The sequence below is a fragment of the Arthrobacter cupressi genome, from assembly GCF_900099975.1.
GTDB classification, from domain to species: Bacteria; Actinomycetota; Actinomycetes; order Actinomycetales; family Micrococcaceae; genus Arthrobacter; species Arthrobacter cupressi.
Window position 1 is genome coordinate 1 of the sequence record NZ_FNEI01000006.1, and the last position, 55,354, is coordinate 55,354.

The 55,354-nt window shown below is 67.5% G+C and carries 54 protein-coding genes, 1 tRNA gene and 1 pseudogene (1 of these 56 cut by a window edge); 18 read left to right on the forward strand and 38 right to left on the reverse strand.

Translation table 11 applies throughout. The features are described from left to right. Nucleotides 1-327: pseudogene (locus BLP88_RS18945) on the forward strand (IS481 family transposase); the annotation flags it as partial. 25 nt (nt 328-352) lie between these two features. Here the strand turns inward: BLP88_RS18945 and BLP88_RS08495 are convergent. Then, nucleotides 353-435 (reverse strand) — tRNA-Leu (locus tag BLP88_RS08495). A 136-nt stretch (nt 436-571) separates the two neighbouring features. On the opposite strand from BLP88_RS08495, the gene BLP88_RS18950 reads away from it, so the two are divergent. Together BLP88_RS18950 and BLP88_RS08500 are read left to right on the forward strand one after the other, a co-directional pair. Beyond that, nucleotides 572-739 carry a hypothetical protein gene (locus tag BLP88_RS18950; RefSeq protein WP_175453524.1) on the forward strand — a complete coding sequence of 56 codons (168 nt, stop codon included), beginning with the start codon at nt 572-574 and terminating at the stop codon, nt 737-739. Nucleotides 740-741: 2 nt separating this feature from the next. Then, nucleotides 742-1,413 carry a DUF1345 domain-containing protein gene (locus BLP88_RS08500; protein ID WP_074588447.1) on the forward strand — a complete coding sequence of 224 codons (672 nt, stop codon included), beginning with the start codon at nt 742-744 and terminating at the stop codon, nt 1,411-1,413. 35 nt (nt 1,414-1,448) lie between these two features. Here BLP88_RS08500 and BLP88_RS08505 read toward each other — a convergent pair whose 3' ends face one another. The 4 genes from BLP88_RS08505 to BLP88_RS08520 all read right to left on the reverse strand — a co-directional run bounded on the left by BLP88_RS08505 (nt 1,449) and on the right by BLP88_RS08520 (nt 5,885). Further along, nucleotides 1,449-2,789, reverse strand: a complete 1,341-nt coding sequence (locus BLP88_RS08505) for a hypothetical protein (RefSeq protein ID WP_139163340.1) — start codon at nt 2,787-2,789, stop codon at nt 1,449-1,451. Between the two features lie 99 nt (nt 2,790-2,888). Beyond that, entirely contained in the window at nt 2,889-4,187 is a 1,299-nt protein-coding gene (locus tag BLP88_RS08510; protein ID WP_074588449.1) for a M18 family aminopeptidase, read from the reverse strand. Nucleotides 4,188-4,197: 10 nt separating this feature from the next. After that, nucleotides 4,198-5,121 (reverse strand): intradiol ring-cleavage dioxygenase, encoded by a 924-nt coding sequence (locus BLP88_RS08515; RefSeq protein ID WP_074588451.1) that lies wholly within the window; start codon nt 5,119-5,121, stop codon nt 4,198-4,200. 68 nt (nt 5,122-5,189) lie between these two features. Continuing rightward, nucleotides 5,190-5,885 carry a TetR/AcrR family transcriptional regulator C-terminal domain-containing protein gene (locus BLP88_RS08520; protein WP_074588736.1) on the reverse strand — a complete coding sequence of 232 codons (696 nt, stop codon included), beginning with the start codon at nt 5,883-5,885 and terminating at the stop codon, nt 5,190-5,192. A 293-nt stretch (nt 5,886-6,178) separates the two neighbouring features. On the opposite strand from BLP88_RS08520, the gene BLP88_RS08525 reads away from it, so the two are divergent. The 3 genes from BLP88_RS08525 to BLP88_RS08535 all read left to right on the forward strand — a co-directional run bounded on the left by BLP88_RS08525 (nt 6,179) and on the right by BLP88_RS08535 (nt 7,217). Continuing rightward, nucleotides 6,179-6,436, forward strand: coding sequence for a hypothetical protein (locus tag BLP88_RS08525; RefSeq protein ID WP_074588452.1), 258 nt, complete (start codon nt 6,179-6,181; stop codon nt 6,434-6,436). 43 nt (nt 6,437-6,479) lie between these two features. Next, nucleotides 6,480-6,695 carry a hypothetical protein gene (locus BLP88_RS08530; protein ID WP_074588453.1) on the forward strand — a complete coding sequence of 72 codons (216 nt, stop codon included), beginning with the start codon at nt 6,480-6,482 and terminating at the stop codon, nt 6,693-6,695. 84 nt (nt 6,696-6,779) lie between these two features. Beyond that, complete coding sequence (locus BLP88_RS08535; RefSeq protein ID WP_074588455.1) at nt 6,780-7,217, forward strand: hypothetical protein; 438 nt, start codon at nt 6,780-6,782, stop codon at nt 7,215-7,217. Nucleotides 7,218-7,222: 5 nt separating this feature from the next. Here BLP88_RS08535 and BLP88_RS08540 read toward each other — a convergent pair whose 3' ends face one another. The 10 genes from BLP88_RS08540 to BLP88_RS08585 form a co-directional block, all read right to left on the reverse strand. Beyond that, the gene (locus tag BLP88_RS08540) at nt 7,223-7,945 is read right to left on the reverse strand and encodes a response regulator (RefSeq protein ID WP_074588456.1); all 723 of its coding nucleotides are present in this window, start codon (nt 7,943-7,945) and stop codon (nt 7,223-7,225) included. Then, nucleotides 7,942-9,384 (reverse strand): sensor histidine kinase, encoded by a 1,443-nt coding sequence (locus BLP88_RS08545; RefSeq protein ID WP_245679816.1) that lies wholly within the window; start codon nt 9,382-9,384, stop codon nt 7,942-7,944. The genes BLP88_RS08540 and BLP88_RS08545 overlap by 4 nt, the downstream gene beginning before the upstream one ends. 150 nt (nt 9,385-9,534) lie before the next feature. Further along, nucleotides 9,535-10,386 carry an ABC transporter gene (locus BLP88_RS08550; protein WP_074588457.1) on the reverse strand — a complete coding sequence of 284 codons (852 nt, stop codon included), beginning with the start codon at nt 10,384-10,386 and terminating at the stop codon, nt 9,535-9,537. Next, on the reverse strand, nt 10,383-11,387 hold the full coding sequence (locus BLP88_RS08555; RefSeq protein WP_074588459.1) for an ABC transporter ATP-binding protein: 1,005 nt from the start codon (nt 11,385-11,387) through the stop codon (nt 10,383-10,385). The genes BLP88_RS08550 and BLP88_RS08555 overlap by 4 nt, the downstream gene beginning before the upstream one ends. A gap of 136 nt (nt 11,388-11,523) precedes the next feature. After that, nucleotides 11,524-13,071 carry a bifunctional phosphatase PAP2/diacylglycerol kinase family protein gene (locus BLP88_RS08560; protein WP_074588460.1) on the reverse strand — a complete coding sequence of 516 codons (1,548 nt, stop codon included), beginning with the start codon at nt 13,069-13,071 and terminating at the stop codon, nt 11,524-11,526. 156 nt (nt 13,072-13,227) lie between these two features. Then, on the reverse strand, nt 13,228-13,980 hold the full coding sequence (locus BLP88_RS08565) for an SDR family oxidoreductase (RefSeq protein WP_074588461.1): 753 nt from the start codon (nt 13,978-13,980) through the stop codon (nt 13,228-13,230). A 70-nt stretch (nt 13,981-14,050) separates the two neighbouring features. Next, on the reverse strand, nt 14,051-15,391 hold the full coding sequence (locus BLP88_RS08570; protein WP_074588463.1) for an MFS transporter: 1,341 nt from the start codon (nt 15,389-15,391) through the stop codon (nt 14,051-14,053). Between the two features lie 56 nt (nt 15,392-15,447). Next, the gene (locus BLP88_RS08575) at nt 15,448-16,461 is read right to left on the reverse strand and encodes a 5-oxoprolinase subunit C family protein (protein ID WP_074588465.1); all 1,014 of its coding nucleotides are present in this window, start codon (nt 16,459-16,461) and stop codon (nt 15,448-15,450) included. Continuing rightward, the gene (locus BLP88_RS08580; RefSeq protein WP_074588466.1) at nt 16,458-17,225 is read right to left on the reverse strand and encodes a 5-oxoprolinase subunit B family protein; all 768 of its coding nucleotides are present in this window, start codon (nt 17,223-17,225) and stop codon (nt 16,458-16,460) included. The genes BLP88_RS08575 and BLP88_RS08580 overlap by 4 nt, the downstream gene beginning before the upstream one ends. After that, nucleotides 17,222-18,031, reverse strand: a complete 810-nt coding sequence (locus BLP88_RS08585; protein ID WP_074588468.1) for a LamB/YcsF family protein — start codon at nt 18,029-18,031, stop codon at nt 17,222-17,224. Before BLP88_RS08585 ends, BLP88_RS08580 begins: the two co-directional genes overlap by 4 nt. 291 nt (nt 18,032-18,322) lie before the next feature. Between BLP88_RS08585 and nac the strand changes: the two genes are divergently transcribed. Next, on the forward strand, nt 18,323-19,261 hold the full coding sequence (gene nac, locus BLP88_RS08590; RefSeq protein ID WP_074588469.1) for a nitrogen assimilation transcriptional regulator NAC: 939 nt from the start codon (nt 18,323-18,325) through the stop codon (nt 19,259-19,261). A 119-nt stretch (nt 19,262-19,380) separates the two neighbouring features. Continuing rightward, nucleotides 19,381-19,587, forward strand: coding sequence for a hypothetical protein (locus BLP88_RS08595; RefSeq protein WP_074588471.1), 207 nt, complete (start codon nt 19,381-19,383; stop codon nt 19,585-19,587). 116 nt (nt 19,588-19,703) lie between these two features. Here the strand turns inward: BLP88_RS08595 and BLP88_RS08600 are convergent, their stop codons facing one another. Further along, entirely contained in the window at nt 19,704-20,378 is a 675-nt protein-coding gene (locus BLP88_RS08600; RefSeq protein WP_074588473.1) for a 4-carboxy-4-hydroxy-2-oxoadipate aldolase/oxaloacetate decarboxylase, read from the reverse strand. Nucleotides 20,379-20,425: 47 nt separating this feature from the next. Then, on the reverse strand, nt 20,426-21,649 hold the full coding sequence (locus tag BLP88_RS08605) for an aspartate transaminase (RefSeq protein WP_074588474.1): 1,224 nt from the start codon (nt 21,647-21,649) through the stop codon (nt 20,426-20,428). A gap of 217 nt (nt 21,650-21,866) precedes the next feature. Between BLP88_RS08605 and BLP88_RS08610 the strand changes: the two genes are divergently transcribed. Both BLP88_RS08610 and BLP88_RS08615 read left to right on the forward strand, forming a co-directional pair. Then, nucleotides 21,867-22,433, forward strand: coding sequence for a hypothetical protein (locus BLP88_RS08610; RefSeq protein ID WP_139163342.1), 567 nt, complete (start codon nt 21,867-21,869; stop codon nt 22,431-22,433). 9 nt (nt 22,434-22,442) lie between these two features. Beyond that, the gene (locus BLP88_RS08615; RefSeq protein ID WP_084110994.1) at nt 22,443-23,156 is read left to right on the forward strand and encodes a phosphatase PAP2 family protein; all 714 of its coding nucleotides are present in this window, start codon (nt 22,443-22,445) and stop codon (nt 23,154-23,156) included. Here the strand turns inward: BLP88_RS08615 and BLP88_RS08620 are convergent. Genes BLP88_RS08620 through BLP88_RS08635 form a run of 4 tightly spaced genes read right to left on the reverse strand, consistent with a single transcriptional unit; the run spans nt 23,089 to nt 26,401 of the window. Continuing rightward, complete coding sequence (locus BLP88_RS08620) at nt 23,089-24,273, reverse strand: MFS transporter (RefSeq protein WP_074588480.1); 1,185 nt, start codon at nt 24,271-24,273, stop codon at nt 23,089-23,091. The genes BLP88_RS08615 and BLP88_RS08620 overlap by 68 nt on opposite strands. Then, nucleotides 24,270-24,935: a TetR/AcrR family transcriptional regulator gene (locus tag BLP88_RS08625; protein WP_074588482.1), complete on the reverse strand. Its 666-nt coding sequence runs from the start codon at nt 24,933-24,935 to the stop codon at nt 24,270-24,272. The genes BLP88_RS08620 and BLP88_RS08625 overlap by 4 nt, the downstream gene beginning before the upstream one ends. 2 nt (nt 24,936-24,937) lie before the next feature. Further along, entirely contained in the window at nt 24,938-25,516 is a 579-nt protein-coding gene (locus tag BLP88_RS08630; protein ID WP_074588484.1) for a sugar O-acetyltransferase, read from the reverse strand. 51 nt (nt 25,517-25,567) lie between these two features. Then, the gene (locus tag BLP88_RS08635; protein WP_074588485.1) at nt 25,568-26,401 is read right to left on the reverse strand and encodes a hypothetical protein; all 834 of its coding nucleotides are present in this window, start codon (nt 26,399-26,401) and stop codon (nt 25,568-25,570) included. Between the two features lie 44 nt (nt 26,402-26,445). Here BLP88_RS08635 and BLP88_RS08640 point away from each other — a divergent pair, with 44 nt between their 5' ends. Beyond that, nucleotides 26,446-26,793 carry a GntR family transcriptional regulator gene (locus BLP88_RS08640; protein WP_074588487.1) on the forward strand — a complete coding sequence of 116 codons (348 nt, stop codon included), beginning with the start codon at nt 26,446-26,448 and terminating at the stop codon, nt 26,791-26,793. On the opposite strand, the gene BLP88_RS08645 is transcribed toward BLP88_RS08640, so the two are convergent. From BLP88_RS08645 to BLP88_RS08665, 5 genes are all read right to left on the reverse strand, one after another. Beyond that, nucleotides 26,790-28,472, reverse strand: a complete 1,683-nt coding sequence (locus BLP88_RS08645; protein ID WP_074588489.1) for an ATP-binding cassette domain-containing protein — start codon at nt 28,470-28,472, stop codon at nt 26,790-26,792. The genes BLP88_RS08640 and BLP88_RS08645 overlap by 4 nt on opposite strands. A gap of 25 nt (nt 28,473-28,497) precedes the next feature. After that, entirely contained in the window at nt 28,498-29,016 is a 519-nt protein-coding gene (locus BLP88_RS08650; protein ID WP_074588491.1) for a hypothetical protein, read from the reverse strand. Further along, complete coding sequence (locus tag BLP88_RS08655; protein ID WP_245679817.1) at nt 29,006-30,289, reverse strand: FAD-dependent oxidoreductase; 1,284 nt, start codon at nt 30,287-30,289, stop codon at nt 29,006-29,008. The genes BLP88_RS08650 and BLP88_RS08655 overlap by 11 nt, the downstream gene beginning before the upstream one ends. Nucleotides 30,290-30,386: 97 nt before the next feature. Beyond that, nucleotides 30,387-31,538 carry a GGDEF domain-containing protein gene (locus tag BLP88_RS08660; RefSeq protein WP_074588492.1) on the reverse strand — a complete coding sequence of 384 codons (1,152 nt, stop codon included), beginning with the start codon at nt 31,536-31,538 and terminating at the stop codon, nt 30,387-30,389. A gap of 212 nt (nt 31,539-31,750) precedes the next feature. Beyond that, complete coding sequence (locus BLP88_RS08665; RefSeq protein WP_074588494.1) at nt 31,751-32,434, reverse strand: TetR/AcrR family transcriptional regulator; 684 nt, start codon at nt 32,432-32,434, stop codon at nt 31,751-31,753. Between the two features lie 100 nt (nt 32,435-32,534). Between BLP88_RS08665 and BLP88_RS08670 the strand changes: the two genes are divergently transcribed. The 3 genes from BLP88_RS08670 to BLP88_RS08680 all read left to right on the forward strand — a co-directional run bounded on the left by BLP88_RS08670 (nt 32,535) and on the right by BLP88_RS08680 (nt 35,501). Then, the gene (locus BLP88_RS08670) at nt 32,535-33,692 is read left to right on the forward strand and encodes an epoxide hydrolase family protein (RefSeq protein WP_074588741.1); all 1,158 of its coding nucleotides are present in this window, start codon (nt 32,535-32,537) and stop codon (nt 33,690-33,692) included. Between the two features lie 125 nt (nt 33,693-33,817). Continuing rightward, entirely contained in the window at nt 33,818-35,113 is a 1,296-nt protein-coding gene (locus tag BLP88_RS08675; protein WP_074588495.1) for an MFS transporter, read from the forward strand. A 10-nt stretch (nt 35,114-35,123) separates the two neighbouring features. Further along, entirely contained in the window at nt 35,124-35,501 is a 378-nt protein-coding gene (locus BLP88_RS08680; protein ID WP_139163343.1) for an ArsR/SmtB family transcription factor, read from the forward strand. A 34-nt stretch (nt 35,502-35,535) separates the two neighbouring features. Here BLP88_RS08680 and BLP88_RS08685 read toward each other — a convergent pair whose 3' ends face one another. The 6 genes from BLP88_RS08685 to BLP88_RS08710 form a co-directional block, all read right to left on the reverse strand. Further along, the gene (locus BLP88_RS08685; protein ID WP_175453525.1) at nt 35,536-37,518 is read right to left on the reverse strand and encodes a penicillin-binding transpeptidase domain-containing protein; all 1,983 of its coding nucleotides are present in this window, start codon (nt 37,516-37,518) and stop codon (nt 35,536-35,538) included. A 59-nt stretch (nt 37,519-37,577) separates the two neighbouring features. After that, nucleotides 37,578-38,756: an MFS transporter gene (locus tag BLP88_RS08690; protein ID WP_074588497.1), complete on the reverse strand. Its 1,179-nt coding sequence runs from the start codon at nt 38,754-38,756 to the stop codon at nt 37,578-37,580. Beyond that, the gene (locus BLP88_RS08695; protein ID WP_074588499.1) at nt 38,753-39,418 is read right to left on the reverse strand and encodes a GntR family transcriptional regulator; all 666 of its coding nucleotides are present in this window, start codon (nt 39,416-39,418) and stop codon (nt 38,753-38,755) included. Before BLP88_RS08695 ends, BLP88_RS08690 begins: the two co-directional genes overlap by 4 nt. Before the next feature lie 145 nt (nt 39,419-39,563). Next, nucleotides 39,564-43,415 carry an NPCBM/NEW2 domain-containing protein gene (locus BLP88_RS08700; protein WP_074588501.1) on the reverse strand — a complete coding sequence of 1,284 codons (3,852 nt, stop codon included), beginning with the start codon at nt 43,413-43,415 and terminating at the stop codon, nt 39,564-39,566. 146 nt (nt 43,416-43,561) lie between these two features. Then, the gene (locus tag BLP88_RS08705) at nt 43,562-44,218 is read right to left on the reverse strand and encodes a response regulator (protein ID WP_074588746.1); all 657 of its coding nucleotides are present in this window, start codon (nt 44,216-44,218) and stop codon (nt 43,562-43,564) included. Continuing rightward, complete coding sequence (locus BLP88_RS08710) at nt 44,211-45,515, reverse strand: sensor histidine kinase (RefSeq protein WP_074588503.1); 1,305 nt, start codon at nt 45,513-45,515, stop codon at nt 44,211-44,213. The genes BLP88_RS08705 and BLP88_RS08710 overlap by 8 nt, the downstream gene beginning before the upstream one ends. 212 nt (nt 45,516-45,727) lie before the next feature. On the opposite strand from BLP88_RS08710, the gene BLP88_RS08715 reads away from it, so the two are divergent. Both BLP88_RS08715 and BLP88_RS08720 read left to right on the forward strand, forming a co-directional pair. Further along, nucleotides 45,728-46,816 (forward strand): ABC transporter permease, encoded by a 1,089-nt coding sequence (locus BLP88_RS08715; protein ID WP_074588505.1) that lies wholly within the window; start codon nt 45,728-45,730, stop codon nt 46,814-46,816. A gap of 39 nt (nt 46,817-46,855) precedes the next feature. Further along, on the forward strand, nt 46,856-47,548 hold the full coding sequence (locus tag BLP88_RS08720) for an ABC transporter ATP-binding protein (RefSeq protein WP_139163344.1): 693 nt from the start codon (nt 46,856-46,858) through the stop codon (nt 47,546-47,548). Between the two features lie 4 nt (nt 47,549-47,552). On the opposite strand, the gene BLP88_RS08725 is transcribed toward BLP88_RS08720, so the two are convergent. Next, nucleotides 47,553-47,948, reverse strand: coding sequence for a winged helix-turn-helix transcriptional regulator (locus tag BLP88_RS08725; RefSeq protein ID WP_074588750.1), 396 nt, complete (start codon nt 47,946-47,948; stop codon nt 47,553-47,555). Between the two features lie 92 nt (nt 47,949-48,040). On the opposite strand from BLP88_RS08725, the gene BLP88_RS08730 reads away from it, so the two are divergent. Both BLP88_RS08730 and BLP88_RS08735 read left to right on the forward strand, forming a co-directional pair. Next, nucleotides 48,041-48,646, forward strand: a complete 606-nt coding sequence (locus BLP88_RS08730) for an NAD(P)-dependent oxidoreductase (protein ID WP_074588507.1) — start codon at nt 48,041-48,043, stop codon at nt 48,644-48,646. A gap of 83 nt (nt 48,647-48,729) precedes the next feature. Continuing rightward, the gene (locus BLP88_RS08735; protein WP_074588508.1) at nt 48,730-49,449 is read left to right on the forward strand and encodes a YceI family protein; all 720 of its coding nucleotides are present in this window, start codon (nt 48,730-48,732) and stop codon (nt 49,447-49,449) included. Here BLP88_RS08735 and BLP88_RS08740 read toward each other — a convergent pair. From BLP88_RS08740 to BLP88_RS08755, 5 genes are all read right to left on the reverse strand, one after another. Next, entirely contained in the window at nt 49,446-50,897 is a 1,452-nt protein-coding gene (locus BLP88_RS08740; RefSeq protein WP_074588509.1) for a phytoene desaturase family protein, read from the reverse strand. The two genes, BLP88_RS08735 and BLP88_RS08740, sit on opposite strands and share 4 nt — an antisense overlap. Next, nucleotides 50,890-52,371, reverse strand: a complete 1,482-nt coding sequence (locus BLP88_RS08745) for a glycosyltransferase family 87 protein (RefSeq protein ID WP_175453526.1) — start codon at nt 52,369-52,371, stop codon at nt 50,890-50,892. Before BLP88_RS08745 ends, BLP88_RS08740 begins: the two co-directional genes overlap by 8 nt. 164 nt (nt 52,372-52,535) lie before the next feature. After that, on the reverse strand, nt 52,536-52,676 hold the full coding sequence (locus BLP88_RS18955) for a hypothetical protein (RefSeq protein ID WP_175453523.1): 141 nt from the start codon (nt 52,674-52,676) through the stop codon (nt 52,536-52,538). A gap of 671 nt (nt 52,677-53,347) precedes the next feature. Beyond that, complete coding sequence (locus BLP88_RS08750) at nt 53,348-53,890, reverse strand: histidine phosphatase family protein (protein ID WP_074588754.1); 543 nt, start codon at nt 53,888-53,890, stop codon at nt 53,348-53,350. Between the two features lie 38 nt (nt 53,891-53,928). After that, on the reverse strand, nt 53,929-55,354 hold the 3' portion of the coding sequence (locus tag BLP88_RS08755; RefSeq protein WP_074588511.1) for a CCA tRNA nucleotidyltransferase. Its footprint extends 65 nt past the window's final position; the window shows 1,426 of its 1,491 coding nt (coding positions 66-1,491); its start codon lies beyond the right edge, outside the window — the gene reads right to left on this strand; it ends in the stop codon at nt 53,929-53,931.

Here is a 55,354-nt window from a genome sequence, read left to right on the forward strand (position 1 = left end):
GAGGGCTACACGGCAACACCCAAAGCCGCTCCCAGCATCGCCAGCCAAGGCGAGCACTGGCGGGTCCGCACCGACCGCGTCGACGCTGACGGCAAGGTCACGCTCCGCCACGCAGGACGGCTCCGGCATCTGGGCATCGGACGAGCCCACAAACACAAACGCATCATCGTGCTCGTCCGCGAGGCCGACGTCACCGCCGTCGAGCACGGCACCGGCGAAATCCTCGCAGAGTTCACCATCGACCCAACCCGCGGCTACCAGCCGAAAAAACAAAACACCCCCGGTCCGAAGACCGGGGGTGTCAACGATGTCCCGACACATCCGTAAAGGATGTCCCGCTACATCACATTTGTGCGCGGAGGGGGACTTGAACCCCCACCCCCTTTCGAGGACTAGCACCTCAAGCTAGCGCGTCTGCCATTCCGCCACCCGCGCAAGGTGATCCGGAGAATCGCGTTTCGTTTTTCTCCGTAGCAGCGACAAAGACCGTAGCACGGGAACCCCGCCGCCGCCGATTCGGACGCGCCCCGCGTGACACGTTTTCGTCGTGGGCCGTCGGTAGGGTGGCCCTATGGACGCCTCAATCCTGAATGCTGTCACCGTCCCCGCCGTCTTCGCCGCGATCCTCCTGTACGCGCTGTATTTCGTGGTCCGCGCAGGGGTCCGGGACGGAATCCTGCAGGCCGACAGCAAGCGCGCCCGGCTCGGCGTCGATGCGCGTGAAGACGCCGGGGCCTGAGAATGCCAGCCAGCACACGGGCCCGGCGGAAATGGCTGCGCCTCGTCGTCACGGCCCTCGCTGGTGCCGTGGTAGCGGTGGCCACCAGCACCACAGCCCACTGGATAACTGGCCTCGTGGCCGGCTGGGTGGTGGCGGCCTTCAGCTATGTCCTATGGGTATGGCTGGTCATCGGGCGTCTCGACCCCGGGGCCACCCGCAGCCACGCAACTGAAGAGGACCCCTCGCGCGGCACGACGGACCTGATCATCCTTGGCGCGAACGTGGCGAGCCTCGTGGCGGTGGGCGCCGTCGTCGTTGGATCGCATCAGAACGACGGCGGCGGGCTGGGTGACCGGCTCGCTGCGGGAGCGCTGGCGCTGCTCAGCGTCGCGCTGTCCTGGGCGCTGGTCCAGACCCTGTTCACCCTGCGCTACGCCGAGCTGTATTACGGGACCGGGGAGGACACCGGCGGGGAGGTGGGCGGCATCAGCTTCAACCAGGACCGCCCACCGCAGTACACCGACTTCGCCTACCTGGCCACGAGTCTGGGCATGACTTACCAGGTCTCGGACACCAACCTCGAGAATCACCGCATCCGCGCCGAGGCCCTCAAGCACAGCCTGCTGTCCTACCTGTTCGGCACCGTGATCCTGGCCGCGACCATCAACCTGGTGATCGGGCTGGCGGGCTAAAGACTGGCTGGGCAGGGTTCGGAACCGGCGCCGGCTCAGCGGATGCTGTAGCTCAAACGGTACTTGGCGCCGTCCTTCGAGAACTCCATGATGCCGTCCTTATTCACGGGGTCGAACACGTGCTGGCCGAGGTAGTCGTCCCCCTCGACGTCGTTCTCGTAGAGCTTCACCGAGACCTTGCCGGTGAACTGGACTGTCTTGTCGATCCTTTTCTTGTCGCCCGAGCCGATCTGCACGGACTTGCCCAACTGCTGGTCTTCGACCTTGATTTGGATCTCGTCATCGCCGAGGAAGTCTTCCTGTTCGACGCAGTGCAGGGTTCCGAAATGGATCTTTCCTCCGGGCAGGGAGGTCAGGGTGCTGAGCTTGGCGCGGTGCACGCCGTCGATCACGTTGATGGCGCGTTCGCTGCTTGTGCCGTCGTATTTGTAGGATCCGGATTCGAACAGGAGGTACGCCTCGCCGGCCGGCGTGGCGGTGATGCCTTCAGCCATGCTCGGTGCCCGGAAGCAGCGCACGGCGGCCTTGTCCAGGTTGGTCTCGGCCTTGTTGGTGACGTACAGGTTGCTGCGCTTCGCTCGGCCGCTGGAGGTGCTGAAGAGGAAACGGCCGTCCGCCACTGCCACTCCCTGGGTCCATTGCGGGACCTCCCAGCGCAGGCCGTTTCCGTCGCTCTTGCGGTCCAGGGTCAGCGATCCGTCGCCGCCGATCGTGTAGCTGTACATCCAGTCGCGGTGTTCCTTGCTGAACTTGCCCGCGTACAGGTGGCCGCCGTCGATGGTCAGGAACGACGCCCCGTAGACCTTGCGGTCCGCACCGGCCGGACTGACGGATCCATTTCCGGCCGTCATCGACGCCCGGAGGCCGGAGAGACTGTACTTGCGGATGGTGTGCCAGCCGCCGGATTTCGGTCCGTCGATGAACGCCCACTTGTCATTCACTGCGATCCCGCCGGCGTGGGTCTGTTCTTCCGTACCATTCCTCGGCTTGATTAGGACGGTCCCCACGGTCTTGGTCCGGTCCGTGGGGTCGAGGCCGACGATGTGCGCCCCGCCCTTGCCGTAGGTGGTGACGAGCAGCAAGTTGTTTCCCTTGCCATCCCAGTTCTTCCACCAGGCAACGCCCTGCGGCGTGTGGTCGCTGAGTTCCTTGTCCGTCAATTCCGGGCCCGGCTTGAAACGGGCGTCGTACATGTACGAAGCGGATTTGCCGTCGTACAGCGGCGCCGTGCCGCCGGAGGACGCCAGCTCGCATTTGATGATCGTGGAAGCCACCGGCGGTGTGGCTTCCTGGGCGTCGGCGGCTCCGGACGCTGCAAGGAGCAACAGCGGCGCGCTCAACACCCCGAGCGTCTTTTTCCATGGCTTCGTGTTCATCAGACCCCCCGGAAGTAGCTTCAGTTTCGTTCGTCTTGAACGTCCACACCTACCACAGGGGTCACTTTTGAACCATGGGATGCGGTTACGCCGCCGAACCTACGCCGCCGTCCGGAAGAACAGCTCCGACACAACGGCCAGTGAATGCGGGTCCTCGGTGCCGCAGAGTTCGCGGGCGGAGTGCATGGACAGCAGCGGAACGCCGACGTCGACCGTCCTGATGCCCAGCCGCGTGGCCGTCAGGGGGCCGATCGTGGAGCCGCAGGGGATGTCGTTGTTCGAAACGAATTCCTGGTACGGCACCCGCGCCTCGCCGCAGAGCCGCGCCCAGAAGGCGGCGCCCGCGGCGTCGGTGGCGTAGCGCTGGTTGGCGTTGATCTTCAGCAGCGGGCCGCCGTTGAGGACGGGACGGTTGGCGGGGTCGTGCCGCTCCGGGTAGTTCGGGTGCACGGCGTGGCCGGCGTCCGCTGATACGCAGAACGACGCCGCGAACGCCTGCCGCCGTTCGCTCACCGAGGCGCCCATGCCGTCGGAGATCCGGGTCAGGATGTCCTCGAGGATGGGCCCGCACGCGCCGGAGCGGGAGGCGGAACCGATCTCCTCGTGGTCGAAGGCGGCCAGGACCGCGATCGGGCCGCCGGTCGGGGCGCCCGCGGACGCGTGCGCGATCAGTGCGGCCAGGCCCGCGTGTGTGGAGGAGAGGTTGTCCAGGCGTCCCGAGGCGAAGAACTCGCCCTTGGCGCCGAACACCGCCGGCGCCTGGGTGTCGGCGACCACGATGTCGTACCCGCCGATCAGGGCGGGATCCACGCCAGCGGCCGCGGCGAGCAGCCCCAGCAGGTCCTCCGAGCCGGGCTCGCCCAGGCCGAACACCGGGTTCATGTGCTGCTGCTTGCCCAGCGCAAGGCCTTCGTTGACGGCACGGTCCAGGTGGATGGCCAGCTGGGGAAAGCGCAGCAGCGGGCCGGTGGCGGTGAGGTGTTCGGTGCCGTCCAGCATCACCAGCCGGCCAGCCAGCCGGAGTTCGCGGTCCAGCCAGGAGTTCAGCAGCGGGCCGCCGTAAACCTCGACGCCGGCCTGCAGCCAGCCGAACTTGCCGGTGGTGGGCTTGGGCTTGAGTTTGAAGGACGGCGAATCCGTGTGGGTGCCCAGGATGTTGAAGGGCGTGGCCGGGCCTGCGCCGCCGGGAACCACCCAGGCGATGAGGGCGCCGTCGCGGATCACGTAGAACGCGCCGCCGCCCTTCGTGGGCACCGGCCACGCCTGTGCCTCTTCCAGCCGCTTGAAACCTGCGGCGTCGAGCCGGCGTGCCGCTTCATGGACGGCGTGGAAGCTCGACGGCGACGCGGCGACGTAATCGCCGAGGTCCTGGATGTGCTCAAGTGAGGAGGCAGGCATGGCTCCGAGTCTAAATGGTCACATTGAGCGCCGCAGTGTAGCCCGCCTTCGCCGAGCCGGTCATCGTGGCCAGCTGGTAGATGCCGCCGTCGTCGCCGAAGACGTTGTCCGATTTCAGGGTGGTGTTGGGGAAGTTCGCGGCGCTGGTTTCGTAGCCGGCGGTGGCGTAGACGTCCCGGCAGGCCGCGTCGGTCAGGGCGATCTGCGAGACCGCGAGGAGCTGGCCGGCGCTGGTGGCGTTGCTCAGGGACTCGAAGACTTCGAAGTGGATGTGCGGCCAGCGCCCGTTGTAGGCGCCGGGGAAGACGGTGGTGAAGCTCAGCTGGCCGTTGGCGTCAGCTTCCTGGACGCCGCGCAGGTAGTTCTCGTTTTCGAGCCCGGAATCGTAGAGCGAGTATTTCCCGTCGCGGTCACAATGCCAGGCGTAGACGGCAGCACAGGAGAGCGGGACGCAGCCGTTCGCGTTGTCCAGGAGGGTGAGTGTAACCGTCAGCGGCACGCCGTCCACCTTGGTGCCGGACGTGCCGAAGCTGGAGGTGATGTCCTTGCGGACCACGCCGGAGGCTTCCAGGACGTTGGGCCCGTTGGAGCCGTCCCCCGGGTACGGTCCGGCGGTTTCCTGCGGGATTTCCACGCCGCATTCGGCGATGGCGCGGGTCACGGTAGGCGAGGCGGACGCCGATGGCGAGGCGGCCGCCGTCGTGCTGCTGCTTGCGGTGCCCGACGGCGTAGCGCTGCTCGCACTGGACGTTGCGGTTCCACTGCCGGCCCCGTCAGTCGGGGTGCAGGCGGCGAGGGCCGCGGTGGCCGCACCGCCGAACAGCACGCCGAAGGTGCGGCGCCGGCTGAGCAGGGTGGAGACATCAAATTCGAGGCCGCGGTCGTGGTTGGGATGGGGACCGCTGCTTTCAGGGGTGCCGGGTGATGTAGTCATGCCTCCATGGAAGCCCGGTGTCCTGTGCCGTGTACATGGGGTTCCTGTGGCGGGGCTGTGAGAAATACTCAGCGCCCCGTGCTCACGGCGAGCTGCTGGCCGAGTCCATCCAGGAGGATGCTGATTCCTTGGTCCAGTTCCCGCTCGCCGTCGTACTCCAGGAGTTCCGGGGCCATGCGCCGCAGGTGCGGGAAATCCCGCAGCGGCAGGCGCTGGAGCCCGAGCCGGAGCAATGCTTCGTTCTCATCCGGGTCCGCGACGAGTTCCTGCAGTTCGTTCAGGATATGCCCGTAGAGGAATCCGTAGAAGGCGCGGTAGACGTGCAGCGCGCTTACCGGGGTGAAGCCGGCTGCGATCAGGGTGCCCAGGATTTGTTCCAGCGGTTTCAGGGTTCCTGCCGGGCGCAGACCCAGCGGAGTGGACAACGGCCCGGTCACAAGGACGGGTACGACATTCGGGTGGAGCAGGCACACGCGGCGCAACTCATGGGCCATCCGGCGCAGCTGAGCCTGCCAGTCCGTATCGTCAGGAAAGACTTCAAGCTCTTCGAGCACCAGTTCGACGACGCCGGCCAGCAGTTCCTTTCGACCGGCGGCATGGCGGTACAGGGCCATCGGGTCACGGCCCAGTGCCTGCCCGAGCCTTCGCATGCTCAGGGCCTCGAGCCCGTCGGCATCGACGAGCTCCAAGGCCGCTCGCACGACAATGCGGCGGTTGAGCCGCCCCGTCCCGGCATCCTTGCCGGGTGTGCCTGTACGTTCCATCATCATCTCCGACCGTCCGTGCGGAGCTTCCGGGAGCCAGATCCCTCGAAACCTTGCCTTGCAAATGCTTGCTTTTGTTATGCTGTAGATCTACAGTGTAGACAATCAAGCAAGTGTACGACGTATGCCTACAGTGTAGACAGCATTTGTGGCCAATGCCACAACCCACGGCCCGCGCCGCCGTTCCCGGTACGAAACACCGGCCACCGCGCACCCCACGCGGCGGCTCCGGTCCCCACTGCCCTGGCCACCCCCGGCCGGCAGCTGCAGTAACAAGCACGGAAAGGCCCCTGATGGCCATTTCACATTTTGACCACTTCCTCGCCGAAGCCACCGTCCCGGACTCCGACCCGATGCTCACCCTTGGCCTCGAAGAACTCTTCGGCCTCTACATCAGCTGGTGCAACGTGCACCACCACATCCCTGGAACCGAAGCCGACTTCCGGGCAGCCATGAAGCAACACGGCATCAACGCTTCGGCCCCGGGCCTCCGGATGACCGGCCCGGCCGCCACGGACTACATCCTCGCCAGCTACCCCGCCCTGCCGTAACGACCTGCAAAAGGCACACACAGAACGGAAAGGAGAAGAGACCATGACCAGTCCAGCCAACGTGACGCCGTCCTACGGCCCGGACGGCACTGCGTACCTTGTCCGGTGCGGAGCTTCCTCAAGGGACCGCCTCTTCCGCGAACTCAAGTCCGCACTGCGCTACGCGCAGAAACACAACACCAAACACCACAAGGGCGCTGTTCCCCACGTCCGCGAATTCAGCAGCGACGAGAGCGATTTCAGCGACAAGAACACCTGATCCCGAAGGTCCGGGAACTTTGCCCGGACATTTCGGGTGCGTGGCCTCCACGGCTGCGCGCTCCCTAAGAAGAACCTGGTTGTTATGGACAGTGATAGTTCCGCCTTCGGAAGATCCTCGAACCCGTCCCTCCCACAAACACTCCCGCTCTGGTGCGATACGTGCCGCTCAGACGAGCACCTGATCCTGCACTCCATCGACTCCGTGCGCGCCAGCACGAACGAGTTGCTGGTTCATGTCATCTACGCGTGCGCGGCGTGCGGCTCGTTCCACGCGCATGCTGCGCCCTTCGAACAAGTGGCGGCGCTGCTGAACAAGAGCGACACCGTTCCGGGCCTGGTGCACTTCGGCGGGGAGTACCTGCATTGCGGATTGCCGATGACCTTGATCGGCGTTGCCCACCGGGTCATCCAGGCACCGCCGTCCCCGGACAGTGCCTCTGAAACGGACCTGCCCGACGTCGAATTCGACACGAAAATCGCACAATGCGAGTGCGGATTCAGGCTCGAACTACCCACCTAGTCCCATCACCAATCCGGATTGTTGCTCGGAACCACCAGGCCGCTTTCGTACGCGTACACCACCACCTGCACCCGGTCCCGCAGGTGCAGCTTGGTCAGGATGCGCCGGACGTGGGTCTTCACCGTGGCTTCTGACAGGAAGAATTTGTGCGCGATCTCCGCGTTGGACAGGCCCTCGGCGATGGCCTGGAGCATCTCGGTTTCCCGCGGCGTGAGGTCCTCCAGCAGCGGGTCCCGGGCGGGCGCACCGTGCGGCGCGGCCTGCCCCTCCGGGGACTGCCCGGGCGGCCGGGCGCCGCGCACGTAGGTTTCCAGGAGCCGCTGGGTGACCCGCGGGGCCACCACTGCATCGCCGCTGGCCACGAGCCGCACCGCGTGCACCAGTTCCTCCGGCGCCACGTCCTTGAGCAGGAACGCCGAGGCCCCGGCCTGCAGTCCCGCGAAGGCATACTCGTCCAGGTCAAAGGTGGTGAGGATGATGACCCGGGCCGCGGAATCCGTGGCGCTGAGCTGCCGGGTGGCTTCGATGCCGTCCATGCCGGGCATCCGCACGTCCATCAGGATGACGTCCGGGTGCAGGGCCGCCGCCTGGGCCAGTGCGTCGTTGCCGTCGGAGGCCTCCCCCACCACCTCGAGGTCCGGCTCGCCCTCCAGGATGAGCCGGAAGCCAATGCGCAGCAGCGGCTGGTCGTCCACCAGCAGCACCTTGATCGTTCCGTCTCCGGTCATGGCTTCCCCTTGTCGCCGTTCCAGTGCAATTCCGCGTGGACGCGCCAGCCGCCGTTTGGCCCGGGACCGGCGTCCACGGTGCCCGCGTAGATCCGGGCGCGCTCCCGCATCCCGTTGATGCCCTGGCCGGTCCCCACTCCGGGGACACCGGCCCCGGAACCGCCCGCCCCGGCGGCATCCTCCCGGACGTCCCGGCCGTCGTCGAGCACGTCAATGGTGACCCGGTCCCCCTTCCGCAGCACCCGCACGTCCACCCGGCCCAGCGCGCGGCCGTACCGCAGCACGTTGGTAAGGGATTCCTGCACGATCCGGAACACGGTAAGCCGGAAGGCGGGATCGTCAGGCAGGGCCGGGCCGGTGTGCGAAAAATGCAGCGGCAGGCCAGCGGTGCGGAAGCCTTCCAAGAGCGTGGCCAGGTCCCCGGAAGCCGTGGGGGCGAGGGGCGCGGGGCGTCCGGAGTCATCGCGCAACACCCCGAGGACGCGGCGCATGTCCGCCAGGGCCGTGCGGCCGGTGCGGGACAGTTCGCCGAGCACCACCCCGGCGCGTTCGGGATCCTTGCGGACCACGACGGCGGCACCGTCGGACAGGCTGACCATCACCGTGAGCGAGTGGGCCACGACGTCGTGCATCTCGCGGGCGATCCGGTTGCGTTCCGTGACGGACCCCAGCCGGGCGGTCTGCGCCGCCCAGGCCCGGATTTCGGCCTCGTGCTCGCGCCGCTGCCGCACGGAGATGCCGATGCCGGTGGCGATCAGGTTGGACAACAGGATGCTGATGGCCGCGGTGATGTTGCTGATCAGGTGGTAGTTTTCGGGCAGCTCCGCGTCCCCGCCGCCGCCCGGCCCGCCGGGGCTGGTCCACATGAACAGGTAGAGCAGCGTGAGCGGCAGGCTCGCGGCGCCGAAAACCATCAGCGCGCTGCGGCGCGGCCGCACCACGGCCACCGCGTACAGCGCGAACCAGAGGCCAGCGGACACATTCGTGCCCCACGGATGCAGCAGCGTCACGCCGAGTTCCAGGAGCGCGACGGCGGCCGTCACCGTCACAGGGAAGGCCCGGCGCAGGAGCAGCGCCCCCGCGATGACAAGGAGCAGCAGCCCCGCCAGCCATTTGCCGTCGGCGATGCTGCTGATCAGGGTGGACAGGGCCAGCAGGAGGTAGCAGAGGACGACCACTGCATCCATGGCGCGCGGGTGCTCGTAGAAGTACCGGCGGATGCGGCCGCGGCGGCGGGCCGTGATTTCGGCGAACGACGCCTCACCACCTACGGGGACCGCCGCATTTAGGGGAAGAGCCGGGCCCGCGGCGGCTGCAGGACCTGCGGGGACGGCCGGACCTGCGGGGACGGCCGGACTTGCCGCGGCTGCAGGACCCTCGGGGCCCACGGGAACGGTCCGGCCCGCGGCGGCTGCCGGGGCCGGTGCTTCGTCAGTCATGGAAAGAGCCTAGACCGGCGTCGTTCCGGGAGGCGCTGTTCCCGGCATTCATGCCGGCGTCGCGGGAGAGCTGCGGGGTCGCCGGAAAATTCCAGCGACCCCGCAGCTCTCCGGCGACCTCGAAGGGCGTCAAAGCGGACATGGAGCGGATCAAACGTCCCGCTTCTTGAGCAGCAGCATGGCCAGGACCACGGGGACCACCACCCAGGCGCCAAGGACCAGCCCCGCCTGCCAGGCTTCGAGGGTGTCCGGGACGTGTTCGACGGCGGTCAGCGGCAGGATCGTGTTGCCCGGCAGGTACTTGCGGGCCTCCTCGAAGAAGTCGCCCGGGATGAGCTGGAAGGCGATCGGTGCCACGAAGAACAGGCCCACCAGGCTCATGATGCCGCCGGCGGAATTCCGGAGCAGGGTGCCCAGGGACATGCCGATCGCGGCGACGGCAGCCACGTAGATGCTGTTGACCAGGAGCAGCTTGATGGACTGCTGGCTGGCGAGGTCCAGCTTGAGGTCGTAGTTCTGCAGGATGGGCAGTGCCACCAGGCCGGCGATATAGGTGGAGACCGCGGTCAGGGCGAAGGAGCTGACAGTGACGACGATCAGTTTGGCCAGGAACGCCGGGATCCGCTTGGGCACGGCGGCGAAGGTGGAGCGGGCCATGCCGGTGGTGAATTCGGAACTCATCAGCAGCACGCCGAGCGATCCCAGGATGAGCTGGGCGAAGGCGATGCCCGCCGTCGGCACGGTGACCGCGAGGTCCCCGCCCTGCGCGGCCATGGCGGCGGCGGCTTCGGGGTCCTGCGCGGCGGCATCGGCGAACTGGCCGGTACCCCAGGCGGTCAGTGCCGCGAAGCCCACCATCACCAGCGCCGTGCACCCCAGCAGGATCAGGGTGGACAGCAGGGTGCGGAACTTGATGAATTCGGAGTTCAGGACCCGGTGGAAGGCCGGGCCGGGTCCCACGGGCAGGCTCGCCCGGCGGGATTCCAAGGTGGTGGCGCTCATGCCTGATCTCCTCCGGTTTTGACGGGAACCTGGTTTTCCGCGGCCTGGTTTTCCGCGGCTCCGGCGGGAGCCGTGGCGGCCACGGGCGGTCCGGTGGTGATGTGCGAGTGGTACTCGACCTCGTCCTTGGTCAGTTCCATGTAGGCCTCTTCGAGGCTGGCCTGCAGCGGGGTGAGCTCGTAGACCATCACCCTGTTGTCCAGCGCGGTGCGGGCGATGCCGCGGGGATCCAGCCCGGTGACTTCCAGGAGCTCACGGTCGTGGGCCTCCACGGAGACGCCATCGCCGGCGAGCAGCTGCATGAGGCGCAGGGGTTCGTCGGTGCGGACACGGGTGCGGGCGGTGCCCTTGCCGGAGATGATCTCGCCGATGGGCGCGTCCGCGATGATCTTGCCGCGGCCGATCACGATCAGGTGGTCCGCTGTCAGCGCCATCTCACTCATGAGGTGGCTGGAGAGGAACACCGTGCGGCCCTCCGCAGCCAAGTACTTGACCAGGTTGCGGACCCAGAGCACGCCTTCGGGGTCGAGGCCGTTGACGGGCTCGTCCAGGATGATGGTCTGCGGGTTGCCCAGCAGGGCCGCGGCGATGCCCAGCCGCTGGCCCATGCCGAGCGAAAAGCCCTTCACCTTCTTCCGCGCCACATCGCCCAGGCCCGTCATTTCGATGACCTCGTGGATGCGCTTCTTCGGGATGGAGTGGGTGGCGGCCATGGCCAGCAGGTGGTTGTAGGCGGTGCGGCCAGTGTGCACGGCCTTGGCGTCCAAGAGGGCGCCGATCTCGCGCAGCGGCGCCTGGTGCCGGTCGAACGGCACGCCGTTCACGGTGACGCTGCCGGCGGTGGGCCGGTCCAGGCCCATGATCATGCGCATGGTGGTGGATTTGCCGGCGCCGTTCGGGCCCAGGAAGCCCGTGACCTTTCCGGGCTGGACGGTGAAGCTGACGCCGTCGACGGCGGTCTTCTCGCCGTAGACCTTGCGCAGCCCTTGTGCCTCAATCATGGAGTGCCCCGATCATGGAAGTGTCCCTTCCCCTTCGCTGAAGCCGAGTGTTGTTGACGGTATTAACAACGCTAGACATCCGGGCCCCCGGTTTCGCCTGTCCCAGGGATGATTCAGGGTCGGATCAGGGTAGTCCTCATGGATGATCCCCAGCGAGCGGTCCCGGCGAGTACACCCTCAGGTGACCGGGCCGGACGCTGAACTCGGCGGTCCTCACCCCGGGGAGCGGCTCGCCGTCGACCGCTATCACCAGGGGCGCGTCCAGCGCCTCGATCGTGAGCCGGACGGCCTCGCGCAGGTGCGTGACCTTGGAACTTCCGGCGGTTCCGGTCAGCACGCCCCAGAGCAGGCGGAGGCGGGCAAAAGGCTCATCCGCGGTGACCATGCGAACGTCCAGGACGCCGTCGTCCATCACGGGGCGGGCAAGCGGCGCAAGGTCCCGCGGGTAATAGCGGCCCCGGCCCAGGTAGAGGATCCAGATGCGGTGCCGGACGCCGTCGATCAGCAAGGTGGTCGGTGAAGACACCGCGAAGGTGCGCAGCCCTGCGATCAGTCCGGCCAGCGGCTTGCCAAGGGTGCCCTGCAACCGTTCGCGGCGGCGCACCAGGTTCGGGTAGACGCCGACGCTGGCGGTGTTCAGCATGGCGGACTCCCGGATTTCATCCATCCCGTTCAGGCCGCGGCCCGCGGTCACCCGGGCGAGGTCGGTCCGGATGCCGCGTCCCGTCTCCGCCGCCGCCACGGCGTCCGCGAGGGTGGTGATGCCGACGTCGCGGGCAAAGTGGTTCAGCGTCCCGCCCGGCAGCACGAGCAGCGGCAGGCCGTGCTCGACGGCGGCGGCCGCCGCGGTGCCGACCGTTCCGTCACCGCCCCACACACCAAGGGCTTGGGTCCCGGGCCGTGCGGCGGTTTCCTCGACGACGGCGGTGACGTCCTCGTCCTCGTCGGTTTCGCGGAGGTATGCCTGGGGAAACGCCTGTTGCAGGAGGTCCGCGGTCTCCGGCGCGTAGGACCCGCCCTTGGGGTTGACCACGATCGCGAGCCCGGCGCCGTCGTCGATCTTCGGCAGGGTCTCCGAGGTGCTGAGCTGCTCCGGCTGCTCGGGCCTTTCCGGCCACCACCGCCGCGTGAGCAGCGCCGCGCCGGCGCCGATGGCGGAGCCGAAGACCACGTCCGAGGGCCAGTGCGCCCCGGTGTGGACGCGGGAGTAGGCCACTCCGGCGGCCACCGGGGCGAGCAGGGCGCCCAGGGCGGGGTGCACGAAGGAGACGCCCAGGGTGAAGGCCACCGCGGAGGCCGAATGGCCCGAAGGCATCGAGGAACTCGTCGGCTGCGGGTGGACGAAGCGGAAGACCGGAAGGTGTTCGGGCAGCGGGCGGGTGCGCGGGAGCAGGGTCTTGAAACCGAGGTTGGTGACCGCGGACGCCACGCCGAGGGCGAGCAGGCCGTGCACGGCAGCGCGGCGCGGTTTCCCCGGGACACTGGCAAGGCCGCCGGCGACGGCGAACCACAGCTTGCCTTTGGTGGCGGAGGAGGAAAGGTTGCGGAAGAAGGCGTCGTGGTTCCCGTGCGGCCAGCGGGATATCCGGCGGAGCACGGCCCGGTCGAAGTCGGCGATCCGGCCCGGACCGCGGCGCAGGGCGGCCCGGCTCAAGTAAGCAGTTCCGCTCAGTAGTGTCCGCATGTGGTCAGGGTACTCGCGTTCAGGAACTGGCGTGCTGAACGGGTGCCGCCGGCCACGAAACGGGGGTGTGGCCGGCGGCTTGTATATCCGGTGGAGGGAGTGCGTATTCCACCGGAATCTGTGGGCCCGGACCGGATGGTCCGGGAGGGAAAGGGACTAGTCGCGCCGGTCGAACACCAGGCCGCCCGGGACCTGGAAGGTCGGCATGATTTCCAGCATTCCCACATTCACGTGGCGGGGAGTGTCCACCGCGTAGTCGAGGGCGTCCACGATGTCGCCGGTGGTCAGCGACTCGTAGCCTTCGTAGTAGGTCTTCCAGGCCTCTTCCATGGCCTCCGGCGTGCCGCCCATGTTCCGGCCGAAGATCTCGGTTTCCACGCGGCCCGGGCAAATTTCCGTGACCCGGATGCGCTTGCCCACGGTGTCGTTCCGGAGCTGGCGCGAGATCTGGTGCACCGCTGCCTTGGTGGCGTGGTAAACCGTGTGGCCGTAGAAGTTGTACGTGCCGGCGATCGAGCTGATGTTGACGATATGGCCAAGGTCCCGCTCCACCATTCCCGGAAGCACCAGGCGGGTCAGCTGGAGGAGGCCGCGGAGGTTCACGTCAATCAGCTCGTCGATGTCCGACTCCGCCGAGTCCAGGATGTTCCCCGGACGGGAGACGCCCGCGCAGTTCACCAGGACATCCACCTCCAGGCCCTCCAGTTCCGCGGCGACGGCGGCAGTATCGGTCAGGTCCACCGCGTGCGGGATGGACCCGGTGCGGTCGGCCAGCTCCTTGAGCCGTTCTTCGTTGCGGGCAAAGGCGTGCACCGTCAGTCCGCGCTTGGCGAGCCGTTCGGCAATGGCTGCGCCCATGCCGGTGGAAGCGCCGGTCACAACTGCCGTGGTGTAGTCAGAGAAGGACATGGTTACTCCGGATGTCTTGGTTGGCAGTGCCGTCCTCCCGGGCGGGAGGACGGCACCGGTTGGAATGGGATCAGGCGTCGCGCAGCGGTTCGTGGGCGCGGTCCTTGACCGTGCTGACCGCGGCGAGGGTGCCCAGGGCGGTGATGACGGCGTAGAAGGCCGGCATGTAGATGTTGCCCGTGCTGGAAATCAGCCAGGTCATGAGCAGCGGGGCGGTGCCGCCGAAGAGCGCGGAGGAGATGTTGTAGCCCAGGCCGTAAGCCGAGTAGCGGACACGGGTGGGGAACAGTTCCACGATCAGGATGTGGATGACGGCGGTGTGGCCGGCAAAGACCACGGCCATGATGCTGGCGCCAAGGATGGCGAGCCCCATGTTGCCGGTGGCGATCAGCGCGTAGGCCGGGATGCCGACGATTGCCATGGCGACCGCTGCACCGGCGATGACCTTCTTGCGTCCCACGCGGTCCGAGAGGGCGCCCATGAACGGGATGGCGATGCAGATGACCACCAGGCTGCAGGCGGTGACGATGAGGGCTTCACCGATGGTGAAGTTGATCTGCTTGCCCTTGAGGAACGTGGGCATGTAGGAGAACAGCACGTAGTAGCCGGAGCCGTTCATCAGCGGGATGAAGAGGGCCAGCAGCATGGCGCGGCGGTGCTCGGCGGACTTGAAGGCTTCCTTCAGCGGGTTCTTGGACAGGCCGCCCTCTTCCTTCAGCTTGGTGAAGTTCGGGGTGTCGGCGATGGCCTTGCGGATGTAGAAGCCGATGATGCCCATGGGGATGGCGACCAGGAACGGAACACGCCAGGCGAAGGAGCCGAAGCCGCCGCCGTCGATCGCTGCCTGGGTGAGCCATGGGGACATGGAGTAGGCCACGAGCGTGCCGGTCAGCAGGGCGGCGAAGGAAGCGATCTGGGCGAAGGAGGTGATGACGCCGCGCTTGCCTTCGGGGGCGTGCTCGGCCAGGAAGGTCATGGCGCCGGCGGCTTCGCCGCCCACGGAGAATCCCTGCAGCATGCGCAGCAGGACCAGGAGAATCGGGGCCGCGATGCCGATTGCGGCGTACGGCGGCAACAGGCCGATGCCCGCGGTGGCAACGCTGATCAGCATGATGACGAAGACCAGGAGTTTTTGCCTGCCGATCCGGTCGCCCAGGTAGCCACAGACCACAGCGCCCAGGGGACGCACGAAGAAGGACACAGCGTAGCCTGCGAACACGAACAGCAGGGCGTTGTCCGGGTTGCCGGGGGCGAGGAACACCAGGGCAAGGGTTCCCGCCATGAAGGCGAAGATGCCGTTGTCGTAGAGTTCCACGAAGATGCCGACGCAGCCCGCAGTGACGACCTTGCGGGTCTGCCGGCCGGTGAGGCGCTCTGGCTGCGTAGAGGCAGCGTTGGTGCTTGTTGACATGTGTTTTCCCTTGATCTTCGGAGCGTAGCAATGCCCCGTGACGGTGGCGAGGGTTTTCAGATGGCGATGGCCGGCGGCAGTTCGCGCCAGCCCGGTTCGTCTCCGACGCCGAGCAGTTTGAAAACGGTATTGACGGTTGTTCGGAGGGATTCAAGCTGCCGCATGGACGCCCGGTAGGCCAGGGTCGCCTCGGCGACGGTGGTCTTCCGGAAACGGACAACATCCCCGGGCCGGGCCTGGGCCAGGACGTCGAGTCCGAGGCTGGTGGCGACGGCCAGGACGGGGTACCCGGCTGTGACGCCGCGACCCCGGTGCAGGACCAGGAGTTCCTCCCTGTTGGGGACTTCCACGGCGCCCACCGGGACACCGCGGGAGAGGACTTCCGCACTGGACATCCGTTCCGGCAGCTGGCCGCCGAGCCGGAGTCCGATGTGGTTACTGCGCCCGCTCACCGTGTAACCGGAGGCGAACAGCAGGCTTGCCGAGTCACCGAATTCGGCCACGTCCGGGCCGTCGGTGACATCCACCACGAGTTCCGAGCCCATGGCGGGCCGCTCAAGGCCCAGGCGGAACAACGGGATGTCGAAATAGGGCTGCCGGAGCGGTGCAACGCTGCGGCGGATGCCCAAAACCGTTCCTTCGGCCAGCTTCAGGCCGAAACCCACTACGGTGTCCGGCGCACAGCTGCCCATCAGCAGTGGCGCGTCCACGGAGCCGTGGATGGCAAGGTAGGCCCGGAGCCCGGTGTGGATGCCGCGGATGGCCACGGCTTCCCCGGCACGGACCGAAACAGGTTCCCACTGGGGCTGTTCCCGGCCGCCCACCGTCAGGGTCAAAGGTGCACCGGTCACGGAAATCAGGAGGTCCTGGTCGGCGCGCATCCGGAAGTCCAGCGCCGTCACTTCCAGCACCGGGGCGTTGTCCGGATTGCCGGTGAGGATGTTCGCGGCGCGGGCCGAGAACTGGTCCAGGGCGCCGTTGACCGGCAGGCCGAAGCGCGGTCCGCGGAAGCGGCCGAGGTCCGTGACCACGGAGTTGCCGGGCTGCTCGACGACGATGCGGCCCTTCACAGCGCCACCTCCGGTAGGAGGGTGGCCGGGTTGAGGGCCTCCAGGTGGCTGCCGACGTAGCCATCGAATTCCCCGTGGCTGATCGGACGGAAGCGGAGGGTGTCCCCGGGACGGTACGGGACCAGCGGGTCCCGGCCGAGGTCAAGGACGGTGAGCGGGGTCTGGCCGATCACGCACCAGCCGCCGGGCGCCGTCGCCGGGGCGATGACGGCCTGCCGGCCGGCCACGGCGATCGCACCGGCGGGGACGCTCAGCCGCGGGTCCTCCAGGCGCGGCACGGGAAGCGGGAAGTCGGGGCCGTCCATCATGGGCGAGCCCGCGGGCGCACCCATGCAGCGGATGGTGTAGCTCTTGGCCGAGTGCAGGGCGATGACCTCGGCCACCGTGATGCCCTGCTGTTCGGCCACCTTTTCCAGGTCCGGGCCGAAGTCGCCGCCGTAGGCGACGGGCACCTCGAACTCGAGCGAACCGCGGGCGGAGCTGCCGGCAAGGTCAAGCTGGCGCAGGCCGAGCTGGCGCAGTCCGAGCACAACGAAGGCGCGCAGCTGCTTGGCGGACACCACGGCGGGGTCGAACTCCACCAGCACGGAATCGTAGGTGGGGACGGCGCCGTGAAGGCCTTCGGCGTCGCAGGTGTCCAGCCAGCCGGCCAGGCGGTGGACTGTTTCCCAGTTGCGTTCGGGGTCCGCGGAGACCGCCACGACGCGGACGGCGGAATCGCCGGACTCGTGGATCTCGACGGCGGGGGCGGTGTTGGTGCTCATGTCAGGCTGCGTTCTGCCTTGCGTCCGTCCTGCCGGGCGGCGAGGACTTCGGCGAGGGGGGCAATACGGACGCCGGCGGTGGTGAGTTCCTTGCGGATCAGCCGGGCCAGGGCGACGGCGCCCGGGTTGTCGCCGTGCAGCAGTACGGTGTCTGCCTGGATGGCGACGTCGGTGCCGGCCACGGTTTCGATGACGCCTTCGCAGACCATGCGGACGGTCCGTTCGACGATGACGGCGGGAGCGTGCAGCACCGCCCCGGGCTGGCTGCGCGGAACGAGGGTGCCGTCCGGCTGGTAGGCGCGGTCGGCGATGCCGACAATCGCGACGCCGAGGCCGCGCTCTGCGGCGGCACGGGCCAGTTCGCCGTCCTGCGCGAGGACGATCAGGGAGGGGTCGGCGCGGAAAGCGGCGTCAGCAACGGCGTCGGCGTAGTCCGCGCGGGTGGCGACGAGGTTGCCGAGGCGGCCGTGCGGGGCGATGTGGGAGACGCGGGTGCCGTGGTAGGCGGCGAAGGCGGAGAGTGCGCCGAGCTGGTAGAGGGTGTCGGTGCGGACTTCCTCCGCGGTGAGGTCCATGGCGCGCCGGCCGAAGCCGCGCAGGTCCGGGAAGCTGGGGTGGGCGCCGATGCCGACGCCGCGGCGGACGCATTCGGCCACGGTGCGGTCCATGATGTCCGGGTCCCCGGCATGGAAGCCGCAGGCGATGTTGGCGCTGGAGACAATGTCCAGGAGCTCCCGGTCCTCGCCCAGGGTGTAGGTGCCGAATCCTTCTCCCAGATCCGCCACGAGGTCAACTGTCTGGCTCATTGTCACGCCTCTTTCGTGTTGGCAGCTTGGCAGGCGGAAATTTCCGGAAAGAATTCGAGAAAGACAAATCCGCGTTGATTGGAATTAGCCGGGCAATCGGGGTTTTCTGGTATTCCTCGACCCCGTGTTCACCTTGGCTCTTTCAAATCTTTGCATTTGAGAGCTGGGGCACACAAAGACGTAATCACTATCACTCCATAGGGTCCTGCTATGACGCATGGGCTTGTACGCTTGAATCCCCTGGAAGCGTCAGGGCTCCCACAGCTGTAGAGGACCAGAGAGGCGGGCCCCGTGGATACGCGCAAGCTTGAGTACTTCGTGAAGATCGTGGACTCGGGAAGCATCACCCGGGCGGCCGCGGCCCTGCACGTGGCGCAGCCGGCGCTGAGCCAGCAGGTCTCGGGGCTCGAAAACGAGCTGAAGCAGCGGCTGCTGATCCGCAGCAAGCAGGGCGTGGAGCCCACCGCGGCCGGGCACGCCCTCTACCGGCACGCCCAGATGATCCTGCGCATGGTGGAGCAGGCCCGGCAGGATGTGGCCAGCTCCGGCGCGGCCCCCAGCGGACGGGTCTCCATCGCGATCGCCCCCTACAGCATGGCCTCCAGCCTGGCGCCGCAGATCATGAGCGAGGTACAGCGGCGGTACCCCGACATCGTGGTCCACCTGACCGAGATCTTCGGCGGCGTCCTCAGCGAGGCCATCAAGAACGGCCGGCTGGACATGGCGCTGATCTACGAGCCGGGCGCCATCAAGGGGGTGCAGTTCACCACGATGATCGTGGAGGACCTGTACCTGGTGGTGAACCCGGACACGAAGGTAAAGCACGACGGCGGCACCGTCCGCCTTGAGGACGTCGCGCGCCTGGGGCTGTTCCTGCCTGAGCGGATCCACACCCTCCGCCAGCTCGTTGAGGCCGGGTTCAAGGATCAGGGACTGCAGCTGCGGCTCATGGGCGAGGTGGAATCCGTGCCCTCGCTGAGCCGCTTGCTCGACGCCGGAATTGGCGCCGCTGTATTGCCCAAGTCCGCCGCTGACGCCCTCTTCCCGGACAAGGATTTCCGGGTGCTGAAGATCGTGGAGCCCACCCTGCAGTCCAAGATCGCCCTCTGCACGGCGGACCACGAGCCGATGTCCGAAGCGGCTTCGGCGGTGCTCCTGGTGGTCAAGGAACTCCTCCACGGAATGCTCGACACGAAATACGGAACCGCCCCGAAATCGCCTTCCGAATGACCCCGCCGGGCACCATAGGGCGGACTTATCACCACACATAAGTCAGGTCTTATCCAAACGAATTCCCGCTTTCTAGAATTAATGGAAAGACCGCAATTAAAGGCGCAAGGGGAATTCCGATGAAGAAGCTCAGCACCACCTCCTGGAAAATACAGGCGGCGTCTCCGTCCACCACCGCCAGGACCGGCTTCCATTGCCCGGGCAACGGGCTCTGGCGCCCGGAGGACGGTGCGGCGGACCCGGTGTTCATCTTCGAGGGAAGCCTCATGCCGGCGTCGGGCGGTGTCAGCACGGTCTGGCACCTGGTCCGGGAGCCGCAGAGGTAGACTCCACACCTCGGCTGCAACGCATCCGCCCCCTCAAACGTTGGGAGCCCCCTGAAATTTCAGGGGGCTCCCAACGTTTCCCGGGGTCAGACCGGGAGGGCCCGACCCGACAGGCCCTATTCCTCGACCAGCAGGCCCTTGGCCTTCAACTTGTCGGTGAGTTCGCACAGCTCGATGGTGGTGCCGCCGTCGTGGTAGAGCTTGATCAGCTCGCGCTCGTGGTCGTCGCGCGCCTGCGAGAGGGCGATGACTTCCTCGGCTTCTTCACGACGGACCACCACTACGCCGTCGGCGTCACCGACCAGGATGTCGCCGGGGTAGATGATCTCGTCGCCGATCACCAGCGGGTGGTTGATCGGGCCCAGGGTTTCCTTGACGGTGCCCTTGATGCAGACGTTGCCTGAGAACACGGGCAGGCCGAGTTCGATCAGGTCAGCGGTGTCGCGCACGCCGGATTCGGTGACCATCGCGGCGATGCCCTTGGCCTTCATGGCGTTGCCCAGCACGTCGCCGAAGATGCCGGCTTCCTCGTATTCCCCGGTGCCCACCAACACCACGTCGCCGCTCTGGGCGTAGTGGATGGCCACCTGGAGCATGAGGTTGTCCTGCGGGGCGCAGCGCACGGTGACGGCGGGGCCGCAGAAGGACATGTCGCGGTCGATCGGCTTGATCTTCGAGTTCAGCGCGCCCTTGCGGCCCTGGGCCTCGTGGATGGTGGCGGAGGAGAACTTCGAGAGCCGCTCGACGACGTCTGCTGCCGGGCGTTCGAACTTGGTCTTGACGTGGATCATGGCTGTGTCTTTCTGCTGGGTATTCGGGGCGGTTTCAGCGGGCGGGTTCAGCTGAGCGCGCGGACGGCTTTGTCGATGGCGACGACGGCGGACTGGATGGTGTCCAGGTCCGTGGCGAAGGAGATGCGGAAGTACGGTTCCAGGCCGTAGGCGGATCCCTGGATCACGGCCACCGACGCGGCGTCGAGGAGGTACAACGTGAAGTCCTCGTCGTTGCGGATGGTGGTGCCGGCCGGCGTCGTCTTCCCGATCACGCCGGAGCAGTTCACCCAGGTGTAGAACGCGCCGTCGGCCGCGCTGCAGGACAGCCCGTCCACGGCGTTCAGGCCGGCGACGGCGGTATCGCGGCGGCCGCGGTAGACCTCAACGCTTTCGCTCACGAATGACTGGTCGCCGGAGAGCGCTGCGGCCGCCGCGGCCTGGCTCACCGAGGACGGGCAGGAGGACATCTGGGACTGCAGCTTGTTGATGGCGGCCACCACCGGTGCGGGGCCGGCCGCGTAGCCGATGCGCCAACCGGTCATCGCGTAAGCCTTGGAGACGCCGTTGACCAGGAGGATGCGGTCCTTCAGCGCGGGGGCCACCTCCACCAGGCTGGCGATGCGTTCGCGGCAGAAGTTAATCTCGTCGTAGATCTCGTCCGTGAGGACCAGCAGCTGCGGGAATTCTTCGAGCACCCCGGCGAGGGCGGCGAGCTCGTCCCGGCTGTAGACGGCGCCGGTGGGGTTGGACGGGGTGTTGAGGATGAGCCATTTGCTCTGCGGGGTGATGGCGCCGCGCAGGGCCTCCGGGGTGAGTTTGAAGCCGGTGTCCCCACCGCAGGGGACGATCAAGGGGGTGCCTTCGTTGGCGAGCACCATGTCCGGGTAGGACACCCAGTACGGGGCCGGGATGATGACTTCGTCGCCGGCGTCGAGGGTGGCCATGAGGGCCAGGAAGATGACCTGCTTGGCACCGCCGCCCAGGGTGATTTCGTTCTTGCCGTAGCTGATGCCGGTGTGGCGTTCCAGGCGGCCGAGGATGGCGGACTGGAGGGCGGGGGTTCCGGTGACGGAGGTGTACTTGGTTTCGCCGGCCTCGATCGCGGCGACGGCGGCGGCCTTGATGTGCTCCGGGGTATCGAAATCCGGTTCGCCGACGGTGAGGTCGATGATCGTGCGACCCTCGGCCTTCAGTTCGCGGACCCTGGCCGCGGCCGCGACGCTGGGGGACGACTTGATGCGGCTGACGCGTGAAGCCGGTTCGTACGACGCCGATGAATAGTCGGGCATGATCTCCTCCGAAGGATGGGTGTAGGGCTTCCTTCGAGCCTAGGTATGCAAAAGCCGCATGGATAAGACCAAATGTGAGTGGTCTGATAAGGCTTCCTTATGGCATCCGGCCGGTCCGCGGGGTGCCGCCGCTGGCGTGCCGGGTATCGGCTTTGCTTATGGATTCACGCGGTTTTGGTATTTCCCGGGCCCGATGGGCCGGGGCTACTTTTCTTGCATGGACGTACAGCTGAAGCGCGGCACGGGCCTGCCCGGGGGCGGGTACCGCTACGGTGCCTCGCAGCGTGCCGCGACTCCCCCTCGGGCGGTTTCCCGCTTGAGGAACGCCGCTGACGCCAAAGGAACAACGCACGACGGCGGCCGCTTCCGTTCGTTGCTGTCCCGACAGCGGCCGCGCCTCGCCCGCGCGGACAGCAGCTTCCGTGCGCTGATCGCCCGCCGCAACGAGCTCATCGCCCAATGCGTACAGGACCGCCTGCCTGTGACCAGGATCGCCGCCGCACTGGGCGTCTCCGCCTGGGTGGTGCGGACCGCCGCCGGGGACGCCGCCGGACTGCCGCCGTCGGGCATCAGCCGGCAGAGCCGCCTGGGGCAGCTGGAGGGGATCGCTGGTGAACTGGCGGAGGCGGATGCCGAGCGGCTGGGCTACGAGGCGGAACGGCAGGCCCTGGTGGCCGACGCACACCGCGATGGCGTGCTGGACGTTTTCGAACTGGCTTCACTCACCGGGCTGACGCCGGAGCACATCCGCAAGATGACCCGGGGGACCAGGAAGGCCTCCTAGGATGGGTTGATGGGGATCCTTCAGCCACGCAGACTCAGCCCGGGGTGGACCATTACCGCGGCCATTGCGCTGCTGGCTGTTGCCGCTGTCTTCGCGGGCATGCTCCTGCCGGACCCGCGCCACCCTCCGTTCCAAGGCGCCGACACCGGCTGGCATGACACCATCCTGGGCGCGCGCAACGCCTTCTGGGACGGTGTGAACCTGGTGCTGAACTGGGCCGGCTACACGGGGATGTTCGTGTTCCACGCATTGCTGGGCGCCGCGCTGCTCGTACGGCGCCGGCCGAAGATGGCCCTCTTCAGCGTGGTGGCCGGCGTGGCAGTGACGCTCGTGGTCCAGCTCCTCAAGTTGCTCATCCAGCGCCCGCGCCCTGGCGATGCAGGGGTGTTCACTGAAACCTATTCATACCCGTCGGGGCATGCTTCCAGCACGGCGGCGTTTGTCCTGGCCGCCGCCCTGCTCATAGGCCGGGCGTGGGCGTGGGTGCTGGCGGCCGTGGGCGCCGTGTCCATGATGCTCAGCCGCACCTACCTGGCGGCCCACTGGTTCAGTGACGTGGTGGGCGGCGCCTGCCTCGCGGCCGCGGTGGTCCTCCTGCTCTGGCTACCCGTCCAGGAAGCATGCCGTTCGGAGAATACAGAGGCGCGCAGGATCCTTACTTGGAAGGCAAGGGTTTCGCGGCGCCGGCGAGCAACAGGGCAAGCAGGATCGGCGCCCCAATAGCGAGCAGCGCCAAACGGATGCCGGTGTGGTCGCCCAGGTAGCCCAGCAGCGGCGGGCCGGCGAGGAACGCGACGTAGCCGATCGTGGACACCACGGAGACGCGCGCGGCGGCGTGCTTGGGATCGTCGGCGGCGGCGGACATGCCCATCGGGAACGCGAGGGCGGCGCCGATGCCCCACAGGCCCGCGCCGATCGCCGCCAGGACGATGTTCCCGGAGAACACGAACAATGCCAGGCCCGCGGCGGCGGCGGCCATGCTGGCTCGCAGCACGGGCACCCTGCCGAAGCGGTCGATGGCACGGCCGCCGACGAACCGCATCAGGGTCATCGCCGCCACGAACAGGGCGAACAGCAACGCGCCGGTGGATTCGCTGGCGTGCAGGCCGTCCACGGCAGCCTTCGCGATCCAATCGTTGCCCGCGCCTTCGGTCAGGGTGGCGCCGAGGACGACGACGCCGATCAGCAGGGTGCGGCCGTCCCGCCAGGCGGAGGTGCCCTTGGGGGCGGCAGCACCGCCGTCGGGCCCGGTGTGGGCGGCGACGTGCGGGATGAAGTAGCGCGGCGCGGTCAGGGCCAGCGCAACGGCGACGGCGGCGATGACCAGCAGGTGCTCGGGCAGGCCGACGCCAAGCTGCGAGAGCCCGGCACCGATGAGCGCACCGACGAAAGCGCCGCCGCTGAAAGCCGCGTGGAACTGCGGCATGATGGTCCGGCCGAGGCGGTGTTCGACGTCGGCCCCTTCGAGGTTCTGGGCCACGTCCCAGACGCCGATGCCAATGCCGAGGAAGAACAGGCAGCCTGCGGTGGGCGCCACGGCGGCGGCCATCAGGGAGAGGGCCACGCCGACCCCGGCAGCGCCGAGGAGCAAGCCGGCGAAGCGGACGGCGTTCGCCGTGCCGATCCTGCCGATCAGCCAGCCGCTGGACGGCAGCGCCACGAGGGAGCCGACGGCGATGCAGAGCAGCAGCGTGCCGATCTGGCCCGAGCCGAGGTTCAGGAGCTCCGCCACCGCGGGAATGCGCGCGGCCCAGCTGGCGAAGACCAGGCCGTTCATGGCGAAGACCAGGAAGGTGGCCGTGGCGGCGGCGCGGACGTTGGTGCTTGTGGTGAGGGTCATTCGTGCGTGGCTTCCCGGGTGTGGTCGGATGCGGCGGGGTCGTCGGGTGCTATGTGGTCGGGTGCGGTGTGGTCCAGTGCCGCGGTGCCGGGTGTGGTGATGCGGGCGACCGCCGCGGCGGTGCGGGCCCGGCTGTGCGGTTCGGAGCCGCTGCTGGGTTCGGTATTGCTCGGTTCCGCATCCAGGGCGGCGTGGATGGAAAGGCCTTCGATCAGGGCGTCCAGCATCCTGCAGGTGTCGGGGTCGAAATGCAGGCCCAGGGCCCGGCGGCTGCGTGCCATCCAGTCGTGGGTGATGGCGCGGAATGCCGGTTTACGTGCCGCCAGCGTATAGAGCTCGTGGGTTAGGACCAGGTCCCGTTGCGAGTCCAGGAGGTCCTCGTGGATCAAGTCCACCACGGCCTGCCGGGCGGCGTCGATCCCTTCGGCCCGGCCGAGACGCTCGTCGAAGCGGTCCGATACGGAGGTGCTGAAGCGGGTGAAGGCCTCGGCGAGCAGTTCGTCCATGCCGATGAAGTGGTAGCTCATGGACCCGAGCGGCACCCCGGCGTGCGAGGCGATCTTCCGGTGCGAGGCCCCGGCGACACCTTCGGCGGCAATCACGTCCAGGGCGGCACCGATGATCCGGTCCCGGCGCTCGGGGTCGAAACGGCGGGTGGCCACGCCTAGATCTCGCGGATGACGCGTGCGGGGTTGCCCACGGCGACGCAGTTGGCCGGCACATCCCTGGTGACCACGGCACCGGCGCCGATGACCGAGTTTTCCCCGATGGTGACGCCGGCCAGCACGATGGCGCCGCCGCCCAGCCAGACGTTGTCCCCGATGGTGATCGGCTTGGCCGCCTCCAGGCGGTCGCGGCGCGGCTGCGGTTCCACAGGGTGGGTGGGGGTGAGCAGCTGGACATTTGGGCCGATCTGGCAGTCCTCGCCGATGGTGATCGGGGCGACATCCAGTGCCGTGAGGTTGTAGTTGACGAACGTCCGGGCACCCACCGAGATGTATGTGCCGTAATCGACATATATGGGCGCCTTGATGTGCACCTCGTCGCCCACGCTGCCCAGGAACTCCGCCAGGATGGACTGCGAACCCAGTGGATCGTCCGGGTACGCGGCCGCGAACTTCGCCTGCATCGCCATGGCCCGCTGGGCTTCCTTCTCGCTTTCGGGGTCGTCCGCAATGTAGAGGTCACCGGCGAGCATCCGTTCGCGGTTGCTGCGCGGATCTCCGGCGAAGTAATCAGTCATGTGTACGATCGTACACAACGGGCGTGGTGCAGCGGTAGCCACCCCGTGGCGTCATCCTCCCCACAACACCCACGAGCCGTGGGGGAGCACCTGCCACAAGCACAACATTGTCGAATCCAGGGGCGGGCCGACCGTAGCGCACCAGTCCCGGCCAGGTTCAATCCCGTCAAAACCCGGAAGCGTGCCACCCACGATGGCGCTGCCCACGTAGTTCGCTTCGGCAGGACTCAGCTCCGCGCAGTCCAGGTATGGCCGGGGGCGGTCGAAGGACCGGGTAAAGAGGTCGGTCTCTTTGTAGGTGTGAGGGCTTCTGCGCAGGACGCCTTGGACGGTGACCGGCAGGTAACCCATCCTTGCTTCCATATTGCTCGGCGGTTCGTAGCAGGCAGCATAGCGGGCAGCCACATACGGCACGGCCGCGGAATCCGCCCACGTGTCGGCGGGCAAAGCGGACTCCGGCTGCGAGATGAGTGCGCCGGGATGTACAGCCCCGGACCGCACCCGTTCAATTCCTGCGGGCGTCAGCCGCCGCTCCATCACCTGACCGGTTCCCCGCTCCACCATCTGGATCACCCGCCCGTCCTCATAGACGAGCACCCAACCGAAATGGTAGATGCCGTGCATGGCCAGAATGCCTGCCGGCTTCCCGATGTCAGGAGCGGAGAAGACCGGAGGCTCGTCGGAGGCCGCCGGAAGTTGTTGCCCGGGCTGCGCCAGAAACATGCTGGTTGCGACGCCGACAACTGCCAGCAGGAGAACGGCAGTATAGCGGCGACGCCTGCGTTTCGCACGCCGCTTGGCCTCGGGAATTAGCACTTCGGGCGTTGTCGCCCGCCCGCTTGGCTCCTCAGGCCGGAGGGTCCGGGAGTCTCCGGTGACAGTCATGGCTGCCTCCTTGGTCCCAATATGGTGCTAATCTTACTATCACCATGTTGACAGTCAAGGTGCGCAAGGAAGACCCCACCGACCTTTTCGAGCAGGTCGCAACGGAGATCCGCCGTGCCATCGGGGCGGGTGAAGCGCGCCCCGGAGAACGCTTGCCGCCGGCAAAGGACCTGGCCGCCATCCTGGGCGTGAACACCAACACGGTGCTGCGCGCCCTCCGGCTTCTGCGCGACGAAGGACTCCTTGAGTTCAGGCGCGGCAGGGGTGTCTCAGTGGTCGGCGTCCCAGAGCGCAGCCAAGTCATCAGCCAGGCCCGCGACCTCGTCCATTACGCACGCAAACAGGGCTTCGCCATCGAGGAACTCATCGAAATCATCAAGAACGTCGACTAACGCGCCCGCTCCACCCGGCTCTCGTCCCACACGGGCTCGGCCGATTCGTAGACCTTGCCGTCCGAGCCGAACACCAGGAAGCGGTCGAAGGACTTGGCGAACCAGCGGTCGTGGGTCACAGCCAGCACGGTGCCCTCGAAGGCGTCGATCGCCCGCTCAAGGGCCTCGCCCGAGTGCAGGTCCAGGTTGTCCGTGGGCTCGTCCAGAAGCAGCAAGGTGGCGCCGGACAGCTGCAGCAGCAGGATCTGGAAACGCGCCTGCTGGCCGCCGGACAGGGAGTCGTATTTCTGTTCCGCGGAACCCACCAGCCCGTAGGAGTCCAGGGCGCCGGATGCTGCTTCGCGGCCCAGTCCGGAGCGGTGTTCGTCGCCGCGGTGCAGGATGTCCAGCAGGGTGCGGCCCAGCAGGTCCGGGCGGGAGTGTGTCTGGGCGAAGAATCCGGGCCGGATCCGGGCGCCGAGCTTCACGGTGCCTTCGTGCGGCACTTCGGCGATTTCGACGTCCGAAACCGGCAGGTGCTCGCGCTCCGGATCGGTGCCGCCAGCGGCGAGCAGCCGCAGGAAATGGCTCTTGCCTGAACCGTTGGAGCCCAGCACGCCCACGCGGTCGCCGAACCAGATTTCGGTGGAGAAGGGCTTCATCAGGCCGGTGAGCTCGAGCTTCTCCGCCACCACGGCACGCTTGCCGGTGCGGCCGCCGCGCAGGCGCATCTGCACGTTCTGCTCCAGCGGCAGCGCCTCGGGCGGGCCGGCCTCCAGGAACTTGGCCAGGCGGGTCTGGGCGGCCTGGTACTTGTTGGCCATGTCGGAGCGGAACGCGGCCTTGGTCTTGTACATGTTGACCAATTCCTTGAGCTTCACGTGCTCTTCGTCCCAGCGCTTGCGCAGTTCCTCGAAGCGGGCGTTGCGGTCCGCCCGGGCTTCCACGTAGCTGCCGAAACCACCGCCGTGGATCCAGGCACCGGCACCGTTGATGCCCGGCTCCAGGGTGACGATCCGGCCGGCGGCGTTGTTAAGGAGTTCACGGTCGTGGCTGATGAAGAACACGGTCTTCTTCGACTCGTTGAGCTTGCCCTCCAGCCAGCGCTTGCCGGGGACGTCCAGGTAGTTGTCCGGCTCGTCGAGGAGGAGCAGATCGTCGGGGCCGGCGAAGAGCGCCTCAAGGACCAACCGCTTCTGCTCGCCGCCGGACAGGCTCGACGCGCGGCGGTGCTGGGCCTTGTCGAAGGACACGCCCAGGGCGGCCATGCAGACCTCGTCCCACACGGTCTCCACGTCGTAGCCTCCTGCGTCTCCCCAGTCCACGATCGCCTGGGCGTACCGCATCTGGGTGGGCTCGTCGTCGTGCTTCATCATGGCCAGCTCGGCGTCCTCCACGGCCTTGGCGGCTGCGGCGAGGGCGGGCGGCGCGGCGGAGACCAGCAGGTCCCGCACGCTGGATTCGTCGCGCACCTGGCCCACGAACTGGCGCATGATGCCCATGCTGCCGGAGCGGCCCACGGTGCCCTCGTCCGGGGTGATGTCCCCGGCGATGATCTTGAACAAGGTGGTCTTGCCGGTTCCGTTCGGCCCGATCAGCGCCGTCTTGCTGCCGTCCGGAACCTTGAAGGTTACGCCGTTGAGCAACTGGGTGCCGTCGGAGAGGAAGTAGTCGATGCCGGAAACGTCAATATGGGCCACTGCCCAATCTTCCCATGGGTCGATGTCAGTGCCGCACCGGTCCCCATGGCTTGTAGACGGCAAGCACCAGCGCGAAAGCCAGGGACAGGAAGGACACGATCGGCGGAAACAGGAGCTGGACCGGCGCGGCACCCAGGGCGCGGCGCACGGCTGCTCCGCTGGCCCCGTCCGTGCCGATCAGCTCGGCTGACAGCGAGCCCACTGCCGGAAGCAACGCAATGAACACCAGGGCGGTCAGCACGATTCCGAGCACCAGCTTCACCACCACCCACCAGTACTGCAACAATCCCCACTTGGTCCAAAGGCCCTGGACCAGGCCCGTGACCAGCATCAACAGGCTGAGGGAAACGACGGCGGGCGGAACAAGTATTCCGATCGCGGTATAGACGGCGACGGCAGTCCGGCCGCTGTCCGTCAGGAGGCCCGTAAACACGAGGAACAGCAGCCCGACGTCCAGGCCCATCCAGCCGACGCCGCCGGTGACGTGCAGGACCAGCACCAGCTTCCGCCAGCCCTGCGGCAACAGCCGCCGTTCAGCCGCCATGGTGCGGCTCCGGCGCAGGGTCCGGCTTGCGCCGGGCGAAGCCGGGTGCGTGTTCCGGACGGGGACCGAAGGCGATCATCCGGGCGGGCAGTTTGCGGAATGCCGGGAAGTTCCGGGCCACGAAGAGCAACGGCTTCGGCGGATTTGGCTGTTTTCCGGCCATGACCTGGGCGAAAACCACCCGGTGCAGCAGCCTCTGGAACGTCTGGACAATGACCGTAGGCAGCCGGCGGCTCTTCTGCACGGCGGCGAGGTGGCCGCCGTCGAGCGTTCTGCTGAGCAGCGGCGAGGCGATCACCCGGGCCGCGGCCACGGCGTCCTGGATGGCGAGGTTGATGCCGACGCCGCCGGCCGGGGACATGGCGTGCGCGGCGTCGCCGAGCAGCAGCAGGCCCGGCCGGTGCCAGGTGGGCAGGCGGTTGAGCTTCACGTCCAGCAGGTGGAGGTCGTCCATGGAACGGATGTGGTCCACGCGGTCGGCGAGGTCCGGGCGGAGCCGCGCCACCCGGGCACGGAAGGCTTCCACCCCTTCGGCGCGCAGCGTCGGGTCCAGTCCTTTCGCCGCGAGGTAGGCGATCTGGTGGTAGTCCCTGCGCGTCAGGCTCAGAAGGACCTCGGACCCGGCGAAGCGCGGCGCGATCGAAGCGACGGGTTCCGTCTCGTCCGCGTTGCGGGGCAGCCGGAACCACCAGGTGTCGAATGGCACGGGAAACTCGCGCGGCACCAGGCCGGCCCGGGCACGCAGCACCGAGCCGCGGCCGTCGCAGGCCACGGTGAGGTCCGCCCGGATCTCGCCGGTTTCCTCGCCGTTGCCTTCCCGGCTCCGGTACGCGACCCCGATCACCTTGCCGGTTCCGTCCCGCAGCAAATCAGTGGCCTCGGTGCTCATGCGCAGCGTGAAGGCCTGTTCGTGCCCGGCGGCTTCCACAAGGAAACTCAGCAGGTCCCACTGCGGCACCATGGCCACGTAGTTGTAGGGGGCCTTGAGGAGCCCGAAGTCGGCGAGCATCACCGAATCCCCGGACGGGGTGGGCAGGCGGAAATTGCCGAGCCTGCTCTGCGGAAGCCTCCGGAAACCTTCGCCGAGCCCCAGCTCGTCCAGGAGGCGGATGGTTGAGGCGTGCACCGTGTCACCCCGGAAATCGCGGAGGAAGTCGGCGTGCTTCTCCAGCACCGTGACTTCGACGCCGGCGCGCGCCAGCAGGAGTCCGAGCATCACCCCGGCGGGACCGCCGCCTGCGATAAGGCACGTGGTGTATTCAGCCTTGTGCACGGGGCCTCCCGGGTAGCCGCAAATTCAGCAAGCGATGAATTCAAGTGTGCACGGCGGTGAGCGCTTGTCCAGAGTTGCCGGTGCTGCGCTTGGAGCCTCAGTCCTCGTGCCTGCCGATGACCGCCTGGTCGCGGCCGCGGCTTTTCGCCGTGTACAAAGCTGCGTCCGCAGCGGCGATGAGCTCATCCAGGTCCGCCGTTCCCTTGCCGACCGGGACGATTCCGTAGCTTGCCGTGGGCATCGGGAAGCGGGCGGCCGCGCTGGCCGTTTCAAAACGGTTACTGATCTCCGTGGCGATCAGCCGCGCCCGCTCCGCACTGATACCCGGCACGAGCAGGATGAATTCCTCTCCCCCTATCCGGCCCACGAGGTCACCGGAACGGACAGCTGCCCGGCACGCCCCGGCGAAGGCCTTCAGGGCAACGTCCCCCGCTGCGTGTCCGTAGCTGTCATTAACCTCCTTGAAATGGTCGAGGTCGGCCAAGACGAGGGAACCGTGCGTGCCCTCCAGGCGGATCCTGCGCAGCTCATCGCCGGCGTCCTGGAGGAATGCCGAACGGTTCAAGAGGCCCGTGAGTCCGTCCTGGGCGGCGGCAGACTTGAGCAAACGGGCACGGTTTTCGCTGCTGAGGGCAAACATGCTGAATGAAGCGACGGCCAGGAACGCCATGCCAACCAGGGTGGTGACGGCGGAGCCGAAGAACGTGTTGTACCGGGTACTGCCTGGACCATCGAGGATGAACGACATGAGACGGCAGAAGTAGAAGGTGGCGACCGCGGCGGCGGCAACGCACATAGCCATCCGGATCCTGGAGGCTTCCGGGCCGCCGAGCCACAACTCCCGTGCAGCCAGTCCGATCATGAGGCACATGAAGGCCAGGAACACGGCGTCCCCGGCCCATTGGTTGGTGTCCGGATGGTCCACCGCGGCCGCGACGGCCGAACAGGCAGGCACGGCGATAAGTATCCAAACAGGCGGATGAAGAGCCCGCACGGACCGGGCGCTGGCCCAGACGGCACACGCACCGCTTACCAGCAATGAATTACCTATCGGGTTGGCCAGCCAGCGGAATGGCGTTTCCTGGAGCAGGAGTGCGGCCGAACCCAGCAGGAACAGGGCGAGGGATACGGACCACCAGCCGCTGTAGGGGGACCGGGTGCTTAGATAATCCGCGAAGTAGAACAGGATGCCCACGGTGAATGCCACCACGGCAAAAGCCACCCTCAGGCTGTTCGTATCAAGCGCCATCGGTGCCTGCCCGGGCTCGGAAATCCAGCCGGATCCCGGGCCGCTCGCGCCCCGCCCGGCCTGCTCTGGCGGGTTCGCGAAACGGGCCAACGGGCATGTGATCCCCTCAGCTAGATCTGATGCTCGACTGGATGCGAGCTTACCAAGCGGCCAGTCGCGTGAGTAGGTCCATCCCAGGCCATGGCGCGCAGCCGCGGTGAAGGGCTTGGCCATCAGTCCATGATGGCATCCGGTGCGATCCAGCGCTCACCGAGTTCCTGACTGCTGGGAGGGGGCGCCGAGAGGGCTTCGGCACCCTGGCTGGAGCGGAGGCCGTCCATCAGGACATCCAGGTAACGGTGGCGGAGGGCTGCAGTGCGCGCCTCGTCACGCAGGCGGATGGCGGTGAGTTGTTCAAAGACCATGGGTATGTCGTTGGCGTCGGCATCTGCGCGCAACGCTCCGGCCTCGAATGCCCGGTTGAATATTTCCTGGGCGAGCGTGCCGGCCCGGGCCGATAGTTCGCCAAGTTCCGGGGTGGGCGTGAAGGTTCCCGCGAGCTTGACGGTCAGGGCGTGCACATCTGCGTCGACAATGCCCCGGACGAATTCCTTGAGCGCCGTGAAGGGGTCCGGCTGGGCATCCGAATGCCGCTCCGCCACTGCTATGAACGTCCTGAGTCCATCGGCGCAGAGTTTTTGCAGCAGCTGCTCCTTCCCCGGATAGCGCCTGTACAAGGCTGAAATGCCCACGCCCGCCGCCGTGGCCACGGCGGCAACGGGTGCGTGCGGGTTCTGCAGGAAGACGGTCCGCGCCGCAGAGAGGATCGCGTGGTCGTTACGCGCAGCTTGGGCCCGCCGCCCGCTGAGAGGGCCGGCGTAGGCGGCTGGATCCTTGGGCTGCCCGGGAGTGCTCATTCTTCAAGAATAGCATTGAACGGAATGCTTCGTTCCGCTACCTTTGAAGCAGAACGGAATAAACCGTTCCGTTTGGCGGAATCATCGGGAGATCAAGATCATGGAAACGAAAGCAGCGGAAGTCAGCAGCATCCAGCCGTTTCGGGTAAGCGTTCCCCAAGCAGAGCTCGATGACCTTCATGAAAGGCTGGACCGAACCCTATGGGCGGACCAGCTTCCGGATTCAGGCTCGGACTACGGCGTCCCCGTGGACAGGGTCCAGCGGCTCCTGGCCCACTGGCGCCATGGCTTTGACTGGCGCGCCTTCGAGGCCAGGATCAACAGTTACCCGCAGTTCACTACCGAGATCGATGGGCAGAAGATCCACTTCCTGCACGTCCGCAGCGGCAAGGCGGACGCAACAGGGCTCATTCTCACCCACGGCTGGCCGGGTTCCATTGTGGAATACCTCGACGTCATCGACCCCCTGGTGGCCGCCGGTTACGACGTGGTGGTTCCTTCAACCCCCGGCTTTGGTTTTTCGGGCCCCACCACCGAGCGGGGCTGGGACCAGTACCGGGTGGCCAGGGCCTGGGTGGAACTGATGTCGCGGCTTGGGTACGAACGCTACGGGGCCGTCGGGAATGACGGCGGCTCCATCATTTCCCCGGAGGTCGGGCGCCTGGACCCCACCCACGTCATTGGTGTCCACGTCACCCAGTTGTTTTCCTTCCCCACCGGGGATCCAACGGAATTGGCAGGGCTGACATCAGAGGAAGAAGCCGCGATTGAGCACTTGAACTGGTTCTGGCAAAACATGGGAGCTTTCAACCAGCTGCAGTCGCAGTCTCCCCAGACTTTGGCCCATGCCCTGGCCGATTCACCCGCAGGCCTGCTTGGCTGGAACAGCCAGCTCTTCGGGGACGATCTTGACGACGATTTCATCGTAGCCAACGTCGCCGTCTACTGGTTCACCCGGACCATGGCCTCGTCCGTACGGTTCTACTACGAGATGGCCAAGTCCCAGGAACGCCCGGCAGGACCAACCGTGGTGCCCGTTGCCCTCGCGGCGGGAGGCCGGGATTTCCAGTCCATCCGGCGCTTCGCCCAGCGCGACCACAGCAACATCGCGGCTTGGACGGTTTATCCGGAGCACGGCCACTACGCGGCCCACGAATCGCCGGAGGCCATCGCCGCCGACATCGCCCGCTTCTATGGCCGGCTCACTGCGCCCGCGCAGCACGCGGAGCTCGCTCCCGAAGCTCCGGTCGGCAGCTGACCAAACCACTTCTGGCAGGTCCCCGGACAGGCCGCTGTCCGGGGACCTGCCGCCCCTGCGCCAGTACCCGCCAGTGCATATGTGCACTATCATGCACATATGCACTTAATGCGGAAGGGGAAGTGATGCTGGCCGTGCTGCGGAACACGACATTCCGGCGGCTGTTCGCCGCCCAGATCGTGGCTCTCCTGGGCACCGGGCTGCTCACCGTGGCACTGGGCCTGCTCGCGTTTGACCTGGCGGGCAAGGACGCGGGCGCCGTCCTCGGCACGGCCCTCACCATCAAAATGGCCGCCTACGTGGGCTTCGCCCCGGTCATCAATGCCGTCGCGGCGAAGCTGTCGAAGAAGCCGGTCCTGGTCGGTGCCGATCTGGTGCGGTCCGCGATGGCCCTGTGCCTGCCGTTCATCACCGAGGCCTGGCAGATCTACGTGGTGATCTTCCTGCTGCAATCCGCCTCGGCAACCTTCACCCCGGCCTTCCAGTCCCTGGTCCCTGTGGTCCTTGCCGCAGAACGGGACTACACGCGCGCACTGTCGCTGTCCAGGCTGGCTTACGACCTGGAAGCCCTGGCCAGCCCGGCGATCGCGGCCCTGCTGCTGACGGTTCTCAGCTATAACAAGCTGTTCCTTGGAACGGTCGCGGGGTTCCTGCTCTCGGCGTTCCTGGTGCTCCGCACGGCACTGCCCGCAACGGCGGGCCACGCGGCACAGGAGGCTCCGGCGTCGTTGTGGCACCGCACCACTCTCGGCACGCGGATCTTTCTCCGGACCCCCAAACTGCGGTCGCTGCTGGCGCTGAACCTGGTGGTTGCCGCCCCCACGGCCATGGTCCTGGTGAACACCGTCGTCTACGTCCGGGAGGTGCTGCACCGGCCGGAGACAGACCTTGCCCTGGCGCTGGCAAGTTTCGGAGTCGGCTCCATGTCCATTGCCCTCGGAGCGCCCCGGCTGCTGGAGCGCTTCGGCGACCGCGCGGTCATGCTCGCCGGAGCGGCGGTCATCCCGGCGGCCCTGGCCGCAGCCACAGCGGCCACGTTCGTGGCGGAACCGGCCAGCGAACCTCGCGGCGATTCAAACAGCGCGTGGCCGCTCCTCCTGGGGCTGTGGTTCCTGCTGGGCGCCGGCAACTCAACGGTCCTGACGCCGTCGGCCCGGCTGCTGCGCGAGGCCTCGGACGAAGCGACCCGGCCCTACGTCTTCACCGCCCAGTTTTCGCTCTCGCACGCCTGCTACATCCTCACCTATCCGCTGGCGGGTTGGCTCGGCGCCGCGGCGGGGCTTGGCCCGGCTGCCTTGGCTCTGACATTTGTTGCGATGATAGGCGGTACAGGTGCATTCCTCTCGTGGCCGCGCAGGCCGGCGGGGGCGCACCCGGACACCCGCCCGGACAGCCGGGACGCCACGGAACTCAAGCAATAGGAGCAGGCCCTTGAGCATCGCGAACAGCGCCGGCATCACCAAGCAACAGGCCGTGCCCTCGCTCGTCCACGAAGTCACCCCGGACGCTGAACTCCTCGACACCGCGGCCGGAACCTTGCGGATGCTCGCCGAACCCACCCGGCTGCACCTGCTCTGGCAGCTGACCTCGGGGCCAAAGTCGGTCACGGAGCTCACCGAACAGGCTGAGGTTCCGCGCACTGTGGTCAGCCAGCACCTGGCGAAGCTGCGGCTCAGCGGACTGGTGGACACCCGCAAGGACGGCCGCCACGTCATCTACTCCCTGCATGACGGCCACCTCGTCCGGCTCATCCGCGAAACCCTGAACCACGCCGACCACCAGCTCACCGGCGAACCGTTCCACGAGTAGTCAAAGGTCCAAGGAGGGTCTGCGACGACCAGCCTCAACCCGCCGCGGTCAGGAACTCCTTGAGCAGCGGGCCGCTGGTGGTGGCGCCCAGGCCGCCGTCCTCCACGAACACTGCCACGGCGAGGTCCCCGTGCACTGCGACGATCCAGGCGTGGGTCTTGGGCGGGCTGTCGTTGCCGAACTCGGCGGTGCCGGTCTTGGCGCCCACCGGCGCCCCCGGGACCTGTGCCAGGAAGCCGGCGTGACCGGAGGTCACCACGGCGCGCATCATGTCGCTGAGGGCGGCCGCTTCGGCCTTGGTCAGCGGTTTCGAGATCGCCGCGGTTGACGGTGCGGCAGGGGAAGCAGCCGACGACGGCGAGGCGCCGTCCGCGGGTGCGTCACCGCCGTCGGGGTTAAGTACGAGCTGCGGCGAGACGGGGGCGCCGTGACCGACGGACGCGGCCATCACCGCGGCGGCAAGCGGCGAGAGCAGCACCTTGCCTTGGCCGATCATGGAGGCGGCGTGCTCGGTGCCTTCAGCCGTCCCGGGGACGGAACCGAGGAAAGCGTCGGCGCCCAGCCTGGGCGCTTCCACGGCCACGCCCAGGGAGGTGGCGGCGGATTCGAGTTGTTCCTGGCTGACCTTGTCCCGGGCGCCGATGAAGGCCGTGTTGCAGGAGTGCGCGAAGGCGTCCCGCAGGGTCACCGACCCCAGGGAGGACGCGGGGTAGCCTTCGGCGTTCTTGAAGGTGCGGCCATCCACCGTGATGGTGGGGGTGCACTCGACCTTGGAATCGGGGGTCATGCCGTTGCGGAACATCGCCAGGGAATCGACCATCTTGAAGGTAGAGCCGGGCGCGTACTGGCCAAGCATGGCGGTGTTGTAGCCGTTGCTGCCGGGGCCCGATGCCGCCGCGAGGACCGCCCCGGTGGAGGGCCGGATCGCCACAATGGCCGAAGCCGGTCCGGTGTCCTCCAGGGTGGCCTCGGCGAGCTGCTGCAGTTTCACGTCCAGCGTGGTCTTCAGAGAAGTTCCGTCCGTGGCCGGGATTTCGAACAGCGTGCGCGGCTCCCCGGTGGTGCCTTCCGCGGGAGCATCCTGTCCACCTTCTTTCGATGCCGGGACCGCCGCGACCACCAGGCCGTCCTTGCCGCGGAGCAGGGAGTCGTATTTCTCCTGCAGGCCGCCCGTACCCACCACGTCGCCAGCCTTAAGGGAGCCCTTGGACTTTTCGATCTGTTCGGCGCTGGCCGAGCCCACGGCACCAAGGACGGGTCGGGCGAAGCCGCGGGTGGGCGCCAGCGGCATGGTGTCCGCCAGGGTGGCCGCTCCCGGGATGGCCTTGAGCTTGGCCTCGGTGATTTCCGCTGTGAAGCCGCGCAGCACAATCGCCTCCACGAAGGCCTGCGGGCCTGAAGCCGCTACCTGCTTGGCGTACTCCGCCACATCCAGGCCGACCAGCCCGGCGAGTGCCCGGGCGGAGGAATCCACCCTGGCGGCGTCCACCTTGGTCTTGTCCAGGCCCACGCGGATCACCTTGCGGTCCTGGACAATCGGGGTGTCTCCGGCACCAAGGATGCCGCCCCGCTTGGCGCTGAGGGTGGCCACATCCAGGACTTCGCCGTCGTTCAGCTCCGGGGCAAGCAACGCAGGGTTCCACTGCACGGACCACTTGTCCCCGGACTTCTTCAGCTCGGCCTGGGAGCTGTACTTCCATTCGGCGGAGCCCAGCTTCCAGCTGTAGTTCAGCGGCACGGTGGCGTTGTCGCCGTCGAGCTTCAACTCACCGGCCGCCACGGCCGGCTTGGTCTCGCCGAAGTCCGCAAACACGGCCCTGAGCTGCTCGTTGGCAGCGGCGGTGTCCGTCCCTTCCAGGGCCAGCGGGCCGACGTCGAGCGCGGCCAACGAGGCCGCGAGCTGCTTCGCGGCGCCCTCCGCCCCGGCCCGGCCGTCGTCGCACGCAGCCAGTGATCCGGCCAGCATCAGGGCGGTCAATCCAGTTACCAGAATCTTTGTTTTCCCCACCCGCGCCATTATGCCGTGTCCCTGCGACGGGAAGGGAAGGGCCGGCGGTGCGCGGGGCGTTGGCGCCGCTAGTCGTCCAGCCGCACGCCGCGCAGCAGCAGGAGTGTCCCGCCGACCACCGCAGCCGAAGCCAGGAAAACTCCTGCCGAGCCGAGTCCGGCAGCCACGCCACCGATGGCGCTGGGCAGCACCAGCTGGCCGACCCTGTTTCCGGCGAGCCTCAGTGCCAGGGCCCGGCCTCGCTGCCCGGCCGGGGCCTGGGCGGACAGCCAGGACATGGTCAACGGCTGCCCGATGCCCAGGCCCAGACCCAGGAGGGCCATCACGACGAACAGGAGCCACACGGGCATCGGAATCGCCGCAACGCCCAGGGTCCCCGTTGAGAGTGCGAGGCTGAGCACCAGCAGCTTCATGCGCCCGAGCTTCCGGGATATCCGTCCCAAGCCAAGCCGCGACGCCATCGAGAACACCGCGCGGGTGGTGAGCATCAGGCCTACGGTCGCCGCGGAAAGCCCGCGCTCCGAACCGAGCGCCGGCAGGTAGACCACGGTCAGGTCGACGACGGCGAGAACCGTGGCGCTGGTGGCCAGGGCACGGGCTACTCCGGGCGCCCTGAGCAGCGAAACAGCCCCTCCCTTGCTGCCGTCGCCGGCTGCAGTTTTCTTCCTCGTAGTGCTCGTGCCGGCGGAGATGGCGAAGGTGGTCGCCAGCATCACGAAACCCATGCAGGTGGCCAGGAGGAAGATCGCCTGGGTGTCGGGACGGACGGAGGAGCCCCCTACGAGCGAGATGGCGAAGGGGCCCAAGGCCTGGCCCAGCGAGGCGGCAAACGTGAGGTATCCGAAGGCCGAATCCAGCCGGGACGAGGTGGCGTTGTTGGCCACCACCGCCTGCTGCCCGACGACACAGGCCATCTGCCCTGCGCCAAGGAGGGCCGTACCGATCACCAACGCCGCGATCGAGGAACCCCACAGCAGGAGGAAGGCCGAACATGCAAGGACGATCGACCCGCCGATCGCCATGAGCCGGCGCTCTCCCAGCCGGTCCACGAGCCCGCCGGTGGGAACGGCCAGGATCAGGGGGAAGACGGCGTAGCTGGCGGCCAGCAGGCCGAGGGCGAAGCCGGGAACGTCCAGTTCCAAGGCCCGGTACGTTGCGGCCGGCCGGACAAGGAACGTAATGGCCTGGATCAGGGTCGAATTGATGAGGAGCGCCGCGACCGAGCGGCGGCCAAGCTCGCCGATCATTTGGTGGCGGGCGTGCCGCCCGAGGTGGCCCGCAGCGCCTCATCTCGGGCGCCGATTACGTGGTCAAAGCCGATCCTGGCAGCTTCCTCCGGTTTGCCCGAGGCCACGGCTTCCACCAGGATCCTGTGATCGGCGAGGGCCTGGTCGCGGCGTTCCTGGAGGTTGTTGGTGTAGTGCCGGTAGCGCTGCATCTGGCTGGACACCTGCTCGTGGAAGCGCCGCGCCCAGGAATTTCCGGCGATCCCCGCAATCGCCGCATGCAGGGCCTCGCCGTACTTCATGGCTTCGTCGGCGAACGCCACGGTGGCCGTATTGCGCTCGAGGATGCCGTTGAGGAACTCGATGTCCTCAGGCGTGGCCTTCGCGCAGGCCTCCCGTGCCATCAGGGATTCCAGCGCCGCGCGGACGTCGTACAGCTCGGAAACGGCCGCATCGTCCAAGGCCGGCACCACCACCCCGCCCGTGGGCTGCTGCTCCAGGAGACTCTCCGAGATGAGCCGCCTGATGGCCTCCCGCAGCGGCGTCCGGCTGACCTGCAGGGCCGCGGCCATCGCGGGTTCATAGATCCGCTCTCCCGGCTCCAGTTCGAGGCTGAGGATCCGCCTTTTCAGCTCGGCATAGACAAAATGTGCCCCGGTGTTCCGGGCAGGTGACTCCGCCATCGCATGACTTTCGGCTCAGAACAATACTTGTATACATCTATACAACCACATCTTCCGCAACCGTCCTGAACAGCCCGACGGCGGCCGGTCACCTCCGCGGGAAGGTGGCCGGCCGCCGTCGTACTTCAGTTGGGGCGTTACCGGGTCAGGGCTCGCAGGTGAACTTCGCGTCGCCCCACACGCCGTGCGCACCGTTGATGGAGCCGGAGGGCTCCACCACCAGTTCCACGTACGCCGCGCCGCGGACGTCCACGGCTGCCGCCTCCGGTGCGAAGCCCGGCGTGTAGGTGCGGGATTGATATTTGTTGACGCCGTCGGCGTTGACCTTGAAGATGATGTTGCCGCCGAAGCCGCTCTCCAGCCCCACCTGCGAGGTGAAGGAGGAGCACTTGCCGCCCAGGTAGTAGGTGATCCTGGACAGCGCGTGCACGCCCAAGCCCTTGCTGTAGCTGGGCTGCGTGCCGGTGGCGGGGTCGGTGTAGTTGATGGCCAGCGGCTTGTCGGGGGAGGTTGCCGAGTCCTTGTTGGTCACGTTGATGCCGATCACGCCGTACCCGTTCACGGCGTCCACCCACGGGGTTTCCGAGGCGTACACGGTGCCGCGGGGCGCCTCCGGCAGGGGCTGGGTGCTGACCTTCCAGTCGAAGAACTTCACCCGCGTATCGGTGGGCAGGGTCACGGACGCCAGTTCCTTGGTGGGGTTAAGGCGCACCGTATTAGCGAAGGCCTGGTACTTGTACTGCGTGTATTCCGGCGACGGCCCGTTGGCGTTGTTGCGGCCCATCTCGGAGACCGCCACCACGGCGCCGTTGAGCACGCTGGGCTGGAGCCAGTTGGGGAAGAAGATGGACTGCTTCTCGCTGGAGCCGTCCGTATACGTCAACGTCAGCACGGGGCTTGTGCCGCCGCCCACCGCCGCCGAACCGAGCACGGCCAGGTGCGTGCCCTTGCCGCTCGCGGCGATGGTCTGCCCGGAAAGCGCGACGGCATTCGGCACATCCGGTCCGGCCGCGGGCCAGGTGAAGTCCACCTGCTTCGGCGTTCCGGCGTTCACGGTCACCGTGCTTCCGGGGCGGACGCCGCCTGCCGGGATGGGCGCGGTGGCGAGCTGCTCGGCCGCGAAGGTGGCCCCGCCACCGTCGAAGTTGCCCAGCGCCTTGTTCGCCACCGTGGTGACGGAGATGTTGTTGTACGCCGCGGCGAGGGAGCCGTAGGCCACGTAGATCTGGTTCGCGCCGGCCACCGTCTGCGCGGTGCCGTCCGCAGCCGTGTACGACGCCGCGAAGCGGACGGTCTGCGGGCCCGCCTTCGCGCTGGAGCCGGGTGAGACCACGAAGCTCGCCGTCGCTGAACCGCCGCCGGGGACGGCGGCGGTGGTGTCGCCACCGGCGCTCTTCACGGTCCAGCCCTCGGGCAGGGACGGGGTGATCTTGACGTTGGACTTGGTGCTCTTGCCCGTGTTGACGAATTCGGCGGTGACGGTGGTTTCCTGATCCTGGAAGACCTGCTTTCCGGTGGTGACGCGGACTTCGGCTGCGACGGCCTCCTGGCTGGCACCACCCAGGGGTCCTGCCTGCTTCAGGAGCACGCTGGCGGACTTGTCCGAGGCGATGGTGCCGGCCCTGACGTGGACAGTGCCGTTGTTGGCGGGGTCGAAATACCAGCCGGTGGCGGCGGCGTCGAAGGCGTCCTTTCCGGTGAGCTTGGGCAGCAACGCCGCGCCGAGCCGGACCTCCGACGGGGCGGAGCCGGCGTGCACTGTGAGCTGGTAGGGCCGGGCCGCGGCCTTGCCGGCGTAGGCGCCTTCGCGGGCTCCGATAGTCACGGACACCGTGCCCGGGCCATAGTCCGGGGCGTCGACGTCGAAGCGCTGGCGCGAGGCCTTGCCGTCCTTGTAATCGCGGGTGACCTTGTCGTCCTCGTACAGGGCGAAGCTGCTCCTGCCCTTGGCGTAGACGTCAAGGGTGATCGGCGAATCCTCGGGTACCAGCGAGGCGTTGCGGGCCACGATGCCTTGCGGCACCACGGCGCCGGCCCGGACGAACACGGGCAGCCTGTCCAGCGGGGCGTTGTAGCCGTTGAGGATCTGGCCGCCCTGGTAGAGCTTGCCGGTCCAGTAGTCCACCCACTGCTGGCCTGCCGGGAGAAATATTCCGTTGCGGACATCTGTCTGGGTAAAGACAGGGGCCACCAGGAAGTCCTTGCCGAGCATGAACTGCTTGTTGGCCTCGTCCCCATAGGACCACTGCTGCTCCGGGAATTCCAGGGCCATGGAGCGCATCATGGACACGCCCGTGGCCGCGGATTCCTGGGCCAGGGTGTAGATGAAGGGCATGAGCTGTTGGCGGAGCTGCAGGTACTTGCGGTTGATGACGGTGGCTTCATCGCCATAGAGCCAGGGCCGCTTGTCCTTCGGCGCCCAACCGGACATCGAGTACAGGGCGGGCGCAAAAGACTTCCACTGCAGGTCGCGGACATAGGACTCCGCGGATCCGCCGAAGATGCCGTCCACGTCGCCGGTGGTGAACGCCAAGCCCGAGTTGCCGGCACCGGTGAGGGCCGAGACCTGCCAGCGGACGGCGTCGAGGTTTCCGGAGTGGTCGCCCGTCCACTGCATTCCGCAGCGCTGGGAGCCTGCCCAGCCTTCAACCATCAGCGAGGTGCCTCGGGCGTCCGAGTACTGTTCGATGCCGCCGTGGGCGGCTTCACAGCCGGTCAGTGCCTGCCGGTAGCCCTGACCCACCCAGGCGACGTCAAGCTTGCGCAGCCGCACGCCGGCCTCGCCCACTTCGTAGGCCTGGTTGGTCAGGGAGCGCTGGGTCCAGAGGCCCACCTTGAGATCGGTCTCGTGCTCGATGTTGGCCACGGTTTCCGGCAGTTCCTGGTATTCGCAACCGTAGCCGTCGTTGACCAGCATCCAGCCGGCGGGCATGTCGTTCTCCACGAACTTGCGCGCCGTCTTGATGGCGTCCGGGGTGCGCTGCTTGGCGCCGTCCGGGTCGCCGTAGCCCGAGGAGGAGTAGCCCGGGTTGGAACGGTTGTAGCAGTCGGCGTCGCCGTATTCGAGGGCATAGACCGGCGGCATCATGGGCTTGCCCGTCAGCGTGGTGTAGGCGCCCAGGGACTGCTTGTAGTCGCCCACGAAGTAGTAGGCGTCGAAGCGCTTTTCTTCGTGCGTGGTGCTGGGCTGGCCGCCGAAGTCGTAGGAACCGCGGGCGAAGGTGTTGCGGAGGACACCGTAGCCCTTGGAGGACATGTAGTACGGGACGGCGTTGGGGTAGCCGTCGTCGTCCCAGTCGAAGTTCCTGGCGATGTTGATCAGGGCGCCGGTGTGCACGGAGCGGCCGTTCTGCATGCCTCCGCCGATGAACTGTTCATCCTGCCGGGGCTGCAGGTGCTGGGTGGCGGACTTGGCGCCGAAGGTGATCGGGGCGGACTCGGCGAAGACCAGGGAGCCGTCCGCCCGGCTGACCGTGAGCCGCGTGGTGGCCTTGTCGATTTCCAGGGTGACCTTGGCGGTCTTGATGGTGATCAGCGCACCGTCCGTGACGGTGACAGCCGCGCCGCCGAACCTGTCCTTGCCCACCACGATGTTCGCAGTGCGGGCGGGGTCGCCCTGGTCCGTGTTGGCGGGGTCGGTGAAGCTTCCGGAAGGGTCGGCCTCGAGCCGGAAATTGCTTTCGTCCACGAAGGTCACGCGGACCGCTCCGGTTTCCGCGGCGAGCTCAACCACGTTGTTGTGCTGCCTGAATCCGGTGATCATGCCCAGCGGAACGCCTGAGGCGTCCACCGGGACCTCGGGAGTGACGGTCTTGATGGCCGCGGGGTCCCCGGGTGCAGCGGCCGCAGGAGCTGCGAAGGCCAGTGAGGGAAGGGCCGACGCCGCGAGGACGGCGGCGAGGGCGAGTGCGGTGGTCCTGGTTCTGAGACAGCCGAGGGTGCTGGCCCGGGCGCCTCTCCGGGCGCTCCCGGGCAGGCGTGTTGAGGGTGACGACATGGGGACTCACTTTCGAGGATGACTTTTTATGATCTAACTCACAGTGAAACGTTCACTAATCGTCACGGTCAAAAGGCGGCAGGTCAAGCGTTTCACCAAAATTGCCGGGTGTACTTCGGAGCGCTGCCCAGGAGGAGACGCGCGGCTCAGGAGTCCCGGATGATCCGCCGCTGCCGCGCCACGGCAATGGCGGCGGTGCGGTTGTCCACGCCGAGCTTGGCGTAGATGTGCACCAGATGGGTCTTCACGGTGGCCTCCGAGATGAAGAGTTGCCGGGCAATGGCCCGGTTGCCGAGGCCGGTGGCGAGGAGTTCCAGGATCTGCAGCTCCCGCGGGCTCAGTGCCGTCACCGGGTTGCGGATGTGTCCCATGAGCCGGGCCGCGACCCCGGGCGCCAGGGCAGTCTGGCCGGCCGCGGCGGAGAGCACTGCCTGGCGGATCTGCTCCGGCGGCGCGTCCTTGAGCATGTAGCCCGCGGCGCCGGCTTCGACGGCGGCCAGGATGTCGGCGTCGGTGTCGTAGGTGGTGAGGATGAGAACGGGCGGCGGGGGCGTTCCGGCGTCGCCGGCTTTGATCCTTCCGGTGGCGGTGGCACCGTCCATCCCGGCACCCATCTGCAGGTCCATCAGGACCAGATCCACCGGCTCGCCGAGGGTGTGCAGGCGGAAGAGTTCGGCCAAGGCGGCGCCGCCGTCGGCCGCCTCGGCTACCACGGTGACGCCGTCAAAGTCAGCCAGCATGGCGCGGAGTCCGGCGCGGACCACGGGGTGGTCGTCCACCAGCAGCACGCGGATGTCAGCCACGGGATGCACCACCTTCGGCCAGCCCGTTCCTCCCGGCCAGCGGCAGCCGGATGGCCACCACGGTTCCTTCGCCCGGGGCGGATTCGACGTCCAGGGCGCCGCCCAAGGCGGACAGCCGCTCACGCAGGCCCTTGATCCCGACGCCGTCTCCGCGATCCCCTGCAGCCGCGGCGGGCAGCACCGTGGCGGGGTCGAAGCCCACACCGTCGTCGTAGATGTCCAGGGTCACCTCGGCGTCCAGGAAGGACAAAGTGACGACGACGGTCCGCGCCTTCGCGTGCGCCCAGACGTTTGCGAGGGAAGACTGCGCCGCCCGCAGCAGGGTGGCCTGGTAGGCGTTGGGCAGCTCGATGGCTGCGCCGTCGAGCTCGAACCGGCAGCGAAGGGAGGTGCCCCGGGCGGCGGCCTCGCCCTCGGTTTTTGCGCAGAGCCGGCGCAGGGCCTCCACCAGGCCCTGCCGTTCGAGGGCCGGCGGCCGGAGTCCGCGGACGAAGCTGCGGGCCTCGTCCAGGTTGGCGGCGGCGGTCTCCTGCATGGTCTGCAGGCGGCTGCGCACCGTCTCCCGGTCCCCGGCGTCGAGGGCCTTCGCGGCGGACCGGCCCATAAGGACGATGCTGGAGAAGCCCTGGGCCAGGGTGTCGTGGATTTCGCGGGCGAGCCGTTCGCGCTCGGCCAGGACCCCGGCGTCATGCTGGCTCCTGGCCAGCTCGGCACGGGTCCGGCGCAGTTCCTCCGCTGCCTTCCGCTGGTTCTCGGCCTCTGCGTAGAGGGCCCGGTAGGCAAGCCCGGTGACCACGGCGAACGCGGCCCCGAACACGGGTCCCAGGACCATGGCAAGCTGCATGCCGCCGTCGCCGGCACCGCGGCTGTGGAACCACAGCGCCCCCACCAGCAGTGCCGTGCTGGCGCCGATGGCGGGCAGGGCCCAGCGCAGGGGGAGCAGGTGCAGTTGCAGGAAGAAGAGCGGGAAGGCCACCCAGGCGAAGTCGGAACTGACCAGCAGCAGGAGCAGCCAGAGCAGGGTCACGGCGCCCAGCCAGCGGAGTGCAAACGGGTTCGGGTCAAAGCGGGCAGGGTCCGACGCGTAGCGCTTTTCGAGGAGCGTGCCCGCGAGATACACGGCGGCGAGCAGCAGGGAAAGGACCAAGCCTGCGCCCAGTGCCGGGGGCGAAGCCGGGCCGATCAGCAGCCGGACCATTGCCACCAGCAGCAGCACCGCGAAGCCCACGTGCAGGCACACCCGGAGTACGCGCAGGATCAGCGCCGTGCCGCCCTGTGACTCCTGCGGTTCCTCCATGCTTTCCAGAGTAGCCAGCGCCACCGACAGAACTGCCCGATTCGCGCACAATCACAGCCGAATCAACCAATCGGTTGATCCGCAGTTCAACCCATTGGCTCCACCAGATCAACCCCGTGCCCGATGTTCCAGGGCCGCGTAGCGGACAGAGTGGAAACAGAACACATACCGCCCACGGCATGAACGGCCAGGGGCATGAACGAAGGATTCCGATGTTCCTCGCGCTCCGCGATCTCCGCTTTGCGAAAGGCCGCTTTGCCCTCATGGGCAGCGTGATTGCCTTGATCACCCTGCTGCTGGTCATGCTCTCCGGCCTGACCGCCGGCCTTGGCAACCAGTCCACCTCGGCCATCGCCGCCCTCCCTGCGGACCAGATCGTCTTCGGAGCGCCGCCCGGCGGCGAAGCGAAGGCCTCGTACACGGAATCCGAGGTCACCCCGAAACAACTCGAGGCGTGGCGCAGCCGGCCGGGGGTGGCCTCCGCCGAAGCTCTTGGCATCAACCAGACCCGATTCCAGTCCATCGGCGATGACGGCGCGGCCCGCGGCACCACGAACGTGGCCGTGTTCGGCACGGACGGCGCTGTCCCCGCACCGGCGCAACCGAGCGACGGCTCTGTCGTCATCGGCGAAACCCTGGCGAAGGAACTGGAGCTGGCCGCCGGCAGCCGCGTGGCCATCGCGGGCACCGCACTGACGGTCTCCGCCGTCGTGCCGGACCAGTGGTACTCGCACACCGGGGTCGTCTGGACCACCCTGGACACCTGGCGCACCACCGCGCACGCCGGAACGGACGAGGCCACCGTCCTGGCCGTGACGTTCGACGCCGGAGCTTCCGTGAACACGGACGCCGCCAATGCGGCGGCCGGGACGGTCAGTGCCACGCCCACGGAATCCTTCCAGGCGCTGGGCTCCTACAAGAGCGAGAACGGCTCGCTCATGCTGATGCAGGCCTTCCTCTACGGCATCTCCGCCCTGGTCATCGTGGCCTTCCTGACGGTCTGGACCGTACAGCGCACGCGCGACATCGCCGTCCTGAAAGCCCTCGGTGGCTCCACCTCCTACGTGCTGCGCGACGCCCTGGTGCAGGCCGGCGTCGTACTCCTGGCAGGCGCCGCGGCCGGCGGGACCCTCGGCGTAATCGGCGGATTCTTCGCAGCCCAGGCGGCGCCGTTCCTGATCACGCCGCTGACCGGCATCCTGCCCGTCGCGGGCGTGGTGATCATGGGCCTGGCAGGCGCGGTCCTGGCCGTCCGCGGGGTCACCAGGGTTGACCCGATACTGGCCCTCGGCGGCAACTGAATCCTGCCATTCCTATAAATTCCCCGAAAGGCATATACCGTGACCATCCCGCTCAGCCTCGTCAACGTCACCCTCGAGTACCCGGACGGCGGCTCCACCATCAAGGCATTGGACGCCGTCAACCTGACCGCAGGCGCCGGCGAATTCCTCTCCCTCGTGGGCCCCTCCGGCTCCGGAAAATCGTCCCTGCTGGCCGTGGCGGCCACCCTCGTGACCCCCTCCTCCGGGCTGGTGCTGGTCGACGGGCAGGACGCCACACCGCTCGGTTCCCGGGAGCGTACCGCCCTGCGCCGCGACACGGTGGGCATCATCTTCCAGCAGCCCAACCTGCTGCCGTCACTCACCGCCGTCGAACAGCTCCTCATCGGCGAGCACTTGCGCGGCAAGCCGCTGCGCGCGGCGCGTCTGCGGGCGGCGGAACTGCTCGACGTCGTCGGACTGGCCGGCGAGCTCAACAAGCGGCCGCACCAGCTCTCCGGCGGGCAGCGCCAGCGGGTGAACATTGCGCGGGCCCTCATGGGGAGTCCGCGGGTACTGCTCGTGGACGAGCCGACGGCGGCCCTGGACATGGAGCGCAGCGAAGCGATTGTACGGCTGCTGCGGCGGGTCACCGATGAATTCGCGACGGCGACCCTCATGGTCACGCACGACACCGAGTTCCTGCCCCTCACGGACTCCGTGGTCACCATGCGCGACGGCCGGCTCGGGGCGCCGGTGCGGAACGCGGCCTGAGGAACTACCCCAGGAGCGCCTCGTCCTGCGCGTCGTCGTAGGCATCCCGGGCAGCGAGGATGGCCGGCACGTGGCTCTCCGCCCAGGCCCGCAACAGCGCCAGGGGATCAAGGAGGGAGCGGCCCAGCGCCGTCAGCTCGTAGTCCACGCGCGGCGGAACCTGCGCGTGGACGGTGCGGGTCACCAGCCCGTCGCGCTCGAGCGACCGGAGGGTCTGGGTGAGGACCTTCGGGGTGACCACGCTAACCATCTTGCGCAGATCAGAGAAACGTACGGGGCCCTCGGCGAGCACCTGAACCACGAGGGAGGCCCACTTGTCGCCGATCCGCTGGAAGATCACACGCGACGGGCAATTGGGGTTCAGGACGTCGGCGGGCAGGCCGCTGGTGTCGCGTTCAATGGTATCCACGGGGTAACTCAGTTCCTTTGAAGCTATCAGTATCAAATAGATACCTTTGTGTTCCGGTAAGGATAGCAACCCCAAGGAGAGACATGAAAATCGCAGTCTACGGCGCAACCGGCATGGTCGGCAGCCAGATCGTCAAGGAATCCCTCGTCCGCGGTCACGAGGTCACGGCCATCTCCCGCAAGGGGGCAGAGGTTGCCGGCGCCACCGCCAAGGCCGCCGACCAGGCGGACGCCCAGGCCTTCGCGAACGTCGCAAAGGAGCACGACGTCGTGGTGCTGGCCACCGGACCCAGCCGCACCGGCGGCGACCACGGGGAATGGCTGGACGCCATGGCCACCGCCTACAGCAACACCGAAGGCACCCGGCTGATGATTGTCGGCGGCGCCGGCACCCTGACGATCGACGGTACGCGCCTGCTCGATTCCCCGGAGTTCCCCGAGGCCTACAGGGCAGAAGCCACTACCGCCGCCAAGGCGCTCGAATTGGTCCGGCAGACCCCGGACTCCGTCGACTGGACCGTCCTCGCACCGGCACCCGTGATCCAGCCGGGTGAGCGCACCGGCGAATACAAGGTCGCCACGGATTCCCCCGCCGGCAACAGCATCTCCTCCCAGGATTACGCCGTCGCCATGCTCGACGAGATCGAGACCCCGGCGCACCGGCGGGCACGCTTCACGGCTGCCAACTAACGCACGTCGCCGCGGTCCGGGAACTTTCCGGGCCGCGGCGTCGTGGTTTACGTGAACATTCAAGTACATCGAGAGGAAGTCCCGTGGCCGGAAGGAAACGACCCTGGATCCTGATCACCGTAGCCGCCGTAGCCGTCCTCGCCGCCCTCGCGGCGATCTTCGGACCGCAGATCTACGCACAGTCCCAGGGCCCGGCACCGGAACCGCTCACCGTGGCAACTCCCTCCGGCACCGCCAGCACGGCGCCTTCCAGCACTGCCACCTCGGGGGCCGTTTCCGATTCGACGGACGAGGGCGCATGGAACGTTGCCTCCGGCTCCCAGGCCGGCTACCGCATTGACGAGGTCCTCAACGGCGCCGATGTCACCGTCGTCGGGCGGACCGAAAAGGTCACCGGCTCTGCCACCGTCTCGGGAGCGCAGCTGACCGCGGCGAAGATCGACGTTGACGTCGCCAGCATCGCCACCGACAGCGGCAACCGCGACAACTACTTCCGCGGAACCGCAATGAAGGCGGACACCTTCCCGACGGCGACCTTCACCCTCACCTCACCGGTCACCATCCCGGCTCTAAGCTCCGCTCCTGCGGCCGTCGAGGCCAAGGGGACCCTGGAGCTGGCAGGCCAGAAGCGCGACGTCACTGCGATGCTGCAGGTGGTCCGCGACGGGGCGAAGGTCTCGGTCTCCGGGACCATCGGCCTCGTGCTGGCAGACTTCGGAATCACGCCACCGGACCTAGGCTTCGTCAAGGTGGACAACACCGGAAGCGTCGAGTTCCTGGTGCATCTGGAAAAGGCCGCCTAGAGACCCAGCTCCGGCAATTGCAGCCCGAACACATCCTTCAGCGCATGCCGGGCAGCGTGGTACCCGGGCATGCCGGTCACGCCCGGGCCGGGCGGGGTCGAGGAAGAGCAGAGGTACACCCCGCGCAGCGGTGTCCGCCACGGGTTGGCGGACAGGACCGGGCGCCGAAGCAGCCCGCGCACGTCCATCAGCCCGGCCCCGAAGTCGCCGCCCACATAGTTGGGGTTATAGGCGGCCAGGCCGGCCGCCGTCGTCGTTTTCCAGCCCACTACTACATCGCGGAAGCCCGGCGCGAAGGTTTCGATCCGGTCCATGACGGCACTGGCCATGTCCACCGTGGAGTTCCTCGGCACGTGGCAGTAGCTCCACAGGATATGCCGTCCCGCCGGGGCGCGTCCCGGATCCACCACGGAGGGCTGCGCCACCAGGACGTAGGGCCGGGACGGGTGGCGGCCGGCGGCCACCTCGTTCTCGGCGGCAGCCATCTCCGCGCGCGTTCCGCCCACATGTACCGTACCGGCGTCGCGCAATTCACGGGCCGCCCACGGCACCGGGCCGGAAAGGATGAAGTCCACCTTGCAGGCTGCATTCCCGAAACGGAATGCTTCCAGGGTCCGCCGGTAGCGCGCACCCGACGCCCCCTCCAGTGCCGCGCCGGCGATGCCCAGCAGCTCGGGCGGCGCCACATCCAACAACACGGCCCGGGCAGGCCGGAGCTCCTCGAGGGACCGCACGCGCACACCCGTTTCAAAGACCCCGCCGTGGGCCTCGATGTCGCGCACCATGGCGTCCACGATCGCGCCCGAACCGCCCACGGGCACAGGCCATCCACCCACGTGGGCAAGGGTGCTGAGCATGAGCCCCGCGCCGGCCGGAACCAGCGAAGGCAGGCGGCCGATCGCATGGGCTGCCACCCCGGTCAGCAGCGCCGGAGCGGCGTCGCCGGCGAAGCGCCGGTTCCACCACGGCCCGCCCTGGGACAGCGTGGCCAGGCCTAAACGGACCGCGGCCAGGGGATCCGCGGGCATCCGGAGCAGCTGGTTCTGGGACACGTCCAGCATGCCCTCCACGTGCTCCACCAGCGGCCGCATCAGCCGGCCGAACGCCCGCCCGTCCTGACCGAGTCCGTCGATGGTCCGCTCCAGCGAGCGGTACGCGAGGGCCGCCCGGCCGCCGTCGAGCGGTGTGCCGTACTGGACCTTCGGCAGCCGCAGTTCCACCCGCTGCTCCAGCCCGAAATCGCGGAAGAAGTGGGAGGCCAGCGCCATCGGATGCACGGCCGAGCACACATCATAGACGTGCCCGGGTTCCAGCAGTTCCGCCGTCCGGGCGCCGCCGCCCAGCGCCTCCGACGCCTCATACACGCGGACGGCCAGCCCGGCCCGGGCCATCACCACTGCCGCGGCGAGGCCGTTCGGTCCGGAGCCGACGACGGCGACGTCAGCCATCGCGTCCGGCCCCGGCTTCTGCGCGCCGCCAGGGGAGCAGGGATGCGGACGGGCGGGCAAGGTCCAGGCGGAGCCAGTCCCGGGCGCCGTCGAAAGTGCCTCCGTGCGGGTCATCGATGTGCTTGGCGCGGAGCGGGTCCTGCCGCGGGTCCCAGATGTCCCAGGCGACCCGGACCATCAAATATGCCGTGGCCGCCATATGCAGCACCACAGCCAGCACGTAGTACGGCATGTCCAGGTTGTGCTGCGCGGCGCCACCGCTGGTGTATTGCCCGAGGAACATCCAGACGGCGCCCCAGTGCAGCGCCTCGGCGGCCTGCCAGAGCAGGAAGTCGCGCCAGCGCGGCCGGGCCAGGGCAAGCAGCGGCACCAGCCACAGCACGAACTGCGGGGAGTACACCTTGTTGGTGAGGATAAACGCCGCCACGATCAGGAACGTCAGCTGCGCCAGCCGGGGCCGCCGCGGCGAGGACAGGCCCAGCAGCGCGATGAGTGCACACGCGGCCACGAAAAGGTACAGGGCGAGGGAGTTGATGGTGGCCGGCTGCAGCTGCATCCACTGCAGCCGTTCGGCCACCAGGTTGTAGGCGAACCACAGCGAACTGAAGCCGGCCGGCCGGTCCTGGGTGAATTCGAAGAAGTAGCGCCAGCCCGCAGGGTTCATGAGGGCGATCGGCAGGTTGACCACCAGCCAGCTGGCCGCGGCGGCTCCTGCGGTCACCAAGAAGGTGCGAAGCTTGCCGCTGCGGAGCGCCAAGACGAGCAGGGCGCCCAGGACCAGTACCGGGTAGAGCTTCGTGGCAGTCCCCAGGCCGATGAACACGCCGGCCAACACAGGCCTCTCCCGGGCGAAGAAGTACATGCCCACCGCCAGCATGGCCACGGCCCACATGTCCCAGTTGATGAAGCCGGAGAGGACGATTCCCGGCGCCAGGGCCACCATGGCGGCATCCCAGGGCCTGCGCCGGTTGATCCGTGCCGTCGCGATGACGGTGACGATCCAGACCGCCACCACCAGGGTGGCGTTGAGGTCGAAGTAGCCGCGGATCCGTTCCAGGTCCAGGCCGCTCCCGGGAACCAGGATCGCCGTGGCTCCGGCGATCAGTCCCATAATCACGGGGTATTCGAACAGGCTCTCCCGGTCGAAGAACGGGATCACGCCTTCGCCAAGCCCGCGGCTGCGGAACAGCTCGGGGAAGTCCGAGTAGCAGGTGGCATAGAAGTGGGTGGGGGTTTCCCAGCCGTTGACCCGGCAGTAGCCCTTCAGGAGGATCCCGAGCAGCGCTGCGAGGACCGTGAAGATGACCAGGACGCGTTCAACGGTGAAGAAGCCGGGGGAGACCGTGCCCGGGGCGCTATGCCTTCCCAATGGCCCGCCGGCCACTTCGGTGAACCTCGCGAGGAAGGAATCGCTGCGGGTGGGAATCACAAAGCGCGCACGCTTCTGTTTGCGGTGCGGCTTGGTCTCCTGCATGGCTTCGAGCATAGCTGGGTCGAGTACCTTGCCGGCTGCCTTCGGGTACTCCCGGCTTAAAAGGCGGAAGCCCACGCGTAGCCGCGTGGGCTTCCGGAGCGAACGGTCCGATGTGCGCCATCAGTCCCTCCTGATTGCTGACTCGCAGGGTTCATGGCGGGCACTCAGCGGATGACTCCCATCTGGTGCAGGACGGCGTAGACATCTTCGCGGTGCTGGTCGAGAAGTTGGCCGTTGAAGACGGGCTTGTCCTTGACGGCGGGCTTGGCGTTGAGGGCCAACAGTTCCATGAGTCGTTTGACCACGGTTCACCTCCTTTCCTGGGTTTGAGGAGTTCGAATTGCCTGGATTTCGGGCATGCCAATTAAGGCCCTTGAATTCAAAGAAAACAGCGGACCTTACGGCAGCTAAATGCCAGGAAGAATGAGGGTAATCAGCGGAATTACGGAAATGCGAAGGAGTCCCGGGGTGTTTCGGGAAATGGACAGACGTCCCCAACAAAGAAGCTGGTTCCGAACTATGAGGACTCTGCTCGCCCAGTCCATCGCGTGATTCCGCGGGGAGTTCCGCTCTCAGGTGTCAGCCCGGGCGGTTCGTGGCGTACCTCTGCCCCTGCTAAATCAGGCTTCCGATACGGAAAGGCTGGTCTGGGGCTGGGGCACACCGGAACGCGTCAGGCGGAAATACGGTTCCCGAAATGGCGGATTCCCGCACGCGTCCCAAAATCCGCACGCGTTCCGGAATCCGGGCGCCGGGCAGCGAAGGTCGGGGCAGCAGCAGAGACGGTCATCTTCCATCCGCTAGTCAAAGTAATCATTTTCCCAACCTCCTTTTCGCCTCGGGCGCCGCACCAGCTGACTGACCGGCAGAACGCATACCTTGTTCCCGGCGGATCGCTCTGGGAACAAGAATAAAGCTACACCATGAATCCGGAGATTGACCAGCTAATTCATGGATAATTCAGAAAATAAATTTCCTAGAGGCCCCAACGGATAATCGCCGGTGTCTTCTTGTCCCAGCCCAGCGTGCACACCTTGGCGGTTCCAAGGAGGAAGTGCCGGCCTTCCCGGGCGTCCAATTCGAGCCAGCGGGCGGTGAGAATGCGGGAGAAATGTCCGTGTGCCACCACCAGGACATTGTCCATTCCGGACTCCAGGACGCGGGCGATGAGCTTGTCCGCCCGGGCCGCCACGGAATCCAGGGTTTCACCGTTGGGCACGCCGTCGAACCAGATCAGGTACTCCGGGTTGTCCTTGCGGATCAGGTCAGAGCTGATGCCTTCGTAGTCGCCGTAGTCCCATTCGACGGCCAGCGGCTCGTGCACGGCGTCGGGGAATCCGGCGAGCTCCGCCGTGCGGCGGGCGCGGCGCAGCGGCGAGGTGAGCACGAGGTCGAACTCGATCCCTTCGAGGACCTTGCGGGCCTCCACGGCCTGTTGCTCGCCTTCGACGGTCAGGGGAAGGTCGGTCAGGCCGGTGTATTGCCCGCTTTTGGACCATTCGGTCTCTCCGTGGCGCATGATCCACAGCTGCGGGCGGGAGATCTTTACCGGGTCAATCACTTGGACTCCTCTGCGGGCGTGTGGTTCGAAAGGTCTTCCTCGCCGGCCTGCTCGACGGCGGATTCGGGCTGCTCGGCCCACCAGGCCTTAAGCTTCCCGACGGCGTCGTCGTGGTCCAGCGGGCCGTATTCCATCCGCTGGTCCAGGAGGAACTTGTACGCGCGGCCCACCACGGGACCGGGCTTCAGGCCCAGCAGTTCCATGATCTGGCCGCCGTCCAGGTCAGGCCGGATCGCGTTGAGGGACTCCTGCTCCGCGAGGGCGGCAATGCGCTGTTCCAAATCGTCGTAGGCGAAGGACAGCCGGTCCGCCTTGCGCTGGTTCCGGGTGGTGACGTCGGAGCGGGTCAGCCGGTGCAGGCGCTCCAACAGGGGACCCGCGTCCGCCACGTAGCGCCGCACGGCCGAGTCGGTCCAACCGGCCTCGCCGTACCCGTAGAACCGCATGTGCAGTTCCACCAGGCGCGCCACGGCCTTGATGCTGTCGTTGTCGAAGCGCAGCGCCTTCATGCGCTTCGCTGTCAGCTTGGCACCCACCACGTCGTGGTGGCGGAAGCTCACCGCGCCGCCCGGTTCGAAACGGCGCGTAGCCGGCTTCCCGACGTCGTGCATAAGCGCGGCGAAGCGCAGCACGAAGTCCGGGCCGGGCACGGGGCCGTCCGGTCCGGTCTCCAGGGCGGCGGCCTGCTCCAGGACCTGGAGGGAGTGCTGGTAGACGTCCTTGTGCCGGTGGTGTTCGTCGGATTCCAGGCGCAGGGCGGACACCTCGGGCAGCACGTACTCGGCCAGCCCGGTGTCCACCAGGAGATCGATGCCGGTGCGCGGGTGGGCGCCGTTGATCAGTTTCACGAGTTCCTCGCGGACCCGTTCGGCCGAAATGATCTTGATGCGGTCCGCCATGTCGGACATGGCCACGCGGACGTCGTCATGCACCGACACGCCCAGCTGGGACGCGAAGCGGGCGGCGCGCATCATGCGCAGGGGGTCGTCGGAGAAAGAGGCCTCGGGTGCGCCCGGCGTGGCCAGTTCTCCGCCGTGGAGGTCCCGGACACCGCCGAAGGGATCCACCAGTTCCAGGGAGGGCAGGCGCAGTGCCATGGCGTTGATGGTGAAGTCGCGGCGCAGCAGGTCATCCTCAAGCGAGGAGCCGAAGGCCACCATGGGCTTGCGGGAGTCGGGGTCGTAGGCTTCGGCCCGGTAGGTGGTGATTTCGATCTGGAAGCCGGCCTTCTTCATGCCGATCGTGCCGAATGCCCGGCCGATGTCCCAGAAGTTGTCCGCCCACTTTTTGATGACGGAAAGGGTCTGCTCGGGGGTGGCGTCGGTGGTGAAGTCCAGGTCCGGGGAGGTCCGGCCCAGGAAGAGGTCGCGCACGGGCCCGCCCACCAAGGACAGCTCGAATCCGGCGTCAACGAAGCGCTGC

Coding starts and splice junctions, on each gene's coding strand:
- BLP88_RS08570 (WP_074588463.1), bottom strand. CDS start 15,391: ATGTCAACAAGCACCAACGCTGCCTCTACGCAGCCAGAGCGCCTCACC.
- BLP88_RS08535 (WP_074588455.1), top strand. CDS start 6,780: ATGGACAGTGATAGTTCCGCCTTCGGAAGATCCTCGAACCCGTCCCTC.
- BLP88_RS08525 (WP_074588452.1), top strand. CDS start 6,179: ATGGCCATTTCACATTTTGACCACTTCCTCGCCGAAGCCACCGTCCCG.
- BLP88_RS08635 (WP_074588485.1), bottom strand. CDS start 26,401: ATGACTGTCACCGGAGACTCCCGGACCCTCCGGCCTGAGGAGCCAAGC.
- BLP88_RS08615 (WP_084110994.1), top strand. CDS start 22,443: ATGGGGATCCTTCAGCCACGCAGACTCAGCCCGGGGTGGACCATTACC.
- BLP88_RS08520 (WP_074588736.1), bottom strand. CDS start 5,885: ATGGAACGTACAGGCACACCCGGCAAGGATGCCGGGACGGGGCGGCTC.
- BLP88_RS08610 (WP_139163342.1), top strand. CDS start 21,867: ATGGACGTACAGCTGAAGCGCGGCACGGGCCTGCCCGGGGGCGGGTAC.
- BLP88_RS08715 (WP_074588505.1), top strand. CDS start 45,728: ATGTTCCTCGCGCTCCGCGATCTCCGCTTTGCGAAAGGCCGCTTTGCC.
- BLP88_RS08510 (WP_074588449.1), bottom strand. CDS start 4,187: ATGCCTGCCTCCTCACTTGAGCACATCCAGGACCTCGGCGATTACGTC.
- BLP88_RS08665 (WP_074588494.1), bottom strand. CDS start 32,434: ATGAGCACTCCCGGGCAGCCCAAGGATCCAGCCGCCTACGCCGGCCCT.
- BLP88_RS08560 (WP_074588460.1), bottom strand. CDS start 13,071: ATGCGGACACTACTGAGCGGAACTGCTTACTTGAGCCGGGCCGCCCTG.
- BLP88_RS08730 (WP_074588507.1), top strand. CDS start 48,041: ATGAAAATCGCAGTCTACGGCGCAACCGGCATGGTCGGCAGCCAGATC.
- BLP88_RS08505 (WP_139163340.1), bottom strand. CDS start 2,789: ATGAACACGAAGCCATGGAAAAAGACGCTCGGGGTGTTGAGCGCGCCG.
- BLP88_RS08595 (WP_074588471.1), top strand. CDS start 19,381: ATGAAGAAGCTCAGCACCACCTCCTGGAAAATACAGGCGGCGTCTCCG.
- BLP88_RS08540 (WP_074588456.1), bottom strand. CDS start 7,945: ATGACCGGAGACGGAACGATCAAGGTGCTGCTGGTGGACGACCAGCCG.
- BLP88_RS08675 (WP_074588495.1), top strand. CDS start 33,818: ATGCTGGCCGTGCTGCGGAACACGACATTCCGGCGGCTGTTCGCCGCC.
- BLP88_RS08710 (WP_074588503.1), bottom strand. CDS start 45,515: ATGGAGGAACCGCAGGAGTCACAGGGCGGCACGGCGCTGATCCTGCGC.
- BLP88_RS08515 (WP_074588451.1), bottom strand. CDS start 5,121: ATGACTACATCACCCGGCACCCCTGAAAGCAGCGGTCCCCATCCCAAC.
- BLP88_RS08630 (WP_074588484.1), bottom strand. CDS start 25,516: ATGACTGATTACTTCGCCGGAGATCCGCGCAGCAACCGCGAACGGATG.
- BLP88_RS08690 (WP_074588497.1), bottom strand. CDS start 38,756: ATGATCGGCGAGCTTGGCCGCCGCTCGGTCGCGGCGCTCCTCATCAAT.
- BLP88_RS08685 (WP_175453525.1), bottom strand. CDS start 37,518: ATGGCGCGGGTGGGGAAAACAAAGATTCTGGTAACTGGATTGACCGCC.
- BLP88_RS08600 (WP_074588473.1), bottom strand. CDS start 20,378: ATGATCCACGTCAAGACCAAGTTCGAACGCCCGGCAGCAGACGTCGTC.
- BLP88_RS08605 (WP_074588474.1), bottom strand. CDS start 21,649: ATGCCCGACTATTCATCGGCGTCGTACGAACCGGCTTCACGCGTCAGC.
- BLP88_RS08660 (WP_074588492.1), bottom strand. CDS start 31,538: ATGGCGCTTGATACGAACAGCCTGAGGGTGGCTTTTGCCGTGGTGGCA.
- BLP88_RS08750 (WP_074588754.1), bottom strand. CDS start 53,890: ATGCGCCACGGAGAGACCGAATGGTCCAAAAGCGGGCAATACACCGGC.
- BLP88_RS08545 (WP_245679816.1), bottom strand. CDS start 9,384: ATGACTGACGAAGCACCGGCCCCGGCAGCCGCCGCGGGCCGGACCGTT.
- BLP88_RS08670 (WP_074588741.1), top strand. CDS start 32,535: ATGGAAACGAAAGCAGCGGAAGTCAGCAGCATCCAGCCGTTTCGGGTA.
- BLP88_RS08585 (WP_074588468.1), bottom strand. CDS start 18,031: ATGAGCCAGACAGTTGACCTCGTGGCGGATCTGGGAGAAGGATTCGGC.
- BLP88_RS08555 (WP_074588459.1), bottom strand. CDS start 11,387: ATGATTGAGGCACAAGGGCTGCGCAAGGTCTACGGCGAGAAGACCGCC.
- BLP88_RS08565 (WP_074588461.1), bottom strand. CDS start 13,980: ATGTCCTTCTCTGACTACACCACGGCAGTTGTGACCGGCGCTTCCACC.
- BLP88_RS08740 (WP_074588509.1), bottom strand. CDS start 50,897: ATGGCTGACGTCGCCGTCGTCGGCTCCGGACCGAACGGCCTCGCCGCG.
- BLP88_RS18950 (WP_175453524.1), top strand. CDS start 572: ATGGACGCCTCAATCCTGAATGCTGTCACCGTCCCCGCCGTCTTCGCC.
- BLP88_RS08620 (WP_074588480.1), bottom strand. CDS start 24,273: ATGACCCTCACCACAAGCACCAACGTCCGCGCCGCCGCCACGGCCACC.
- BLP88_RS08530 (WP_074588453.1), top strand. CDS start 6,480: ATGACCAGTCCAGCCAACGTGACGCCGTCCTACGGCCCGGACGGCACT.
- BLP88_RS08695 (WP_074588499.1), bottom strand. CDS start 39,418: ATGGCGGAGTCACCTGCCCGGAACACCGGGGCACATTTTGTCTATGCC.
- BLP88_RS08650 (WP_074588491.1), bottom strand. CDS start 29,016: ATGGCGGCTGAACGGCGGCTGTTGCCGCAGGGCTGGCGGAAGCTGGTG.
- BLP88_RS08580 (WP_074588466.1), bottom strand. CDS start 17,225: ATGAGCACCAACACCGCCCCCGCCGTCGAGATCCACGAGTCCGGCGAT.
- BLP88_RS08745 (WP_175453526.1), bottom strand. CDS start 52,371: ATGCAGGAGACCAAGCCGCACCGCAAACAGAAGCGTGCGCGCTTTGTG.
- BLP88_RS08640 (WP_074588487.1), top strand. CDS start 26,446: ATGTTGACAGTCAAGGTGCGCAAGGAAGACCCCACCGACCTTTTCGAG.
- BLP88_RS08500 (WP_074588447.1), top strand. CDS start 742: ATGCCAGCCAGCACACGGGCCCGGCGGAAATGGCTGCGCCTCGTCGTC.
- BLP88_RS08700 (WP_074588501.1), bottom strand. CDS start 43,415: ATGTCGTCACCCTCAACACGCCTGCCCGGGAGCGCCCGGAGAGGCGCC.
- BLP88_RS08550 (WP_074588457.1), bottom strand. CDS start 10,386: ATGAGCGCCACCACCTTGGAATCCCGCCGGGCGAGCCTGCCCGTGGGA.